Origin of the sequence: Rugamonas fusca, from assembly GCF_014042365.1 — a bacterium.
Taxonomy (GTDB): Bacteria; Pseudomonadota; Gammaproteobacteria; order Burkholderiales; family Burkholderiaceae_D; genus Rugamonas; species Rugamonas fusca.
Map to the genome: position 1 here is coordinate 56,819 of NZ_JACEZS010000001.1, position 57,671 is coordinate 114,489.

Consider the following 57,671-nt stretch of genomic DNA (forward strand, 5'->3'; position numbering starts at 1 on the left):
ACCCGGTGAGCAAGAAGATCGAGGACAAGTCGGCCTACTTCGAAAAGAGCGGCGAGCTGGTATTCGCCGCTGGCTATTACAAGCAATAAGGCAGAGCTGTCAGCGCCGCCCCAGGCACACTGCCTTGATGCCCGCCGTGCTGTAGGCGATCAGGCGCGGGGTGGCGGCGGCGATGTCGGCCGAGTAGCACAGGCCGCCGGACAGGCGGTCCAGCCGGCCCGTGTCCGACAGCGTCAGCGTCAGCGAGCCAGTGAGCATGTGGTAGCTCCAGAACAGGTCTTCCTTGCGCGCGGCCGGCAGGATGCGGTGCAGCGCCTCGATGAAGTGCAGCACCACCGGATCGAAATAACGGGTCATGGTGTCGGTGCCGAAGTCGCGCGTGTTGTTCATCTGGGCCGCCAGCGCGAAGTAGTTGCGCCAGCCGCGGTCGCGGTGCCGTTCCAGGTTCAGCAGCGGCATCAGGAACGCCGTCACCAGGCCTTCCACGGTCATGGCGTCGCCGTGTTCCTGCTGGTAGCGCTGCATCGCCTCCATGCGCTCGCGGTTGATGACTTCGGCCCGGCGCAGGAACACGGCGTCGAACAGGCCCTGCTTGGTGCGGAAATAGTAGTGCGCCAAGGCCGCGTCGACGTTCGCGTGGGTGGCCACGGCGCGCACGGTGACGCCGTAGAAACCGTGCATGGCGAACAGCTCTTCGGCCGCGTCGAGGATGCGGCTGGCCGTCTCGGGATTCCCTTCCGTCTTGTTCTTGCGCGGCCGGCCCACGCCCGTCGCGGGGCGATGTTGGGTGTCGGCGTCGCTGCCGTTGTGGTTGACGTTCGGGGAGTCGGTTTTCATCAGTGTTGGTGGTGAAAGAAGTGGTCTCAATTTTACATGAAGCACCCCGTTTGCACAGGCGCGGGATGCATGCCGGAACAGGAGAAATGATGGATTTGACGAATAAAGTGATCGTGGTGACGGGCGGTGCGCAAGGCATCGGCCTGGCCATCAGCGAGCGTTGCGCGGCCCAAGGCGCGGCCGTGGCCGTGTGGGACGTGCGGGCCGACGCGGTGGCGGCCGCGGTGGAGCGCTTGCGCGCGACGGGCGTGCGCGTGGCCGGCTGCGTGGTGGACGTGGCCGATGGCGCTTCCGTACAGGCGGCGCAGGCGGCCACGCTGGAAGCGCTGGGCCGCATCGATGGCCTGGTCAACAACGCGGGCGTGGTGGCCGACGCCCAGTTGATCAAGATGAGCGAGGCCCAGTGGGACCGCGTGATCGATATCAATTTGAAGGGCGTGTTCAACTGCACGCGCGCGTGCGTGGCGGCGCTGATCGCGCATGGCGGCGCCATCGTCAACATCTCGTCCATCGTGGGCCTGAGCGGCAATTTCGGGCAGACCAATTACGCGGCCGCCAAGGCCGGTGTGCTGGCCATGACGAAGACCTGGGCCCGCGAGCTGGGCCCGAAAGGCGTGCGCAGTAACGCCGTCTGCCCTGGCTTCATCGCCACCACCATCGTGAAGGACATTCCACCGGCAGCCATGGAGGACATGGTGGCGCGGATTCCCCAGCGGCGCACGGGGCAGCCGGCCGAGATCGCGGCGGCTGTCGTGTTCCTGCTGTCGGCCGAGGCCAGCTACGTCAACGGCGCCACGCTGGAAGTGAGTGGTGGTTTAAGCCTGTAGGCGCTCGTCTTCAAATTAATTGACTACTCAAGGAGTTTTGCGCATGCATACCCAACCCTGGCTCGCCACCTACCGCGAGTACGGTATCCCCGAACAAATCGACACGGCCGGCTGTGACAATGTGGTGCAGTTGCTGGAAGGCGCGATGCGGCGCCACGGGCCGCGTCCCGCGTTCCACGCTTACGGCCACACGCTCAGCTATGCGGACGTGGACCGCCTGTCCGGCGCGTTCGCCGCCTGGCTTCAGCATGCACTGGGCGTGCGCAAGGGCGACCGCGTGGCGCTGATGCTGCCCAACGTGCTGGCGTTCCCGCTGGCCTGTCTGGGCCTGGTGCGGGCAGGCGCCGTGCAGGTCAACGTCAATCCCATGTACACGGCGCGTGAACTGGCGCACCAGCTCAACGACGCCGGCTGCGAAATCATCATCGTGTTTGACGGCGCCACGGCCACGCTGGCCGACGCGCTGGCCCACACGGCCATCAAGACCGTGGTGACTGTGGGCCTGACCGATGGCGCGCCATCAGCCGACGCCACACCGGCCGTGGACGCGCGCCTGGGCCACACGCACCGCTTCACGGATGCGCTGCGGGCCGGCGCCGCGCTGGAACGGCTGCCCGTGGCGCTGGGGCCGGACGACCTGCTGTTCCTGCAGTACACGGGCGGCACCACGGGACTGTCCAAGGGCGCGGCCCTGTCGCACGGGAACCTGGTGGCCAACACGGCGCAGTTCCGGGCTCAGATGACAGGCACGCTGAAGGAGGGCGAGGAAGTGGTGGTGACGGCGATCCCGCTGTACCACATCTTCGCGCTGATGGTGAACTTCATCACCTGCTTCTCGGTGGGGGCGCAGAACTGGCTGGTGGCCAATCCACGCGACATGGATGAGATGATCGATATCCTCAAGCAGTCGCACCTGACCATCTTCAGCGGTGTGAACACCCTGTACGGCGGGTTGGCGCGCCATCCGCGCATCGGCGAAGTGGATTTCTCGCGGCTGCGGCTGGCCGTGGGCGGCGGTGCGCCCGTGCTGCAAGCGACGTCGGACCAGTGGCAGGCGTTGACGGGGCGGCCCATCTGCCAGGGCTATGGCTTGTCGGAGACTTCGCCCGTGGTGTCGTTCAATCCGCTGGCCATGGCCGACTTCAACGGCACCACCGGCTTGCCGGTGCCGGGCACGGACGTGCAGTTGCGCGATGACGATGGCGCGCCCGTGGCGCCGGGCGAGGCGGGCGAGATTTGCGTCAAGGGTCCGCAGGTGATGGGCGGCTACTGGCAACAGCCGGAAGCCAACGCCGCCGCGTTCACCGAGGATGGCTACTTCCGCACCGGCGACATGGGCAGCTTCGACGCGCGCGGCCTGCTGCGCATCGTCGACCGCAAGAAGGATATGGTGCTGGTATCGGGCTTTAATGTGTTCCCCGGCGAGATCGAGGCGGTGGCGGCGGGGCTGGCCGGGGTGGCCGAATGTGCTTGCATCGGCGTGCCGGACGAGCGCACGGGCGAGGCGGTCAAGCTGTTCGTGGTGGCCGTGCCGGGCATGCAGTTGAGCGCAGAGGCCGTGATCGCCCATTGCCGCACCCAGCTCACGGCCTACAAGGTACCCCGGATGGTGCAGTTCGTGGACGCGCTGCCCAAGTCGAACGTGGGCAAGATCCTGCGCCGCGCCTTGCGCGCGTAAGGCGGGGGCATGGGCATGGGCATGGGCGCGGGCGCCTTGCCGGACGCGGTGCGCCGGTCAGGCCGTGGCCTGATAGCGCCCGTCGCGGAACACGGTGGTGCCGGGCGCCGTGGCCGCGATCCCATGCAGCCGTTCCAGCACCAGGCGTGCCGCCGGCGACAGCGTGCGCCCGGCCAGCTGCACGGCGCCGATTTCCGCATACAAGGGCGGCAGGCCCGGAAAGTCGAGCGGCGCCAGTGTGCCGCTCGCGATCTCGTTCGCCACCGCCGCTTCCGTCGCCAGCAGGATCACGTCATCGTCCAGCGTCACCTCGCGCAGGATGTGCATGTTGTCGCATTCGAACATCACCGGCAGCGGCGCATCGGGCGCCAGTCCCAGTACCTGCCGGAATAGCACCTTCATGGCCACCGGCAGCAGCAGCGAGGCGAAGCCGTAGGGCAGGGTGTCGGCCAGCGTGCGTGCGGGGCGGGCCAGCAAGGGGTGCCCGGCGCGGACCATGAAGCGGCCGTGCTGGCGGCAGATGGGCGTGATCGTCAGGTCGGGATCGGGCAGGATGTCGCGCGCATCGGCGATAAAGAACTCGATCTGTTCGGCTTTCAGGTTCACCAGCAGGTTGCGCCAGTTGTTGCTCGATACTCGCATGGCCAGGCCGTGGCGGGTCTGCCGCACATGGCGCACCAGCTGCGGCAGCATGGAGGCGGTGGGTAGCGGTCCCACGCCGAACGCCACCTGGCCCATTGCCGCATCGCGGATCAGCCCCATGTCGCGCTCCAGGTTACGCATCTGGAACGTCAGCTTGCGGGCCCGCTCCATGAATACGGCGCCGGCCGTGGTCAGCTTGACGTTGCGGTTGTCGCGGTCGAACAGGGGCAAGCCCAATTCTTCCTCCAGCGTCTGGATGCTGCGGCTCAGCGCGGGCTGCGACAGGTGCACGCGCTCGGCCGCGCGGGCGAAATTGAGTTCTTCGGCCAGGGCGATGGCGTGGCGTAGCCGTTTGAGGTCCATGATCGTGTCCAATTCATGCAGTGAATGCATTATAACGATCAAAATGATGCATTGGACAGCAAAAATCGTCCCCCCTACACTGGTTTCCAACTTGACGCTGGGCAAATACATAAGAACTGGCGCAATAACGGAGACTGGAATGGACAAACAATATTTCGACTACGTCATCGTCGGCGCGGGCTCGGCCGGCTGTGTGCTGGCGGCGCGCCTGACGCAAGACCCCAACGTGACGGTGTGCCTGCTCGAGGCGGGCGGCCCGGACAGCAGCGTGTTGATCCACGCGCCGGCCGGGTTGGTGGCCATGGTGCCGACCAGGATCAACAACTACGCTTACCAGACGGTGCCCCAGCCGGCCCTGAACGGCCGCTGTGGCTACCAGCCGCGCGGCAAGACGCTGGGCGGCAGCAGCTCCATCAATGCCATGCTGTACGTGCGCGGCCACCGCTGGGATTACGACCACTGGCAATCGCTGGGCAACCCCGGCTGGTCGTACGACGACGTGCTGCCGTTGTTCAAGCAGGCCGAGAACCACGAGCTGGGCGACGGCTTCGACGACTGGCACGGCCGCGGCGGCCCGCTCAACGTGTGCTACCCGCGCCACGCCAGCCCGCTCAACCAGATGTTCATCGACGCCGCCGCGACCCAGGGCATCGCCTACACGGCCGACTACAACGGCGCCGAACAGGATGGCGCTTTCATGTACCAGGCCACCCACCGCGACGGCGAGCGTTGCAGCGCCGCCAAGGGTTACCTGACGCCCAACCTGTCGCGTCCCAACCTGACCGTGATCACGCACGCCGTCTCCTCGCGCATCGTGTGCGAGGGCCGCAGCGCCAGGGGCGTGGCCTATATCCGCGGCAACGTGCAGTATGAAGCCCACGCGCGGCGCGAAGTGATCGTTTCGGCCGGCGCTTTCGGTTCGCCGCAGTTGCTGATGTTGTCCGGTATCGGCCCCGGCGCCCACTGCGCCGCGCACGATATCCCGGTCGTACACGACCTGCCCGGCGTGGGCCGCAACCTGCAGGACCATATCGATTACGTGCAGGGCTGGCGTTTGCCCAGCGATACGGAGAGCTTCGGCGTGTCGCTGCGCGGCACGGCCAGGCTGGCGGCAGCCATGCTGGAATGGCGGCGCCACCGCAAGGGCATGGTGGCCAGCATGATTGCCGAGGCGGGCGCCTTCTTCCGCTCCAGCCCGGACCTGCCGGCGCCGGATCTGCAACTGGTGTTCGTGCTGGCCATGGTGGACGACCACGCCCGCAAGGCCCACCTGGGCCACGGCATGTCGTGCCACGTGGACGTGCTGCGTCCCTACAGCCGCGGCACCGTCACCTTGCAGGACAAGGATCCGCGCACGGCGCCGGTGATCGATCCGCGCTTCCTGTCCGATGCGCGCGACCTGGAAGTGCTGGTCAAGGGCGCCAAGGTGCAGCAGGCTATCATGGAGTCGGCCCCGTTCGACGCCGTGCGCGGCGAGATGCTGTACCCGGTGGCCGCCGGCGACACGGCGGCGCTGATCGCCGACATCCGCGCCCGCGCCGACACCCAGTACCACCCCGTAGGCACCTGCAAGATGGGGCCGGCCGACGATCTCATGGCCGTGGTGGACGCGCGCCTGCGGGTGCGCGGCATGAGCGGCCTGCGCGTAGTGGACGCCTCCATCATGCCCACCGTCGTTGGCGGCAACACCAATGCCCCCACCATCATGATCGCGGAAAAAGCGGCCCAGATGATCCTGGCCGACGCGCGCCATACCCAGGCAGCCTGATACCACCCCAACCAAAGGAAGACTCACCATGGCACTCACCGCCCGCCTCACGGCGCTGGCGTTGGCCGTCTGCACCCTGCAGGCCAGCGCAACCACACCACCGCAACCGGCCAGCCGCAGCACGGCGGCCGCCAACCTGGCCTTTGGCGCCGACTTGCCGCTGGGCGACCAGCAGGACTTCGAGGAAGCCACCCGCGGCCTGGTGGCCGCCATGCCCGACGGCCCGTTCAGGGACGCGGCCGGCAACGTGATCTGGCAACCGCACGCATTCGATTTCATCCAGGGCGCGGCCCCGGCCACCGTCAACCCCAGCCTGTGGCGCCACGAGACGCTCAACAACGCGCACGGCCTGTACAAGGTGAGCGACGGTATCTACCAGTTGCGCGGCTTCGACATCTCCAACATGACCCTGATCGAGGGCAAAACGGGCTGGATCGTCGTCGATCCGCTGGTGAGCGCGGAAATGGCCAAGGTGGCGCTGGAATTCGCCCAGCAGAAACTGGGCCGGCGTCCGGTGGCCGCCGTCATCTACACGCACGGCCACGCCGACCACTTCGGCGGCGTGCGCGGCGTGATCAGCGAGGCCGACCTCACGGGCGGCAAGACGCGCCTGATCGCGCCGGACGGCTTCATGGAAACCTCCGTGGCCGAGAACGTGTTGGCCGGTAACGCCATGGCCCGCCGCGCCCAATATCAGTTCGGCATGCCGCTGGCGGCCGGCCCGCAGGGCAACGTGGGCACGGGCCTGGGCAAGAAAGTCTCCACCGGCACCATAGGCCTGATCGTGCCGACGGACACGGTGAGCAAGACCGGGCAGAGCATGGACATCGACGGCGTGCGCTTCGTGTTCCAGATGGACAACGGCTCCGAGGCGCCGGCCGAGATGACCTTCTACCTGCCCGAGCGCCACGCGCTGTGCCTGTCCGAGGTGGTCACGGCCAACATGCACAACATCTACACCTTGCGCGGCGCCCGCATGCGCGACGCGCTGGGCTGGAGCAAATACATCAACGAGATGCTGGACCTGTTCCCGGACGCGCAAGTGGGCTTCCGCAGCCACCACTGGCCCGTGTGGGGCAAGGAGCGGCTGCACCAGCAACTGGCCAACCAGCGCGACCTGTACCGCTTCCTGAACGACCAGGCGCTGAACCTGGCCAACCGCGGCGTGCCGCTCGACGAGGTGGGCGACGCCAGCTTCTTCCCCAAGGGTTTGAAGAACGACTTCTCCACCCATGGCTACTACGGCACCTTGAGCCATAACCTGCGGGCCGTGGTCGATTACTACCTGGGCTGGTACGACAGCAACCCGGCCACGCTTAATCCGCTGACGGGCAAGACGCGCGCCCAGCACTACGTGGCGGCCATGGGCGGCGCCAAGGCCGTGCTCAAGCAGGCCAAGGCCGGTTACGCGGCCGGCGACTACCGTTGGGTGGCCGAGATACTCAATCACCTGGTCAAGGCCGATCCGGCCAACAAGCCGGCCCGCCTGCTGCAGGCCGACACGCTGGAACAACTGGGCTACCAGGCGGAATCGGCCATCTGGCGCAACGAATACCTGACCGGCGCCCATGAACTGCGCGACGGCATCACGCCGCTGCACATGTCCACCCAGGGGCCGGACCTGACGCGCGCCATGTCGGTCGAAATGATCTTCGACTACCTGGCCGTGCGCCTGAACCACGAGAAGGCCGACGGCCTGCACCTGGGCGTCAACATCGCCTTCACCGACACCCATGAGAACTACGCGCTGGAGCTGTCGAACTCCGTGCTCAACAACACCCGTGGCCGCGTGCTGGCCAAGCCGGACGCCGCGCTCACGCTGAGCCGCGACGCCCTGTTCAAGATGCTGGTGGCGAAGGTGCCGCTGGCGCAGCTGGTCCAGGCAGGCGAAGTGAAGCTCGATGGCGACCCGAAGGCACTGGGCTCGCTGTTCGGCAACTTCGACCAATTCGATCCGCTGTTCCCCGTCGTCACGCGCTGACGGGTGTTGTGTCGCCGCGCCGCTGGCCCAGCCGCCGGCGCGGCCATTCCTAAAAAAGAGAAAGAGGGAGACAGGATGCACAAGCAACAACAGAATCGCGCGGGCGCGACCCGCCCCACGGCGCTGGCCATGGCCTGCCGCATGGCGCTGGCCACCATGGCGCTGGCGGCGGCCCACGGCGCGCGCGCCGACAGCTTCACGCTCGACAACGGCGTGGAAGGGCGCTGGTCGCTCAACGCCAGCATGGGCGCCAGCTGGCGCGCCGCCAACCGCGATCCGGCGCTGGTGTCGGCTGCCAACGGCGGCACGGCGGGCGTGGGCAACGGCCATGATGACGGTAACCTGAACTTCAACAAGGGCACGGCCTACGCCAGCGGCCCCAAGGCCACGGGCGAATTGCAGCTCAAGCGCGACAACCTGGGCCTGTTCGTGCGGGCCAACGCCTGGTATGACTACACGTTGAGCGACAAGGGCGTGGCGCACGGCAGTTTCAACAACGGCTATGTGCCCGGCGCCAGGCTGAGCGACCAGGGCTTCTACGCCAACACGGGCTTCTCCGGCGCCGCGCTGGCCGACGCCTATGTGTCTGGCGAATTCGATGTGGCCGGTAAGCCGCTCAACGTCAAGCTGGGCAAGCAGGTGGTGAACTGGGGCGAGAGCGCCTTCATCCCCGGCATCAACGCCATGGGTGCGTTCGACCTGACGGCCGCGCACCGGCCCGGCGCCCAGGTCAAGGAAATCCTGCGTCCGCTGCCCCAGTTGACGGCCAACCTCGGGCTGGGTGACGGCGTCTCCGTGGAAGCGTTTTACCAGCTCAAATGGGAGCACACGCTGTTTGACGGTTGCGGCACCTACTGGTCGCTGGTTGATTCGCTCAACTGCTCCGGCGGCGCCGTCGTGTTCGGCGACGCGCTGGGCAACGACCAGAAGCAGTACAACGGCGTGCCCGTGCTGGCCGCCTTGCCGCCGGCCCTGCTCAACGCGGTGGGCGCCGGCGCGCTGGCCACCGTGCCGTTCAACTTCCGGCTGGGCCGCGCGCCCGACGCCACGCCGAAGAACAGCGGCCAGTTCGGCCTGTCGTCGCACGTGTTCGTCGATGCCCTGAGCACCGACTTCGGCTTCTACTTCGCCAACTACCACGCGCGCACGCCGGTGCTGTCGGCCGTCCATGCGCCGTCGCCGGCGCCGTCGCTGTATTCGGGCCAGTATGCGGCGCAACTGACGGCGCTGTCCAAGGTGCTGGGCGGCTTGGGGCAGGCCGCCGCGGCCAAACAGATCGGCATGCTGGGCGCCATCCCCGGCACGGAACTGACGTGGGACTATGACGCCACCAACATCCAGTCGCTGGCCGTGTCGGCGGCCACGGAGCTGGGTGGCGTGTCCGTGTTCGGCGAGGCCAGCCACACCCAGGGCGTGCCGGTGCAGATCAACGCGCCCGACCTGGTGGTGGGCAGTGTGCTGGGCCTGGGGCCGCAGGCCGCGCTGGCGCGCTGGGTGCGTGATCCGTCCGTGGCCCAGGGCAGCGTCTCGCACGGCTACGACTTGAAGAACAAGGACCAGATCCAGGTGTCGGCCCTGAAGCTGTTCGGTCCCGTGCTGGGCGCCAGCAGCGCCAGTGTGCTGGGCGAGGTCGGCTTCCAGCACTGGAGCGGTATTGGCGACCCGGCCACGTCCACCCGATACGGCCGCGGCTTCCTGTACGGTTTCGGCCCCACGGCGGCGCTGGGCGGCACCTGCGCGGGCCTGAACGGCTACGCGCCGTACTGCGAGAACCAGGGCTATGTGACCACCAGCGCCTGGGGCTACCGCTTGCAGGGCGAGCTGACTTTCAGCGACGTGTACGCGGGCATCAACCTCAAGCCCAAGCTGTTCTGGTCGCACGACGTCAAGGGCTATTCGGGCGACGGCACCTTCGTCCAGGACCGCCAGACGCTGGGCACCACGCTGCGCGCCGACTACAACAACCGCTACTACGCGGAACTGAGCTACACGCGCTACAACAAGAACGCCAAATATGACGTGCTGCATGACCGGGACAATTACTCGTTCGTCGTCGGCGTCAATTTCTAAGGGAGACAGCATGAACATGATGAACAAACTGGTACTGGCCAGCGCCGTGGCGCTGGCCGGCGGCAACGGTGCCTGGGCCGGCATGGCGGCGGCCGACGTGGAGCGGCTGGGCAAGGACCTGACTCCCATGGGTTCGGAGAAGGCGGGCAGCAAGGACGGCCTGATTCCAGCCTGGGACGGTGGCCTGGTCAAGGCGCCGGCCGGCTTCGACGCCAGGGCCGGCTACCTCGATCCCTACGCCAGCGAGAAGCCGCTGTACACCATCACGGCCGCCAACATGCCCCAGTACAAGGATAAGCTGGCGCCGGGCCAGATGGAGATGCTCAAGCGCTTCCCCACCTACAAGCTCAATGTCTACCCCAGCCACCGCACGGCCGGCTATCCGCAGGCCGTGTATGACAGCATCAAGGCCGAAGCGGCCAAGGCGGAACTGGCGTCCGGCGGCAATGGTGTGGTCAATGTGTCCCGCTCCACCGTGCCGTTCCCCGAGCCCAGGAACGGTGTGGAAGTGGTGTGGAACCACATCATGCGCTACCGGGGCGGCAGCGTGCAGCGCTACAGCGCCGAGTTCCCCGTGCAGGCCAACGGCGCCTTCACGCCCGTGACCCGCACCGAGACGCTGGCCTTCGCCAACGCCATGGACAAGCCAGAAGCCAACCGCCTGCTGTACTACATGGGCACCATCACCGGCCCCACCAGCGTGGCCGGCGAGGCGCTGCTGGTGGTGGACCCCGTCGACCAGGTCAGGGAATCGCGCCTGGCGTGGATGTACAACCCCGGCCAGCGCCGCGTGCTGCGCGCGCCCGACGTGGCCTACGACACGCCCGGTTCCGGCTCCGACGGCCTGCGCACGACGGACGACTACGACGGCTTCAACGGCTCGCCCGACCGCTACGACTGGAAGCTGGTCGGCAAGAAGGAGATGATCGTCTCGTACAACAACTTCAAGCTGACCAGCAAGAGCCTGAAATACGGCGACATCGTGCGCCCCGGCCACCTGAACCAGGACCTGGTGCGTTACGAGCCGCACCGGGTGTGGGTGGTGGAAGCGACGCTCAAGCCGGGCAAGCGCCACGTGTATGCCAAGCGCGTGTTCTACATCGACGAGGACAGCTGGCAGATCGCCCACGCCGACGCCTACGATGGCCGCGGTGAACTGTGGCGCGTGCACGAAATCGACGCCATCCAGTTCTACGACGCGCCCACGCCGTGGTTCGCGGCCGAGGTGTTCTACGACCTGCAGGCGCGCCGCTACCTGGTGACGGGCCTGGGCAACCAGGAAAAACCGGCCCGGTTCGGCGCCAGACTGAACGCCGGCAATTTCACGCCCGATACCCTGCGCCGCAGCAGCAACTGACGGGAATACAGCAACGTAGAGCAAGCGCCACCGCGCAAACGGAACTCCAGGCGAGTCTCCTTAACGCCCGCTCCCGCCGCCAGTGGGAGTTGGGCGTCTTTTTGCCCGGCGCCGCAGAACCGCAAGACTGAAGGACAGAATCATGAAGCATCATCCGCGCAATTCCTGGCGCGCTATATCGTTGGCCACGTGGGCCTCGCGGGCCGCGCGGGCCGCGCGGGCCGCGCGCCGCATCGTGCCAGTGGCCATCTATGTGACCGCCGCCTTCCTCCCCACCTTGAGCGCGCCCGCGCTGGCCGATCCGCTGGCCAGCCCGGCGCGCGCTTCCACGCTGGCGGCCCATGCCCTGATGCTGGCGCTGGCGCCGGCCGGCACGCGCCTGGTGGCGGGCGGCGAACGGGGCATCGTCATCGTCTCGGACGACGGCGGCGTCACGTGGCGCCAGGCCCGCGTGCCGGTCGGCGTGACGCTGACGGCCATGCACTTCGCCGACAGTGAGCACGGCGTGGCCGTCGGCCACGACGGCGTGCTGCTGGCCACGCGCGACGCTGGCCTGAACTGGGACAAGCGGCTGGACGGCAACCAGATCAACGCCATGATGCTGGCCGACGCCGAACACGCGGCCGCGCGCGCGCACGCGGCGCTTGCCGGTGCGCGGCCAAGCGAAGCGAAGGCGGCCCGGCAGGCCGTCGAGCAGGCCGACAACGCCGCACAGGATATGCAGGATACCGCCAGGTTCGGCCCATCGCGTCCGCTGCTGGCCGTGTGGTTCAAGACCCGCGAGCTGGGCTGGGCCGTCGGCTCCTACGGGCAGGCGCTGCGCACGCGTGATGGCGGCGTTCATTGGGAGTCGATCGCCGCCCGCATTCCCAATCCTGAAGGCTTGCATTACAACGCCATCGGCCATGGCGCCGACGGCGCCCTGTACCTGGCAGGAGAGGGCGGCAAGGTCTATCGCTCCACGGACGACGGCGATAGCTGGCGCGTGGCCGACAGCGGCTACAAGGGCCAGTTGTACGGTGTGCTGGAAACGGCGCCCGGCGCGCTGCTGGCATACGGCTTCGGCGGCCACCTGCTGCGCAGCGAGGATGGCGGCGCCAGCTGGCGGGAACTGCCCCGCCTCGGCGACCAGAGCCTGATCGGCGCGGCGCAGGATGGCGCCGCGCTGCTGCTGGCCGCGCGCGACGGCACGCTGTTCCGCAGCATGGACCAGGGCCGCAGCTTCGCCGTGCAGGGGGCCGCGCGCGGCCTGGAACTGGCCGCCGTCGCGCTGCGGGGCCATACGCTGGCGCTGGCCGGCATGGGCGGCGTTCACCTGTCCGCCTACCAAAGCTCGAAGTGAATCCCATGACCCAGAACGACAAAACACCCACGGCCGGCAACGGCGAAGCCTGCGGCCACGAAAAACCCGGCCTGCTGGAACGGACGCTGGAGCCGCGCCTGTTCGCCTGGCGTTTGCCCATCCTGATCCTGTTCCTGCTGGCTTCCGTGCTGTTTGGCTGGCAGGCGGCCCAGCTCAAGCCCGATGCCAGCTTCCAGAAGATGGTGCCTGCCTCGCACCCCTTCATCGCCAACTACCTGAAGTACGAAGCCGAACTGCGCCCGCTGGGCAACGTGGTGCGCATCGCCGTGGAAACGCAGGGCAAGGACATCTACAGCCGCGCATACCTGGAAACCCTGCACCGCATCACCGACGAGGTGTTCTACATTCCCGGCGTGGACCGGGGCAACCTGAAATCGCTGTGGACGCCCAACGTGCTGTGGACGGAAGTGACGGAGGCGGGCATGGTGGGCGGCCAGATCATCCCGCAGGGTTTCGACGGCTCGCCCGAGAAGATCGCCGAAGTGCGCGCCAACGTGGTGCGCTCAGGCCGCATCGGCAGCCTGGTGGCGGCCGACCAGCGCTCCAGCATCGTGCTCGTGCCGCTGCTGGAAACGGACCCGGACACGGGCGCTAAACTCGATTACGGCCAACTGTCGCAACGGCTGGAGAAGCTGGTGCGCGACAAGTACGGCAAGGACGGAGTGCGCATCCACATCACCGGCTTTGCGAAAGTGGTGGGCGACCTGATTGATGGCGCGCGCGCCATCGGCCTGTTCTTCGCCATCACCTTCGGGCTCACGGTGGCGCTGCTGCTGTGGTACTCGCGCTGCTGGCGCAGCACGCTGGCCACTGTGTTCTGCTGCAGCCTGGCCGTGCTGTGGCAGCTTGGCATCGTGCACCTGATCGGCTTCGGGCTCGATCCCTATTCCATCCTGGTGCCGTTCCTCACGTTCGCCATCGGTGTCTCGCACGCGGTCCAGAACATCAACACCATGGCCACGGCCCGGCTGTCCGGGGCCTCCAACATGGAGACGGCCAAGCTGACCTTCCGCCAGTTGTTCATCCCCGGCAGCGTGGCCCTGCTGTGCGACGCGGTGGGCTTTTCCACGCTGCTGGTGATCGACATCGGCGTGATCCGCGAACTGGCCATTTCCGCCTCCATCGGCGTGGGCGTGATCATCCTCACCAAGATGTTCCTGCTGCCGATACTGATGTCCTACGTGGGCGTGTCGGACGCCTGCCTGCGCCACCAGGCCCGCAAGCAGGCCAGCCGGCACCGCATGGCCCATGCGCTGGCCCGCTTCGCCGAGCCGCGCTTCGCCCGCATGGCCGTCGCCTTCGCGTTGCTGGTGCTGGGCGGGGCGTGGACCATGAGCCGCGACCTGAAGATCGGCGACCTCGATCCCGGCGCCCCGGAGCTGCGCGCCGAGTCGCGCTACAACCGCGACAGCGCCTACATCAGCGGCCATTACGCCACCAGCGCCGACGTGTTCGTGGTGATGGTGAAGACGGCCCCCGGCGAGTGCGGTTCCTATCCCGTGGCCGACAAGGTGGACCGCTTCCAGTGGGAGATGGAAAACCTGGCGGGGGTGGAGTCCACCACGTCGCTGTTCAGCGGCATGAAGAAGGTGATCGCAGGGTCCAACGGCGGCGACTTGCGCTGGCATGCGCTGTCGCGCAACCGCTACGTGTCCAACGCGGCCCAGCGCGTGCTGCCGTCCGAGCTGTATTCCAACGACTGCTCGATGGTGCCGGTGATGATCTTCCTGGCCGACCACAAGGCTGAAACGCTGGCCCGCGTGGTGCGGGCGGCCCAGGCCTTCGCGGCGGCCAATGACGACAAGACGGCCCGGTTCACGCTGGCCGGCGGCAATTCCGGCATCGACGCGGCCACCAACATCGTCATCGCCCAGGCGCAGACGCAGATGCTGATCCTCGTGTATGCCATTGTGGCCTTGCTGGTGTGGTGGGAGTTTCGTTCGTGGCGGGTGGCCATCTGCATCATGCTGCCGCTGTATATCACGTCGGCCCTGTGCGAAGCCATCATGGCGCGGCTGGGGCTGGGCGTGAAGGTGGCCACGCTGCCCGTGATCGCGCTCGGTATCGGCATCGGCGTGGACTATGGCATCTACATCTACAACCGGCTGCAGCATTTCCTGGACCGCGGCCTGGACCTGAAGGCAGCGTATTTCGAGACGCTCAAGGGCACCGGCGCCGCCGTGGCGCTGACGGGCGTGACGCTGGCGCTGGGCGTGCTGACCTGGGTCTGGTCCGACATCAAGTTCCAGGCCGATATGGGGCTGCTGCTGACGTTCATGTTCCTGTGGAATATGGTGGGCGCCATCGTCATGATCCCGGCGCTGGCCGCCTTGATCGTGCGCCCTGCCGGCACGCGGCCGGCGGCGCGGGACGAGGTACAGGCGCGCAGCCATGCCTGACAGGGCAGCCACAGCGGCCCGGCGCGGCACGCTGCCGGGGCCAGTCCAGGGCATCGATCAGACGGTGCTGCGCATGATTGCCGCCCTGCGCTCGGGTGGCCAGACGTTTCACCGCATCGCCGCCTTGCTCAATCGCTGCGGCATCGCTGCGCCGCTGGGCGGGCGCTGGTACGGCGCCAGCGTGCGGCAGGTGCTGCTGCGCAATCAGCCGGCATAGGGGCCGCTGGCCGGTGCGGATCCCTGTGGATTCCATTCGATTTCCGGCCCTGCTTTGTTCTGCTTTCTTCTATTTTGCCCGGTAACTGCAAAGCAGGGGAAAGCAGGAAAAAGCAGAAGAAAACAGAAGCAAAAGCAGAAGCTTTTCCACAGGGGGCCGCGGCGCCGCACGGCGTCCCCATTGCCGCCTCAACTTGCCGCACGGGCAGCCAGTCTTCCCGTTGGCGCCTGTTCCATACTCCTCTCCAAGTCATGACTGCCGCAAAAAGTGCGCCGCGCAGGCCGCCGATTGCGGTATCTTTACACAAATAAATTAAATGCTCTGATTCAAGAATGATCAAAAGTGCAATGACAGGAGACTTACATGACGCAGCACCAGGTTGTACCAAGCTATGCCCGCGGCCAGACGGACAAGCCGCTGATCGAACAAACCATCGGTGATTATTTCGACACCATCGTGGCGCGCCACCCGGACGCCGAAGCGCTGGTCAGCCTGCACCAGCGGCGCCGCTACACTTACCGCGAGCTGCAAACCGAGGTCAATCGCCTGGCCAGCGCGCTGCTGGGCGCCGGACTGGCCACGGGCGACCGGGTCGCCATCTGGTCGCACAACAATGTGGAATGGGTGTTGATGCAGCTGGCCACGGCCCGCCTGGGCCTGATCCTGGTGAACATCAACCCCGCCTACCGCGTGGCGGAACTGGAGTATGCACTCAACAAGGTAGGCTGCAAGGCCCTGGTCAGCATGGCCCGCTTCAAGACCAGCGACTACCTGTCCATGATCCGCGAACTGGCGCCGGAACTGGCCAGCGCCACGCCGGGCGCGCTGCATTGCGCGCGCCTGCCGGACCTGCGCACCGTGGTGTGGATAGACGAGCAGGGCGCCGGCGCCGAGGAAGCGGGCATGCTGCGTTTTTCAGCGCTGCTGGCACGCGGCCAGGCGGACGGCGCGCGCGTGCGCGAGGTGGCCGCCGGCGTGCGGCCGCAGCAAGCCATCAACATCCAGTTCACCAGTGGCACCACGGGCTTCCCCAAAGGCGCCACGCTCACCCACCGCAATATCCTCAATAACGGCTTCTTCGTCGGCGAGGCCATGAAGCTGACGGACCGCGACCGCCTGTGCATCCCCGTGCCGCTGTACCACTGCTTCGGCATGGTGCTGGGTAACCTGGCCAGCCTCACGCACGGCGCCTGCATCGTTTATCCGAGCAGCGGCTTCGAACCGCTGGCCGTGCTGCAGGCCGTGCAGGATGAACGCTGCACGGTGCTGCATGGCGTGCCCACCATGTTCATCGCGGAGCTCGACCATCCACGCTTCGCCGAATTCGACCTGTCCACACTGCGCACCGGCATCATGGCCGGCTCGCCGTGCCCGGTGGAGGTGATGAAGCGGGTGGTGGGCGACATGCACATGTCGGAAGTGACGATCGCCTATGGCATGACGGAGACCAGCCCGGTGAGCTGCCAGAGCGGCACCGATACGCCGCTGGCCATGCGCGTGTCCACGGTCGGCATGGTGCGCGACCACCTGGAAGTGCAAATCGTGGACCCGGACACGGGCATCGTCACGGCCCGCAACCAGCCCGGTGAACTGTGCACGCGCGGCTACTCCGTGATGCAGGGCTACTGGGGCGACGAAGCCCAGACCCGCGAAGCCATCGACGCCGATGGCTGGATGCACACGGGTGACCTGGCCACCATGAACGAGGAAGGCTACGTCAACATCGTGGGCCGCATCAAGGACATGGTGATCCGGGGCGGCGAGAACATCTACCCGCGCGAGATCGAGGAATTCCTGTACCGCCATCCGGCCGTGCAGGACGTGCAGGTGGTGGGCGTGCCGGACACGAAATACGGCGAAGAGTTGTGCGCGTGGATCGTCGTCAAGCCGGGCCAGAGCCTGACGGAGGAGGGCGTGCGCAAGTTCTGCGAAGGCCAGATCGCCTACCACAAGGTGCCGCGCTACATCCGCTTCGTCGAGGAATTCCCGATGACGATCACGGGCAAGATCCAGAAGTTCAAGATCCGCGACCTGATGAAGCAGGAACTGGGCGTGCAGGAGGCGAAAACCGCCTGACGTGTAAAGGTGGGAAATGGGGACGGACTCCTTGTTCCGTCCCCGTGTTGAATGGCGTCAGCGCGGCGCCTGGGCCCAAGCGGCGTCGTCGCCGTTTGGCGTCCTGGGCCGCAGCCGGTAGCCAATGGCCAGCGCGATCAGCCATACGGGCAGCAGATAGACGGACAGGCGCAGCTCCGGCGTCAGATACATCACCACCAGGATACCGGCCAGGAAGGCCAGGCACAGGTAATTGGTCAGCGGGTAGCCCAGGCTGCGGAATGCCGTGACCTGGCCGGCCGCGCGCTTCTGCGCACGGAAACGCAGGTGGATCCAGCTGATCATGCCCCAGTTGATGATCAGCGCCGACACCACGAGCCCCATCAGCACTTCGAACGCCTTGCCCGGCATGAAGTAGTTGATGGCCACGCAGGCGCCCGTGGCCATGGCCGATACGCCCAGCGCCGCCAGCGGCACGCCGCGTCCATTCACCTTGAGCAGCATGCGCGGCGCGTTGCCTTGCTGGGCCAGGCCGTACAGCATGCGCGTGTTGCAGTACACGCCGCTGTTGTACACGGACAGCGCGGCCGTCAGCACCACGGCGTTCAGGGCGTTGGCTACCAGGTTGCTGTTGAGCGCATGGAAGATCAGCACGAACGGGCTGCCGCCGCTCACCACTTTCTGCCACGGATACAGCGACAGCAGGATGCCCAGCGCGCCGATGTAGAAAATCAGGATGCGGTAGATGGCCTGGTTGGTGGCCTTGGGGATGGTGACGGAGGGATTGTCCGCCTCGGCCGCCGTGATGCCCACCAGTTCCAGCCCGCCGAACGAGAACATGATGACGGCCATGGCCATCACCAGTCCGCCCACGCCGTTGGGGAAGAAGCCGCCGTGCTGCCACAGGTTGGCCACGCTGGCCTCGGGGCCCGCGCCGCCCGACAGCAGTAGCCAGCTGCCGTAGCCTATCATGCCGACGATGGCGGCCACCTTGATGATGGCGAACCAGAATTCCATCTCGCCGAACGCTTTCACGTTGCTTAAACTGATGGCATTAATGATCAGGAAGAAGGCCAGCGCCGATACCCACGTGGGGATGGCCGGCCACCAATACTGCACGTAGATGCCCACGGCCGACAGCTCGGCCATGCTGACCAGCACATACAGCACCCAGTAATTCCAGCCCGACATGAAACCAGCCTGGTGGCCACAGTATTTGTTGGCGAAATAGCTGAACGAGCCGGCCACCGGCTCATCCACCACCATCTCGCCCAGCTGGCGCATGATGAGGAAGGCGATGAAGCCGGCCACGCCGTAACCGAGCAGCACGGACGGCCCGGCCATCTGGATGGTTTGCGCGATGCCCAGGAACAGCCCGGTGCCGATCGCCCCGCCCAGCGCGATCAGCTGGATGTGGCGGCTTTTCAATCCGCGTTTGAGTTCGTTATGCTCACCTGACATCTTATCTCCTGGTGTCGTTCCGGAGCCGGAGGCCGGCGGGTTGCCGGCCGGGCCGCAAAACCCGACGATTCTCGCACAGCCAGCCATTGCTAGCAAAGCAAGAAATAGGGTGGCGCTCCGGGAACCGCCTGCGCGCGTGCCATGGCTTGTAGTTCGCTAGCAACATCGTGGCCACCCGGCCGTACTTCGTGGGATACTGCGGTTCAGTGATCCGGCATGGCCGCGCCGGCCGGGATGGGGAGCGCCATGGCTGTATCCGACACGTCCGCCGACCGCGCCGCGCAGAACGACAAGGCGCAGGGCGAAGCCTTGCTGCGCGAAGTGCGCGCCACCCTCACGGGTTTCGAGCTGGCCCACGCGCCGGCCGCGCTGGAACGGCTGGCCAGCTTGTCGCTGACGGCGGCGCAATCACTGGAATTGCAGGCCTTCCAGATATTGGTGCGCTCGCTCGGCGAACAGGCCCGGCCAGACGACTTGCTGATGCACGCCAAGCGCTTGCAAGTGCAAGCCCAGGCGGAGAACCATCCGATGGCGCAGGCGGCCGCGTGGCGCGCGCTGCAATGGATACAGGGCCGCATGCGGCTGCACCACGCCGCGCTCGACAGCGTGGCCCGCGCTGGCGAACTGTATCAGCGCTGTGGCCAGGAACAGCTGGCGCTGCAGATGCAGGCCATTCGCTGCACGGTGCTGTTTGGCTCGGAGATGTACCTGGAGCTGCGCCTGTCCTGCGCCGAGCTGCTGGCCCGGCCCGCGGAGCTGACCGCGCCCGTCCACAACCTGCTGCTCAACTACGCCGCCTCCGCCGCCTATTACCTGGCGCTGGAGGAGGACGACGCCGGCAAGGCAGCGCCGTACTGGCGTGATTGCCTGGCCCAGCGCGAGCTGGCGCTGCAGGTGGCGCGCCGCCACCAGCTCCATTACCAGGAAGGACTGGCGCTGCTCAATCTGGCCGTGGTCAAGGCCACGCTGGGCCAGGCCGCCGATTGCCGCGACTACCTGGCCCAGTTCCACCACAGCCGTGGCGACGCTGGCGTGCAACCGTACTGGCAACTGGCGCTGCGCCTGTGTGATGTGTTGCTGGGGTGCGTGGAAGGCGTGCGCGCGGACGCGTGGCAAGCGCTGCTCGCGTTCGACGCCGAATTGGCGCAGGAGCCCCCGCACAGCACGGGCTCGCGCGAGATCGTCGCCTACGCGATCCGCCATTACGGCCGCCAGTGGGGCTATTTCGAGGAAACGCTGCAAGCGTGCCTGCGCCAGGTGCAGGTGGAACGGCGTCACAAGCGCGAACTGGCCACGGCGCTGGGCGGCACCATCAACGCCGTCATGGAGCGGCCCCAGTTGCTGCACCAGAATGCGCAACTGGCGCAGCACGGCACTTCGCTGGAGCATTCGCTGCAGCAGCGCAATGCGGAACTGACCGTGGCGCTCGACAAGCTGCGGCGGGAAGTGCGCGAACGCGAGGCGGCCGAGGCGGCCCTGCGGCAGGCCCGCGATGAGCTCGAGCGGCAGGTGCGCGAACGCACGGCCGCGCTGGAACAGGCCATGCGCTCGCTGATGGCGCAGGAAAAGCAGTTGGGCCTGTCGCGCATGGTGGTGGGCATGGCGCACGAGTTGAACACGCCGGTGGGCAATGCCCGCATGGCGGCCAGCGCCATCGCCGCGCAGGCCGGGGAGCTGCAGCATAGCCTGGACGATGGCACGCTGCGGCGCAGCCAGTTGCAGGCGCTGCTGGCCCATTTGCTGCAGGGCGGCCAATTGCTGGACCGCGCCATTGTGCAGATCAACCGGCTGGTGGAACGGTTCAAGGGCTTGTCCAGCCATCCCGAGCAGGAGCCGCTGTGCCGCTTCGACCTGTGCGAGCTGCTGCGCGCCAACGCCACCGGCTGGCAGCCGCGCCTGGCGGCGCAAGGCGTGACGCTGGCGTTCACGCTGCCAGCGCACGTGTGGATGAGCGGCTATCCGGGCGCGTGCGGCCTGATCTTCCAGCAACTGCTGGACAACAGCCTGTTCCACGGGTTCCCGGGTGGCAGCGGCGGCGCCATCACCATCGAAGTGGCCTGCCAGGACCAGGCCGTGCTGGTGCGCTGGCGCGACAACGGCTGCGGCATCGCCGCCGAGCATTTGCCCAAGGTGTTCGAACCGTTCTTCACCACCCAGTTGGGCAGCAGCGGCACCGGGCTGGGACTGGCCAGCGTGCACAGCCTGGCCGTGGACCTGATGCAGGGTAAGGTGGAGATCAGCAGCGTGCCCGGCGCCGGCACCGAAATCATCTTGCGGCTGCCGATGGATACAACGGCGACGATGGCGCCGCTCCCCATGTGAGTTGACCTGCCGGGCCCGGCCGGCGGGCGGCGTCCTGGCGGCGTCTTTGTTAAGATGTAATCTTGCATATCGTATAATGTGCTCCCATAAGAAATTGCATCCCGCGATTTCATGAAGTTCGGTGAGTTATTGATATGCGCTTTACGAAGGTTTTTGCGGTGCCGCTGGTGCTGGGCTGGTTGTTGGCCGGCTGCGGCGGCGGGGGTGGGGGATCGTCCAGCACCGGCCCGGCCGCCCCCAACCCGGATGGGAATTGGCTGAGCTTTACGGTTTCCCAGCCCGAAATAGCGGGTTATCAGGGTGAGCGTATCCCGTTTTCCGTCACCGCCACGTCGAGCCGCAGCTTTGCCCAACCGGTCAACATTGCCGTTATCGACGGCAGTGGTTCGATCACCACCGACGGCACCGTCACGGCCTTGAGCGACCTGCGTTACCGGGCTGATTTGTCGACCTCGCCCACCTTGCCAAGTGGTCCCCGTGTGGCCTATCTCGAGGTGCGCCTGTGCGAGGACGATCCAGCGGTCTGTCTGCAACCGTTGCCGGGTTCCCCGTGGCACGTGCCGGTGCACTTCAATATGAAGTCGATGGCCGAAGCGGCGAAGCGGTTGACGTTATCGTCAGCGTCGCTCGATTTCACGACCGCGCCGGGCGAACCCGCTCACGCGACTTTAACGGCCACGATCAGCGGTGATCTGGTGGGGCAGCAGTACCATATCAAGGTCGTCGCACCCGGCGGCTTGGTCACCGTTGGTAACGTCTACCCAACCAAGGATGGTTTCAGCACCAGTTTGACCAGCTCCGCCGGCCTGCAGGTGGGCAATTACAGTGACCGAGTCGAAGTGCAACTGTGTCGTGAAGATGCGACCGTGTGTCAACATCCGGTGCCGGGTTCGCCCTGGGTCTTGCCGGTGTCGGTGACCGTGCAGCCTGGCGCCAACCTAAGCCCCCTGGCACCGGTGGCGGGCCTGGGGGCGTGGTCCACCTATCAAGGCAATGCCGCGCATACGGGGTACGTGCCGGCCAGTTTCGATCCATCCAAATTCAGCCGGCGCTGGAAGTTGCAGGTCCCGGTAGACAATTTCGTCATCGGCGGCATCGGCGCTGGCGGTGGTCCTGGCAGTATTGCCGTCGACCAGGGCATGGTCTACCTGACCGAGTTTGATACGGTACGTGGTTATGATGTGGTGGCGCTGAGCGAGGCCACTGGCGCTGAGGCATGGCGGGCCCCGCTGGGCAGGTGTTTCGGCGCGACAGCGCCCGCAGCAGCGAATGGCCAGGTGTATGTGCTGTGCGGGGATCTTACTCAGACCTATCTGGCGGTCCTCGACCAGCGTACGGGGGCGCAGCGCAGCAAGACCCAGATGTTCGGGGAACTGCCGGAGACGATGGCGCCCAATGCCGTGGGGACCGTTGCGTACATCGCCAGTTCCGACCGCGGCATGCCTTACCTCAGCAAGTTTTCCAGCCTGGATAAGCAGTTCGCCTGGCGGAATATGGCGGTCTACAACCACATCTCGCGCACGCCGGCCGTGGACGCCAATGACGTTTATGGCTACGGCGGTGGAAAACTGGTGGCCTATAGCGTGGCGACGGGCGTTGCGGCGTGGTCGATCGCCGATCCGGATTACAACCAGTACACCAGCCGTGCGGGGATGGTCGTCATAGCCGATGGCAGGGTGTTCTTTTCGCAGGAAAACAGGCTGGTCGCGTTTGATACTGGCCAGCGCACGGTGGCGTGGACCGTCAAGGGCGTTGCAGTCAGCGAACCAGCTTGTGCCAACGGCGTCGTGTACACGACCAGCCTGATGGGCCAGGCGCTCGATGCGCGCTCGGCCGCGGACGGCACCCTGCTGTGGAGCACGCCATTGTCAGGCGAAGTCTACGCGCGTGTACTCGTCACGCGCAATCTGGCGTTCGTCTCTTCCGACCAGGGAACCGTCGCGGTCGACCTGAGCACCCATCAGATCGTATGGCGCAGTTCACTGGGGGGGGAACTGGCCATCTCCGGCAACGGTATCCTGTACATTCGGCATCCGGCTGGCACGCTGGCGGCGATTAACTTGCAATAGCCGCGTTTGCGGCGGCTGACCGCCGCTCAGGCGCGCGCCGGAATGGCCAGACCGCGCGCCACGGCTGGCCGCGCCAAGAACGCGGCCAGCACCCGCTGCACGTTGGGGAAGCGCTCGATGTGCACCAGCTCGCCCGCCTCGTAGAAGCCGATCAGGTTGCGCACCCACGGGAAGATGGCGATGTCGGCGATCGTGTATTGCGCGCCCATGATCCAGTCGCGCCCGGCCAGCCGTTGTTCCAGCACGCCCAGCAGGCGCGCCGCCTCGGCCACGTAGCGGTCGCGCGGGCGCTTGTCCTCGTACTCGCGCCCGGCGAACTTGTGGAAAAAGCCCACCTGGCCGAACATGGGGCCGATGCCGCCCATCTGGAACATCAGCCACTGGATGGTTGCATAGCGGCCGGCCGCGTCCTGAGGCAGCAGCTGGCCTGTTTTCTCGGCCAGGTAGAGCAGGATGGCGCCCGATTCGAACAGGGCCAGCGGCTTGCCATCGGGGCCGTTGGGGTCGATGATGGCCGGGATCTTGTTGTTCGGATTGAGTGACAGGAACGCCGGCGACATCTGGTCGTTGCTGTCGAAACTGACCAGGTGCGCCTCGTAGGGCAGGCCCGTTTCCTCCAGCGCGATGGAGACTTTCACGCCGTTGGGCGTGGTGAGCGAATACAGTTGCAGTCGGTCGGGATGGGCGGCGGGCCATTTGGCCGTGATGGGGAAGGCGGCGAGAGCAGTCATGTCCGGTTGTATTTGAAATAAGAATGGGGTTTTATTATCGTCCTATTTCGCCGCGTGTGCAGGAAGCGCGTTCGCGTGCCGGGATTGTCGTCTACCTGAATGTTGACCATGGCGGACCACGCTATAATCTGGCGCACGGCAGCTTAATGACGTTTTGGGGAGTGCATGGTTCGATACGCATGGTCGGCATGGTTGGCGGCGCCGGCGCTGGCATTGAGTGGCTGGGCCCATGGCGCCGGGAGCGCGCTACGCTTGTGCGTGGACGCGCGCCCCCATCCACCCTACGTGCTGCTCGACCGTGAAGGGACGTCCCAGGTCCTGGTGCGCATGGCCGCCGCCAGGGCGGGCCTGCGGGTGGAGTACTACCACGCGCCCGTGGCGCGCTGCGCCGAGGAGATCCGGCTCAACCTGGCCCAGGGTTATCCCGCCGCCGGCTTTTCGCCCAGGGCGAGCACGTTCTGCACCTTTCCCATGGACGGGGATGTCCCTGACCCGAAGCGGGCCACCGGGCTGCTGCGCCTGACGCTGTACCGCCGCGCGGGCGAGCCGGCTGACTGGGACGGCAAGCGCCTGGCGAACGTGAATGGCAAGGTGCTGTCCTCGCGCGGCGCGGTCATGATGCGCGAGCGCCTGCGGGCCCTGGGCCTGGAGACGGACGATGGCGCCGCCGACCTGGAAACGAATTTCGCCAAGCTGCTGGTCCGCCGGGGCGACGTGGCGCTCGGTTATGAGAACGATGGCCAGAAGCTGCTGGCGCGCGCACCCTTCGCTGGCAAGATCGAAGCGCTGCCGGTGGCGTTCGCGCAGGCGTACCACTACCTGTGCCTGTCGCACCAGTTCCACGACGCTAACCCGGCGCAGGCGGCAGCCCTGTGGAGCGCCATCGCCCGCACGGCCGCCTCGGCCGAATACCGGGCCGCCATCAAGGACATCAAATAGCGCGCCGCCGCTGGCGGCGGCCGTCAGAACTCCGCGTGCACGCGGGCGGCCACCAGGTGGACCGGGCCGCGGCTGCGGTTGTAGGCCGGGTTGCGCGCTTCCTGCAGGTCCAGCGTCAGGCCCAGGTGCTTGCCCAGGCGGGCCGCGTAATAGGCTTCCGCGATCTTCTCCGCGCCATACTGCAAGCCGCCGTCGCCGATCAGGATGCCGATGCCGCCCTGCGTGAAATAGGCGCGCGCGTCACCGGACAGGCCGTTGACGACGGCCGCCACGCCCACCGTGTCGTCCGGCCGGCCCCAGGCCGTGCCCTTGATGGCCAGGCCGCCCGACAATGAGCGGTTGATCTCCGTGAATTCATACGCTTCCTTGGCGCCGTCGTTCACGCTGGCGCGCGCGAACAGGCCCACGTCGGCCGTCAGTTCCTGTTCCAGGTTCACCGCCAGGCCGGTGCGCCAGGCTGTGCGGCGCACGCCGGCCACGTCGGGCACGTTGGGGGCGGACGCCTGGCGCACGGCGTCGGCGTAGCGCGCCATGCTGGCGTGGTTGGCGAAGCCCAGCAGCTTGACCTTGCCGGCGTGGCCGTTCCACCGGTAGCGCTGCTCCAGTTCCGCCACCAGCATGAACTGGCTGAGCGAAGGACGGATGATCTTGCCGTTCGGCTGCGCCGACAGCTGGAACACGCCGGCGCGCGCCGTGCGGCTGCCCTGGTTCCACTCCAGTGCCGCGCCGTAGGTGAAGCCCCAGGCGTCGGCCGCGTAATCGAAGGCGCCGGCGTCGATCAGCGACCAGTTCAGGAAATCGCCGCGCGGATCGTGGGCGTAGCTGTTGGTGTCGAAGACGTCGGTGACGGAGAATTTACCGGCCGTCAGCACCACGTTGTCCTGTGTGCGGGCGCCGCCCAGCTGGTTGGGCGCCGCCTCCACGGCTTCCTGCGGGCCGCCCAGCGCGAACGTGTGGCGCATGAAGGCGCGCGGCAGGCGCAGGTAGGGCGTGTCGGCGCCGACCTTGTATGCTTCGCCGCTGGGGAAGCCGGCCATGCCCACCGTGTTACTGAGGCCGAAGCCCTGGTCGATCTCGGGATTGAGCCACAGTTCGGTTCCGGTGGGCAGGCGCACGCCCGCGTACACGGTGATGTCGCTGGTTTCCTCGGTGCGGCCGGCCGCGTCCAGGCTGTTCTGGCCGCGGTAGGGCGAGGCGAAACGCTTGTGATGCTGGGTGACGTTGGTGAACTGGCCGTGCACGGCCCACGTTTCCGGCGCCGTGCTCTCGTCGGCGGTGGCGATCTGGGCGTGGGCCAGTGCCAGCAGGCAGAACGGGGTAGCCAGCAGGTGGCGGTTGCGGTTTCTTTTCATGCGTTGCTTCCTAATTTCAGGACAGGTCGAGTGTGATGAACATGGCCACCACGGCCACGGTCATGGCGGCTGTGGCCAGCCAGCCCAGCCACTTGAGTTTGCGGGTGACGACGAAGCGGCCCATCACCTTGCTGTTGGCGCCCATGATCATCATCACGGCCATGATGGGCACCGAGATCACGCCGTTGATGACGGCGCTCCAGTACAGCGCCTTGATCGGGTCGATCGGTGTGAAGCCCAGCGCCACGCCCACCAGCGTGGAGACGGCGATGATGCCGTAGAAGCCCTTGGCGTCGAACAGCTTGTGCTCCAGTCCCTTCTTCCATTCGAACGCGCCGGCGATGGCGTAGGCGGCCGAACCGGCCAGCACGGGCACGGCCAGCAGGCCGGTGCCGATAATGCCGGCCGCGAACAGCAGGAAGGCGAATTCGCCTGCGATGGGGCGCAGCGCGGTGGCCGCCTCGGCCGAGGTCTGGATGGTCGTGATGCCTTGCACGTGCAGCGTGACGGCCGTGGTCAGTATGATGAAGAACGCCACCAGGTTGGAAAAGCCCATGCCCAGGTAGGTGTCGATCTTGATGCGGCGGAAGCTGGGGCGGGCCTGTTCGGGCGCTTCCAGCAGGGGCCGGCGCTTGGGATCGGCTTCCAGTTCTTCCACCTCCTGCGACGCCTGCCAGAAGAACAGGTAGGGGCTGATGGTGGTGCCGAACACGGCCACGATGGTGGTGATGGCGGCCGCGTTCCATTCTATCCTGGGCGCCACCAGCGAGCGCGCCACCTGGCCCCATTCGATATGGACGGCGAACACCACGCCCACGTAGGCCAGCAGGGCCAGCGTCAGCCACTTGAGCACGCGCACGTAGCGCGAATACGGCACCACGATCTGCAGCACCAGCGACACCACGCCAAAGCAGGCCGCGTACAGGCGCGACGAACCGCCCATCAGCAAACCAAGCGCCTCGCCCATGGCCGACACGTCGGCCGCGATGTTGATGGTATTGGCCACCAGCAGCAGGCTGACGATCACATACAGCAGCCAGCGCGGGAAGTGGGCGCGGATATTGCCGGCCAGGCCCATGCCGGTGACGCGGCCGATACGGGCGCTCACCACCTGGATCCCCACCATCAGCGGGTAGGTGAAGAACATGGTCCACAGCAGGTTGGGACCGAACTGGGCGCCGGCCTGGGAATAGGTGGCGATGCCGCTTGGATCGTCGTCGGCGGCGCCCGTGATCAGGCCAGGGCCGAGTTTTTTCAGCCAGCTTTGCAGCCGGGGTTTGGACGATGGCGCCGGCCGTGGCGCGCCGGTGATGTCGATATGTTGATTCTTCATGCAAAATCTCGCTACAAGGGAGCGCACGCGGCGCATCCGGTCGTGACCCGGCGCCGTCCGCTGTGGACGGCGCGACGATAAAACTTGTGGCGTAGTGTGACTGGCGCATTCCCCTCCGGCTGGCCATGCGCACGCGCGCACGGCAAACACCGGCGCGGACGGCGGCATGGGGAATGGTACATCGGAAGGCAAACCGGAGTCGGCCTGGAGATACCGTCATCCGCGCGAGGCGAGATGACGGCGGGAGATTATCCTGCGTTATCTTGCTCTGGCGGCGTCAGCGCGAAGCTGACCACTACAATCACCTGAACAACTGCCCATGACGGGGCTCCATAAAATGAAAACCCCGCGAATGTAATGGTTTGTGGCTACAAAGTCAACCAGCAATTCGCGGGGCCGGGGAGGGCATGCCGGCCTATTTCGCCGACAGCCCCAGTTTGAGGTTGACGGGCTGGCCCACGTCGGCCACCACCGCTTCCGGCGCCGTGGCGCGCGTGCTGGCCGGGTTGACGCCGCCTTCCGTCAGCGCGGCCACGATGGCGCCGGCGCGCTGAGTGCCCAGGCGGGTGAGGGCGTCGGCTGGCAAGGCCTGGCGCTGCTCCAGCTTCGTTTGCAGGGAACGATAGAAGCCGCTGGCGTCGACCACTTGCGGCTCGCCCTGGATCAGCTTGCCCAGCTTCTGCCACACGGCCAGTTTCTTCTGGCCAGCGGCCGCCTGGGCCGCGCTGGCTGCCCCGGCCGCCGCGTTGGCGCTGGTGGCGTTGCCGGCGGCGTGGGGCGCCGCTGCCGCCTCGGCCGCCTTCTTCTCCTTATCCAGTTCGGCCGAGCCAAAGCGCTCGCCGTACAGGCTGCGCAGCGCGCTGCGTACCGGGCTGCTGTTCAGATCCAGCGGCCCCGGTTCCTCGCCCGCTTCGAGCTTGATGCCGGCCCGCTTGGCGATCTCGCGCCGCACGGCGCGCGCGCGCAGGGCGGCGCCGTCCGACTGTTCGCTGTACTGGCCCGGCACGGACAGGGTCAGTTGGCCGCGCTTGGCCAGGATCTGCGCCACTTGCGCCAGCTTGGCCCGCTCCGGCGGCAGCAGAGTGTCGCTGCCGGGATCGAAGCTGATCGCTTCGAGCTTGTCGCCGCTGACGCCGAACAGGTTGCCCAGCGCGCGGAATGGCGCTGTCACGATCTTGGTCAGTACGTTGCTCACGGCCTTCCACACCACGGCGCCGTAGCTGAACTGGGGATCGTTCATGTCGCCCGACACGGGCAGGCCCAGGTCGATGCGGCCATCGCTGTCCTTGAGGATGGCCAGCGCCAGTTCCAGCGGCAGCTTGAGCGCATCCGGACTGTCGATGCGTTCACCCAGCGTGAGCTGGTCGAGCACGATGTGGTTGTTGCCCTCGAGCTGGTTCTGGCGCACCTTGTATTCCAGGTCCAGCGAGATTTTGCCCTGCGCGATCTTGTAGCCGGCGAACTTCATCGTGTACGGCGAGGCAGACACCATGTCCACGTTCTTGAACACCACGTTCAGGTCCGTGTTCTCGCTGGCGGCGAAGGGATTGAGCTGGCCGCGCACGCGGGCCATCCCGAATTCATCCACGCGGCCATCGAGTTCCACCTGGCTGCGCGCATCGCGTTTCGAGGACAGGCCCGTGATCACGCCGCCCAGTTCATAGATCTTGGCGCTGAACTGGGGCCGCAGGCTCAAGTCCGTGAAATCGAGCTTGGCGTTTTGCAGCCGCACGCGCTGGATGTGGACCGGGAAGGGCTGGCTGGCCGGCGCCGCCGCTTTGCCCGCGGCAGCGACGGCCGGCTTGGCCGCCGTGGTGGTGGCCGTGGTCGCGGGCCTGGCCGCGGCGTTGGCTGACGTGCTGGCCGCCGTTGGCGTGGCTGCCGCCGGATGTTCAGCTGGATGGACCAGCAGGCGCGCCGCGTTGAAGCTGCGGTCGTTCTCGATGATCAGCTTGGCGTTCGGTTCGACGATGCGCAACTCCGGGATATCGAGCAGGTCGGGCGCCAGGCTCAGGGTCAGCTTATCGGTGCGCACCGTTTTCCAGCTGGCGAAGCGGTCGCCATCGTCCTCGTTCAGAGCCAGGCCGGACACGTCGAACGCGCCCACGTAGCGCACGCTGGTGCGGCTGGCGGGGCCGGGCTTGGTGTTCAACTGGCCGCGCGCGGAGACGGTGCCGCCGGCCAGCTTCAGTTTCACGAACTTGGCCAGCAGCGGCTGCACGGGCGCCAGCGCCAGTTGTTTGACTTCGACGGCCGTGTCGACGGCGCCCGTGGCCGGGACCAGCGAACCTTGCGCCGTCAGCTTGCCCCCCTCGCGCACGGCCAGGCCAGCCTGGAACTTGATGGGCTGTTTGAGGTCATTGCTGACGTCATCGAGCTTGAGGTTGAAGTCCTGCACGTTGGCCTTGATGCCCGTGCCCTGGTCCGAGTACGCGGCCGCGAACTTGTTCAGCTCCACGCTTTTCGCGTTCACCTGCCATGGCGTGGCCGCTGGCGCTGGCGCGGCGGCTGGCGCGGGCGCGGCCTTCGCGGCGCGCGTGGCCTTGGCGGTCGTGGCGGCAGTGGCGGTCGCCGCGGGCTTGCCGCTGCCGGGCAGGTGGGCCAGCATGGCCAGTTGGCTCCTGGCGTCGAACGCCAGTTGCAGCTGGCCGCCGTCCGCGTACAGGCGGCCGAACGTGGCGCGATGGCCGGCCAGGTCGATGCTGCCGTCAGTGAAGCCCAGTTCACCGAGTTTGAACGGGGTTTGCGTGCCGCTGGCGAACGTCAGGTCGGCCAGCGAGAATGCCGCGTTGTCCAGATTGAGCTTGACGCCGGTCGGGGCCTGTTCCGCTTGCAGCCGCAGGTGCAGCTGGGCCTTGTCCATGCTCACCTTGAGCGCGGGACTGGCCGTTTCGTCGATGGCGTCGAACGCGATGCGGTCGAAGTCGAGCTGCTTGAGTTGCAGTTTCCACGGTGGCGGCGGGGCGACGGGTTTTGCTGGCGCTGGCGTGGCGTTGGCCGTTGCCGATGCCGGCGGGATGCTTGCCGCTTTGGCCGGTGCCGGCGTGGCCGATCCAGGCGCTGCCGGTGCTGCCGGTGCTGCCGGTGCGGCGCTGGATTTCGGGGTCTCGGGGGCGCCCAGCCGGGCCAGATCCAGTTCACCGCTGGCGTTGCGGCGCAGGGAAAACTTGCCGTCCGCAGCGCCCAGGCGCTCCACCGTGACCGCGCGGGTGGCGAGATTGGCCCGCACGCCCGTCAACTCAAACGTCTTCAACGCGGCGAAGGTGGCCGCGGGCGTGCCCTGGGCCACGGCCAGGTCGTGCAGGCCGAGCGCCGCGCCATCGAGGCCCGCGTCGAACTTGCCGTCCTTGTAGCTGAAATGATAGGGCAACGTGGCCGACAGCAGGCCGGCCGTCACACTGGCGCGCGTGTAGGGCTTGAGGTAGGCGGCCAGGCCGGGCAGGGCCACCTTGTCGAGCACCAGCTCGCCCTTGCCGGCGATGGGATTGAGGCTGGCGTCGCCGCGCCAGCGCAGCGTGCCGCCACCCGTGGCGTCGGCGCTGAAAGTGTAGCTGCCGTTTTCATCGGGCAGGGTGCTCAGGTTGGCCAGCTTGAAGTCGATGGGCGTGTATTCGTCCACGTAACCGGCGTGCTGGTCGCGCAGCGGCACCTTGCCCTGTTCGAGCACGAAGCTGCCGATCGACAGGCGCGGCATGCCGCTGCTTTCCTCGTGCGGGCGGCGGTTCAGCGTGTCCATCAGCCGCGCGATGTTGAAGCTGCCGTCCGGTCCTATGGCCAGCAGCGCCTGCGGCGCCGTCAGGCGCACTTCGGCCAGCGTCCACGCGCGGCGCAACAGCGAGCGCCATTCCAGGTCCACTGTCAACTGGCTGGCCGAAAACAGCGGGGCGCCGTTCGCCTCGGCCAGGCGGAAGTCCCGCACTTCCAGCCGCAACGTGTAGGGATTGAAGCGTACCTCGCCCACGGACATCTGCCGTTCCAGCACGGATTGTCCGATCTTGGGGACCTGGCTTTTTATAATCTGCGGCAACAACCAAAATCCCGCGCCCGCATACACGGCCATCACGCCCGCGCTGCCCGCCACCCACCGTTTCCAGCGTATTTCCATCAAACTCACGTCCTTATTTCATCGCACATCATTGGTTACAGACGAGAGTATGCCCCCTTGGCGGCAGAACCGCAAAGGGGGCGGAGGCGGCGGATCAAGCTTTGGCGCGGGCGATGTAGCGGTCGATCACGGTCGGCAGCACGGTCAGCGGCACGCCGGCGCTGCTGACGATGGCGTCGTTGAAACCGGGCAGGTCGAAGCGCCCGCCCAGCGCCTGGCGGGCCCGTTCGCGCTGGCGCAGGATTTCGTTGTGGCCCATCTTGTAGCCGCAAGCCTGGCCCGGCGACACCGTGTAGCGATCCACTTCGCTGGTCATGGCGGCCACGCCGCGGCCCGAGTTCTCGACCAGGAAGCGGATCGCCTGCTGGCGCGTCCAGCGCTTGGCGTGCAGGCCCGTGTCCACCACCAGCCGGCAGGCGCGGAACATCTGGCCCTGCAGGTAGCCGACCTGGCTGAACGGGTCGTTGGCGTACAGGCCAAATTCGTCCATCAACTGCTCCGCGTACAGGGCCCAGCCTTCGATGAAGGCGTTAAAGCCCATCAGCGACGTGATCATCGGCAGTTCGGCGTGGTGCTCGGCCAGGTAGGCCCCTTGCCAGGCGTGGCCGGGGATGCCTTCGTGCGCCGTCAGCGTGGTCAGCTCGGACTTGGGCCACAAATGGGTGGACTTGAGGTTGATGTAGTAGATTGCGGGCCGCGAGCCGTCCAGCGCCGCGAAATTCATGTAGCCCAGCGGCGCGCCGGCCTCGATGTCGGACGGCACGCGCTTGATCACCAGCGGCACTTTCAGGTCCAGGTGCGAGATTTTCGGCATCAGGGCGCGGGCCGCGTTCACTTTCTCGTTGCAGAAGGCGATCAGTTGCTGGCGTCCGGCGTCGTCGTCGGCATAGAAGCGCGACGGATCCTTGGCCAGGGCCTGGATGCGCTGGCCCACCGTGCCCTGGCTGATGCCCTGGGCCTTGAGGATGGTGTCGATACGCGCCTGCAGCATGCGGGTCTGTTCCAGGCCGATGGCGTGGATCTCGTCCGGACTGCTGGTGGTCGTGGTGCCCAGCTTGAGGGCCCAGGCGTAGTAGGCGTCGCCGTCCGGCAGGCGGTGCACGCCCGCCACGTCGGTGGCATGGGCCGTGGCCTTGGCGTAGGCGGCGATCTGGCGGTCCAGCGCCGGATAGACCTGGGTTTCCACCAGCCTGGCGGCGCGCGCTTGCCAGTCGCCGGCCAGGCCCAGCGCCTTGGTGCGGCTGGCGATCGAGGTGACCAGCTTCTGGCGCGCAATGGCCGTCTTGCGGTAGGCGCGCAACTGGCCCAGCGCCGTGTGGGCGATGAAATTGGGCGGCATCACACCTTGCGCGGCCTGCGCCTTGATGCGGTCCGTCTCCTGGTCCAGCACGCGGGCCATGCCGGCCACGCGGGCCAGGTAGGCTTCGGCGTCGGCCGCGTCGGCGATGCGGTGCTGGGAATCGAGGAATTCGGGCAGGCGGGTCAGCGCGCCATCCTGCTGGGTGACGGGGAAGGGCGCCGTGCCGCCGTTAAAGCCGCTGGCCGCGCCGCCGAACGGAAAGCGCAGCCCGGCCACGCCTTCGCCGGCCGCGTAGCGCACGCAGTCATAGCGGAGTTGGGCGTCGTCGCCCAATTGATCGCGGGGGATGGCGTCGAGCCGGGTGAGCATGGAGTTGACCTGCCCGGCCCAGCGGGCGTCGCCGGCCGGGGAGGCGTCTTCCAGCTGCGAGCGCAGCGCCGCGCGCGCGCCCGTGTCCAGGCCCAGCGACGTGGCCGAGGTGGGAGACAGGCGCAGCAGTTCTTCGGCGAACTCGGACAGCAGGGCGTTCAGGCGGGCGTCGGCCGGGGCCTGGGCGTGCGCCAGCGTGGGCAGGGCGGAAACGGCGGCGGCCGACAGCGCGGCGCGCAGCATGTCGCGGCGGGTAAACAGGGCGGAGGTCATGGGGGCCTTTTGATTGTTGGAGAGAAAGAATCAAAACGCCGCAGACCTTAGCGCGAGCGTGGCGCGCGTGTCAATCGTTTGTGTTTATTTTGCGGTTTTGATAACGCCTCGCCCACCGTGGCGCCCCCTCGCGTGCGTGGGCGCCACGGTGGGCGACGGGGTGGCGGGAGGGGGGGCGCGGCTCAGTTGCAGGTGGGCGGTCCCAGATGGCCGGCGAACCATGCCGTGGCCAGCCGCGCCACTTCCTCCAGTGCGCCCGGTTCCTCGAACAAGTGGGTGGCGTGCGGCACGATGGACAACGATTTCTCGCAGTGCAGCTGGGCGTACGCGGCGCGGTTCAATTCCAGCACCAGGTCGTCGGCGCCACCGACGATGAGCAGGGTGGGCGAGGCCACGCGCTGCAAGGTGTCCGTGCCGGCCATGTCGGGCCGGCCGCCGCGTGAGACGACGGCCCCCACCGCGCCATTGCGCGCGCCCGCCGCCACCCGCAAGGCCGCCGCCGCGCCCGTGCTGGCGCCGAACAGGCCAAGCGGCAGGTGGGCGGTGGGCGGGTGCCGGCGCAGCCAGGCGGCAGCCGTGGCCAGGCGATCGGTCAGCAGGGCGATGTCGAAGCGGGCATCCGTGTCCTGGTCCTCCTCGGGACTGAGCAGGTCGATCAGCAGGCTGGCCATGCCGGCCCGCCGCAGCTCGGTGGCCACGTAGCCGTTGCGGGGGCTGAAACGGCTGCTGCCGCTGCCGTGGGCGAACAGCACCACGCCGTATGGATCGGCGGGCAATTCCAGCATGCCTTCCATGTCGACGGAACCGGGGCCGGAGCCGGCCGGGATCCGGACCAGTTCATGGCGCGGGGTGGGCATGGCCGCCTCCCTGCAGCTGGGCCGCGTCGGCGCGGCGCGCAGCGTCGGCCCGCCGCAGCAGGTCGATCACTTCCGCATCGCTGGTCTGCTCGAAATCGTCGTACCAGACGCCGATGGCAAAAAATGGTTCGGGCACGGTCAGGCACACCAGCTGGTCCACCAGCGGGCGCAACGTGTGCACGGCTTCCGTGGAGGCCACCGGCACGGCCACCACCACCCGGGCCAGTCCGGCATGGTGCAGCGCCTTGACGGCCGCTTCCATGGTGGCGCCGGTGGCGATGCCGTCATCGACCAGGATGGCGACCCGTCCTTCCAGCGTGACCGGCGGGCGGCCGCCGTGGAACAATTCGTCGCGCTGCGCCACCTCGGCCATCTTGCGGGCCGCCAGCGCCTCCACGTATTGCTGGGGCACGCCCAGTTCCGCCACGATGTCGTGATGGATGACCCGGATGCCGCCGCTGGCCACGGCGCCGATGGCCAGTTCCTCCTGGCCGGGCGCGCCCAGCTTGCGCACCACCAGCACGTCCAGGTCGACGTCGAGCTCACGGGCCACGGCGTAGCCCACCGGCACGCCGCCACGCGGCAGGGCCAATACCACCACGTCGGCCCGCCCGGCGTAGGCGTCGAGCGCGTGGGCCAGTAGTTTGCCCGCGTGTACGCGGTCCTTGAATCTGCTAACCTTGCTCATGTCCGCCTCCCCCATGTTGGCCCATGTGCCGCCGGCCTATATGCTCAATGTAGTCCGATTTTTGCGCGGCGTCAGGAAAGCACGCTGATTCGTGTCAACCTGGGGCGGATTTTGTGCCGATCTGGCGCCAGAGCGCCGTTGGCGCGCAGCGCCCCAATTGCGTCGTCAATTGATGTAGATCAAATCGGGCCGGTGACAGGAAAAATGAAGCCTCCTACATTGGAGCGGTAGCGCTGCTGTAACGATCCCGACTGGGGGCTGCTGTGGATAGACCTGGCATCATCAAGCACCGCGCGGCCGCCTTGCGGCCGGCGCCGAACTGGACTGACTACGGGGCCGAACGGGCCGCGTTCTCCTGGAACAGCGTGCGCGCCGCGCTCGATTACCTGCCCTGCGGCGGTCTCAATATCGCCCATGAAGCAGTGGAACGCCACGCCCGTGGCGAACAGGGCGACCGACTGGCGTTCCGTTTCCTTGGCGAGCAAGGCCAGCGCGAGCTCACCTACGCCCAACTGTCTTATGCGACCAACCGTTTCGCCAATGTGCTGGCAAGCTTGGGCGTGGGGCGCGGCGAGCGGGTGTTCGTGCTGGCCGGGCGCATGCCGGAGCTGTACGTCGCGGTCCTGGGCAGCATGAAGCGCGGCACCGTGGTCTGTCCCCTGTTTTCCGCCTTCGGGCCGGAACCGATCGCCACCCGCATGACGCTGGGCGACGCGCGGGTGCTGGTCACCACGCCAGCCCTCTACCGGCGCAAGGTGGAGGCGCTGCGCGAACGCTTGCCTGGCCTGCGCCACGTGCTGCTGGTGCGCGCGCCGGGCGAGGCGCGCCAGGACATACCGGGCACGCTGGACTGGGAGGAGGCGATGGCCGGCGCTTCCGAACTGTTCGAGATCGCGCCCACCAGCGCCGACGACTATGCGCTGCTGCATTTCACCAGCGGCACCACGGGCACGCCCAAGGGGGCGCTGCACGTGCATGGCGCCGCGCTCACCCATTGGATGACGGGTAAATACGCGCTCGACCTGCATCCTGGCGATATCTACTGGTGTACGGCCGATCCGGGCTGGGTGACGGGCACCTCCTACGGCATCATCGCGCCGCTGCTGCATGGCGTGACCTCCATCATCGACGAGGCCGAATTCGACGCCGGTCGCTGGTATCGCATCCTGCAGGAGCAGGCCGTGACGGTCTGGTACACGGCGCCGACGGCGATCCGCATGCTGATGCGGGCCGGCCCGGAACTGGCGCGCCAATTCAGCTACCCGGCGCTGCGCATGGTGGCCAGCGTGGGCGAGCCGCTCAATCCGGAAGCCGTGTGGTGGGGCGAGGAAGTGCTGGGCCATCCGATCCACGACAACTGGTGGCAGACCGAGACGGGCGGCATCATGATCGCCAACACGCCCGGCTTCGATATCAAGCCCGGTTCCATGGGGCGCCCGTTGCCGGGCATCGATGCGTGCATCGTCACGCGCGGCGCGGACGGCGCCGTGCACGTGGCCAGCGAACCGGACACGGTGGGGGAACTGGCCCTCAAGCGTGGCTGGCCGTCCATGTGGCGCGGTTACCTGAACGAGGATGCGCGCTACCGCAAGTGTTTCGACGGCGAGTTATACCTGACGGGCGACCTGGCCCGGCGCGACGCGGACGGCTACTACTGGTTCGTGGGGCGCTCCGATGACGTGATCAAGTCGTCCGGCCACCTGATCGGACCGTTCGAGGTGGAGAGCGCGCTGCTCGAACATCCCGCCGTGGCCGAGGCGGGGGTGATCGGCAAGCCCGATCCCACGGTGGGCGAAATGATCAAGGCCTTTCTCTCGCTCAAGCCCGGCTATGAAGGCACGCCGGCGCTGCGCATGGAGCTGCTGGGCCACGCGCGCAAGCGGCTGGGCGCGGCCGTGGCGCCCAAGGAGATCGACTTCCTGGCGGCGCTGCCGCGCACCCGTAGCGGCAAGATCCTGCGCCGGCTGCTCAAGGCGCGCGAGCTCGGCCTGCCGGAAGGCGACACCTCCACCCTGGAGGCCGGCGCATGACTTCCCGCATCACCAACCAGCAACGCCTGGCCCTGTTGGCTGACATGCTGCGCATCCGCCGCATGGAGGAAGCGTCGGCCCAGTTGTACGGCGCGGGCAAGATACGTGGCTTCCTGCACCTGTACGTGGGCGAGGAAGCGGTGGCCGTGGGCGTGCTGCACGCGCTGGCCGCCGGGGACCGCGTGGTGGCGACCTACCGCGAGCATGCGCACGCGCTGGTGCGCGGGGTGGCGATGGACGCCATCATGGCCGAGATGTTCGGCAAGGCGGCCGGTTGCTCGCGCGGCCGGGGTGGTTCCATGCACCTGTTCGACCGCGCCCATGGCTTCTATGGCGGCAATGCCATCGTTGGCGGCGGGCTGGCGCTGGCCGTCGGGCTGGGGCTGGCCGATCATATGCGGGCCGAAAAGCGGGTCAACGCCTGCTTTTTTGGCGAAGGGGCGATGGCCGAAGGCGCGTTCCATGAATCGCTCAACCTGGCCGCGCTGTGGCAGCTGCCCGTGCTGTTCATCTGCGAGAACAACCTGTACGCGATGGGCACGGCGCTGGAGCGCTCCGAATCGCAGGTGGACCTGTGCGCCAAGGCGGCCAGCTACGCCGTGCCCACGGCCAGCGTGGACGGCATGGACGTCGAAGCCGTGCTGGTTGCCGCCCGCGCGGCCGCGCGCCATGTGCGCGAAGGGCACGGCCCATTCTTCCTCGAGTGCCGCACCTACCGTTTCCGTGCCCACTCCATGTTCGACCCCGAACTGTACCGCGACAAGGCGGAAGTGGAGCAATGGAAGCAGCGCGGCCCGATCCACAGCTATTCCGCCCGCCTCAAGGAACAAGGCGCGCTGACCGAGGCGGACTTCCTGGCGCTGGACGCGCAGGCGGAAAGCGAAGTGCGGGGAGCCGTCGCCTGGGCCGAGGCGGCGCCGTGGGAAGGCGTGGAGACGCTGCTCGATGGCGTCTCCGCGCCGGAGGTCCGGCCATGAAGATCAGCTACCGCGAAGCGATGCGCGAGGCGATCCGGGAAGCGATGCGCGCCGATCCGCGCGTGTTCCTGATGGGAGAGGACGTGGGCCGCTACGGCGGCTCGTATGCCGTCTCCAAGGGCTTGCTGGAGGAGTTCGGCCCGGAACGTATCCGCGACACGCCGTTGTCGGAACTGGGTTTCGTGGGCGCGGGCATCGGCGCGGCGCTGGGCGGCATGCTGCCCATCGTGGAGATCATGACCGTCAATTTCAGCCTGCTGGCGCTGGACCAGATCGTCAACACGGCCGCCGCCATGCGCCACATGTCCGGCGGCCAGTTCCACGTGCCGCTGGTGATCCGCATGGCCACCGGCGCGGGCCGGCAACTGGCGGCCCAGCATTCGCACAGCCTGGAATGCTGGTACGCGCACGTGCCCGGCCTGACCGTGCTGGCCCCCGCCACCGTGGCCGACGCGCGCGCCATGCTGGCGCCGGCACTGGCCGATCCCGACCCCGTCGTCATCTTCGAGCACGCGCAGTTGTACAACCTGGAGGAGGAAGTGGATGGCGCCGCGTGGCCGCCCGTGTGCGACCTGCGTCATGCCGCCGTGCGCCGTCCCGGCACGCAACTGACACTGATCGCATACGGCGGCTGCGTGCCCAAGGCCATGCAGGCGGCCGGACAACTGGCCGGGCAGGGCGTGGACGCGGAGGTGCTGGACCTGCGTGTGCTGCGTCCGCTCGATACGGCCACCATCATGGCCTCCGTGCGCAAGACGCACCGGGTGCTGCTGGTGGATGAGGGCTGGAAAAGCGGCAGCCTGGCGGGCGAGATCATGGCGCGCGTGGTGGAGGAGGCGTTCTACGACCTCGATGCGCCGCCGGCGCGCGTATGCAGCGCGGAAGTGCCGATTCCGTACGCGGCCCACATGGAGCAGGCAGCCCTGCCGCAAGTGGCCACCATAGTCGATGCCGCTCTGCGGATGCTGGGGGGCGCATGATCGAATTCAAACTGCCATCGCTGGGCTCGGACATGGACGAGGGCAAGCTGCTGGCCTGGCACGTCCAGCCCGGCGACACGGTCAAGCGGGGGCAGGTGGTGGCCGTGGTCGATACGTCCAAGGCCGCCGTGGACGTGGAAATCTGGCAGGATGGGACGGTCGCCCAGTTGCTGGTGCAGCCTGGCGAGACGGTCCCGGTGGGCACGGTGCTGGCCATCGTGCTGGAACCGGGCGAGGCCGCCAGCGCGGTGATCGCGCGCGCGGGCGAGGGCGTCGCGCCCGTGCGGCCGGCGACGGCGGCTGCGCCCGCGCCACTGTCCGGCAGCGCGCCCCGGATGCCGGACGGCGTCGCTGGCGGCGTGGCGGCGACACCGTCAGCCCGCCGCCGCATCTCGCCGGCCGCCCGCAAAAAGGCCGCTGAATATGGCGTCAACGTCGACGCGCTCAACGGCACGGGCGCGGACGGCGCCATCACCTTGCAGGACGTGGAGGCGGCCGCCCAGGCGGCCAAGGCCGCGCCGGCCGATCGCCAGGCCGAGATGCGCAAGGCCATCGCCGCCGCCATGAGCCGCAGCAAGCGCGAGATTCCGCATTACTACCTGAGCGAGCCGGTTGCCATGCGCGCCGCGCTGGACTGGCTGGCGGCGGCCAACGCCGAACGTCCCGTTACCGACCGTCTGCTGCTGGCCGTGCTGCAGTTGAAGGCGGTGGCGCTGGCGCTGCGCCGCTTCCCTGACATGAACGGCTACTACCGGGACGGCGCCTTCCAACCCGTCGCGGCGGCCCACGTCGGTGTCGCCATCGCGCTGCGCCAGGGCGGCCTGGTGGCCCCGGCCCTGCTCGACGCGGCGGACAAACCGCTCGATCAGCTGATGCGCGAGCTGTCCGACCTGGTGCGGCGCGCCCGCGCCGGCTCGCTGCGCAGCTCGGAAATGGGCGATGCCACCATCACCGTCACCAACCTGGGCGAGCAGGGGGTGGAGATGGTGGCGGGCGTGATCTATCCGCCGCAGGTGGCGCTGGTCGGCTTCGGCCGGCTCACGGAGCGGCCGTGGGTGCGCGACGGCGGCTTGTGCGTGATGCCGGTGGTGACGGCCAGCCTGGCGGCCGACCACCGCGTGACCGATGGCCACCGGGGCGCGCTGTTCCTGGCGGCCGTCCGCGACCTGCTGCAAGACCCCGCCGCGCTTTGAATCGGAGGTGAACCATGGATCGTGAACAATTGATGGGCGCCGTGATCAAGACGCTGCAGACTATCGCGCCCGAAGTGAGCGCGGCCGACCTGGCGCCGGGCGAACCGCTGCGCGCCCAGGTGGACCTGGATTCGATGGATTGGCTGAATTTCCTGATTGGCCTGCATAGCGCCTTGAAAGTGGACATACCGGAATCGGATTATGGCCGCCTGCGCACCCTCGATGAGCTGGCCGATTACCTGGCCGCGCGGATGGCATGACGCTGCTTGCACGGCGATAGTCCAGCCCGCACCGTAGAATGTTATTGTCAATTTCGTCAGGTTTTTCCCTATAATCGACCCTGCATTCAGTTATTGCGGGGGGCTATGCGTGAAGAACCTATGCTTCAAGCAGTTTCCGTTGGGTGGGCGCCGCTGCACCCTGGCTGCCTTGCTCGCCCTGGCGGCGGCCGGCTGCGCCGTCGGCCCTGATTTCCATCCCCCCGCACCGCCGCCTGGCCTGCGCGACGACAGCTACACGCCCACCCCCATGCCGTCCGCCACGGTGTCCGCGCCCGGCCCCGGTGGCGCATCGCAGCACCTGGCGCTGGGGCAGGACATACCGGCGCAGTGGTGGACCGTATTCCACTCGCCGGAGCTGGACCGCCTGGTGCGTACTGCGCTGGAACACAGCCCCACGGTGGCGGCGGCCGAAGCGGCCTTGCGTCAGGCCCAGGAGAATTACGACGCCGAACGGGGCGGCAGGGTAGTCCCGGCCGTGAACGCCCAGTTGGGCGCGGCCCGCGAACACCTGGCGGACCAGGGCAAGACCGTCAACGGCGTGTTCTCCCTGTATAACGCTTCCGTCAACGTCAGCTACGCGCCGGACGCGTTCGGGGCCACGCGGCGTGTGCTGGAAGGCGCGCAGGCGGCCATCGACTACCAGCGTTACCAGCTCGAAGCGGCGCAACTGGCGCTGACGGCCAACGTGGTCACGGCGGCCATCCGCGAGGCGTCGTTGCGGGCGCAGTTGCGGGCCACAACCGAAGTCCTGGCCGCCCAACGCCAGCAGCTGGGCGTGATCGACAAGCAGTTGCAGGCCGGCGCCGTGGCCCGTGCCGTGCTGTTGTCGCAGCGTAGCCAGGTGGCGCAAACGGCTGCCACCGTGCCGCCGCTGGAAAAGGCGCTGGCACAGAGCCGCCACGCCTTGTCCGCGCTGGCCGGCCAGTTACCGAGTACGCCGGACCTGCCCCAGTTCGAGCTGGCGTCGCTGACGTTGCCCGAGCAATTGCCGGTATCGCTGCCTTCCGCCCTGGCGCGCCAGCGTCCCGACGTGCGCGCCAGCGAAGCGCTGCTGCACCAGGCCAGCGCGCAGGTGGGCGTGGCCACGGCCAACCTGTACCCGCAGATCACGCTCAATGCCAGCTATGGCGCGGCTGGCGCCAGCCCGCACGAGGTCTTGCAGGCCAATAACCTGGTCTGGAACCTGGCCGCCGGCCTGACGCAACCGTTGTTCAACGGCGGTGCGCTGACGGCGAAGCGGCGCGCCGCCGAAGCGGCTTATGACGCGGCCGCCGCCCAATACCGCGCCACCGTGCTGGCCGCGTTCCAGAACGTGGCCGACAGCCTGCGTGCGCTGGAGTCGGACGCCAGCGCCTTGCAGGCACAGGCCGACGCCGAAGCGCTGGCGGCCGAAACGCTGGCGCTGGCCAGGCGCCAGTACGAGCTGGGCGCCATCAGCTACCTGGCGTTGCTCGATGCGCAGCGCAGCTTCCAGCAGTCGCACGTGGCGCTGGCGCAGGCACAGGCGGCCCGGTATGCCGACACGGCGGCATTGTTCCAGGCGCTGGGCGGCGGCTGGTGGAACCGCGCCCCGGCCAGCGCCGCTGCGCCGTAGTTTTTTCTTCGTTCCTTGAGCAGAGGGTGACATGACCAAGCGTATGTTCATCATGGTGGGCTGTGTTGTGCTGCTGGTTGCGGCGCTCGCATTGGGCAAGTTCCTGCAGATTCGCCAGATGATGGCCAGCTCGCCCAAGCCTGGCCCCCAGACCGTCACGGCGATCAAGGTGCAGGCGCTCGAATGGCAACCGCAGCTCAATTCCGTGGGCACGCTGGTGGCCGTGCGCGGGGTCGATATCAGCAGCGAGATCGCCGGCATGGTGCGCGAGGTGCGCTTCCGCTCCGGCGACGAGGTCAAGTCCGGCCAGGTGCTGTTCGCGCTCAACGACGATGCCGACCTGGCCCAGCTCCATGCCTTGCAGGCGGCGGCGGAACTGGCGGCCACGGTGCTCAAGCGCGACGAGGCGCAGTTCGCGGCCCAGGCCATCAGCCAGGCCCAGTTGGACAATGACCGGGCCGAACTGAAAAGCCGCCGCGCGCTGGTGGCGCAGCAGCAGGCGCTGGTGGACAAAAAGACGATACGGGCGCCGTTCGCGGGCAAGCTGGGGATCACGGCCGTGAACCCCGGCCAGTTCGTCAACCCCGGCGACAAGCTGGTGACGCTGCAGACCATGGACCCGGTGTACGTGGATTTCTACGTGCCGCAAAGGCAGCTGGCCGGCCTGGCCGTGGGCCAGAAACTGAGCCTGGTCAGCGACGCGTGGCCCGGCGCCGCCTTCCCGGTGCGACTGACGGCCATCAGCCCCAAGGTGGACCCGGCTACGCGCAACGTGCTGGTGGAGGCGACGGTGGCCAACGCGAAACGCCAGCTGATGCCGGGCATGTTCGCCAACGTGAGCCTGGAACAGGGCGACAAGCAGCGCCACCTGACCTTGCCGCAAACGGCCATCACCTACAATCCATATGGCTCGACCGTTTTCGTGCTGGCACCGGGGCAGGGCAAGGACGCGCCCAAGGATGACAAGGGCCAGCCCTTGCTGGTGGCGCAGCAGCAGTTCGTGACCACGGGCGCCACCCGCGGCGACCAGGTGGCCGTGCTGACGGGGCTCAAGGAAGGGCAAACCGTCGTCACCAGCGGCCAGCTCAAGCTGAAGAATGGCACGCCGGTCGTGATCGACAACAAGGTGCAGCCAGCCGACAGCCCGGCGCCCACGCCGCAGGAACACTGAGGGCGCCGCCATGAAATTCACCGATATCTTCATCCGGCGGCCCGTGCTGGCCAGCGTCATCAGCCTGCTGATCGTGGTGCTGGGCTTGCGCTCCTTATTCAGCCTGCCCATCAACCAGTATCCGCGCACGCAGAACGCGGTGGTCACCATCTCCACCACCTACTACGGGGCGGACGCGCAGACCGTGGCCGGCTTCATCACCCAGCCGCTGGAATCGGCCGTGGCGCAGGCGCAGGGTATCGACTACCTGTCCTCGTCCAGCAACAGCGGGGTATCGGTCATCACGGCCACGCTGCGGCTCAATTACGACGCCAACCGGGCGCTGACCGAAATCACCACCCAGGTCAACTCCGTCAAGAACCAGCTGCCGGCCCAGGCCCAGACGCCGGTGCTGACGGTGCAGACGGGCCAGACGACGGACGCCATGTACATGGGCTTCTACAGCAATACGCTGCCCACCAATAACGTGACGGACTTCCTGGCCCGCGTCGTCAAGCCCAAGCTGGACGCCATCGAAGGCGTGCAGACGGCCGAGCTGCTGGGGGCGCGCCAGTTCGCCTTGCGGGCCTGGCTCAACGCCGATCAAATGGCGGCCCATGGCGTCACGGCGGCCGACGTGAGCGCGGCGCTGGCCTCGAACAACTACCTGACCGGCCTCGGTTCGTCCAAGGGCCAGATGGTGAGCGTGCCGCTGACGGCCGGCACCGACCTGCACACGGTGGAGGAATTCAAGCAGCTGGCCATCCGCCAGAGCGGCGGCGCCATCGTGCACCTGGAGGACGTGGCCAACGTCACGCTGGGCTCGGAGAATTATGACTTCAACGTGGCCTTCAGCGGCGTGCGTTCCGTCTTCATCGGCATCAAGGTGGCGCCCGAGGCCAACATCCTGGACGTGGCCAAGCGGGTGCGCGAAGCTTTCCCGCCCATCCGCGAGCAGCTGCCGAACGGGCTGACGGGGGAAATCGTCTACGATTCTACGGACTTCATCAACACCTCCATCCACGAAGTGGTCAAGACGCTGGTGGAGGCGCTGGTCATCGTCACCATCGTCATCTACCTGTTCCTGGGCAGCCTGCGGGCCGTGGTGGTGCCGGTGATCGCCATGCCGCTGTCGCTGATCGGCACCTTCTTCGTGATGCTCATGCTGGGTTACTCGATCAACCTGCTTACGCTGCTGGCCATCGTGCTGGCCATCGGCCTGGTGGTGGACGACGCCATCATCGTCGTCGAGAACGTGGACCGCCACATGAAGCAGGGCATGGCGCCGTTCGACGCGGCCCTGGTGGCGGCCCGTGAGCTGGGCAGCCCCATCGTGGCCATGACCGTGGTGCTGATCGCCGTCTACGTGCCGATCGGCTTCCAGGGCGGGCTGACGGGCGCGCTGTTCACGGAGTTCGCGTTCACGCTGGCCGGCGCCGTGGCCGTGTCGGGCGTGGTCGCGCTCACGCTCTCGCCCATGATGTGCGGGCGCTTCTTCCGGGCCAGCCAGGACGAGGGCCGCTTCGTCAAGGCCATCGACCGCGTGTTCGACCGGGTGCATGGGCGCTACCTGCGCATCCTCCACAGCCTGCTCGACACGTGGCCGGTGCTGATCGTGATGGGCGTGGTGTTGAGCGTGCTGCTGGCGCTGATGTTCAAGATGTCGCAATCGGAACTGGCGCCCGAGGAGGACCAGGGCATCGTGCTGTCGCAGGTGGTGGGCGCGCCCACGGCCACGTCGGACCAGATGCAGACCTACGCGCAGCAGATTTTCGCGATCGGCAAATCGATACCCGAATACGAGCAGATGTTCCAGATCACGGGTGTCCCCACCATCAATTCCGGCTTTGGCGGCGTGCTGTTCAAGCCGTGGGACCAGCGCACCCGCTCGGCCCACGAGATCCAGCAGGAGCTACAGGAAAAATGGAACACGATCGCCGGCGCGCGCGTGGCGGCCTTCCAGTTCCCCGCCTTGCCCGGCAGTTCAGGCTTGCCGGTGCAGTTCGTGGTGACCACCACGGAACCGTTCGAGAACCTCAACACGGTGGCCGAGCAGATGCTGGAAAAGGTCAGGGCGGCCAACAAGTTCTATTTCGTGGACGTGGACCTGAAAGTCGACTCGCCGCAGGCCACCGTGGTGGTGGACCGCGACAAGCTCACCTCGCTGGGCATGACCCAGCAGGATTTCGGCAACGCGCTGGGCGCAGGGCTGGGCGGCGGCTACGTCAATTACTTCTCCATCGCCGGCCGATCCTACAAGGTGATCCCGCAGGTGCGGCAGGTGGACCGGCTCAACCCGGCCAATGTGCTGGACTTCCAGATCAAGACGCCCGGCGGTGACATGATCCCGGCCAGCACCGTGGCCAGCCTCAAATACAGCGTGGTGCCCGAATCGATCACGCGCTTCCAGCAACTGAACGCCGTGACCTTCGCCGGCGTGACGGGCGAATCGCAGGGCGACATCCTGCAATTCATGCGCGACACCTTGAAGCAGGTGGCGCCGAGCGGCTATACGGTCGATTATTCCGGCCAGTCGCGCCAGTACGTGCAGGAGTCGGGCGGCTTCCTTGTCACGATGGGCTTCGCCGTCATCATCGTGTTCCTCACGCTGGCGGCGCAGTTCGAGAGCTTCCGCGATCCCGTCGTGATCCTGGTGTCGGTGCCGCTGGCGCTGTTCGGGGCCATGATCTTCATCTTCCTCGGCTTCGCCTCGATCAACATCTACACGGAGGTGGGGCTGGTCACGCTGATGGGACTCATTTCCAAGCACGGCATCCTGATCGTGGAGGTGGCCAACCATCTGCGGGCGGCGGGCAAGGACAAGCGGGCCGCCATCGAGGAAGCGGCCGGCACCCGGCTGCGCCCGATCCTGATGACGACGGCGGCCATGGTGTTCGGCGTGGTGCCGCTAGTGATCGCCTCCGGCGCGGGCGCGGCCGGGCGCCACGCGATGGGGTTGGTGATCTTCACGGGCCTGGCCATCGGCACGCTGTTTACGCTGTTCGTGGTGCCGGCCATGTATATGTTCCTGGCCGGGAAGCATGTGGCTGTCGCGCCGCCGGAGGAACCTGCGGCCGATCGCGAGCCGGCCCCGGAACCCGCGCCCGCGGGCCACTGACGGCCAGGGGGATTCAGGCGGCGCGCGCGGACGCCAGCGGCACGGCGGGCACGCCCTCGACGGCCTGCTCGGGCGCCGTCTCCATCATGGCGCGCGTGGCCGTCTCCAGTTCCGCGAACGCTTCCACCGTCAGCGCCATCAGCCGGTCCGGGTCCGGCACCTGGTCGGTATCGACGAACAGGGCCAGCTGGATCTGGCCCGCGTACGATATGAAGGCCAGGCCCACGCCCAGCTTGCCCGCCTGCGGCACCCAGCAGATCAGGTCCGTCATGCGCGAGCCGGCCAGGTAGCGGCGGCTGCCCGGACCTTCGATATTGGTCAGCACGACGGAACCCTTGGACGTGAACAGGTTCAGCGCGAAGTGCTGGAGCGCCGTCGGCAGGCAGCCGGCGATGGACAAGAAGGTCATGGTGGCGCGCGGCTGGTGCGAGCGCTTGATGGCCGTCATGCGGGCGCTGGACTGGCGCAGCCGCTGGCACGGGTCGTCCACATTGGTGGGCAGTTCCACGGCCACCAGTCCGAATTCGTTCCCGAGCTGGAAGGCGTTGGCCTTCTCGCGCAGGTTGAAGGTGACGGCGGCCCGCAGCGCGCGGCCGTCCACCTGCTCGCCGTTGGACGACAGGTAGGCACGCAGCGCGCCCGACACGGCGGCCACCCACACGTCGTTGAGCGTCACGCCCATGCGCTTGGACAGCGTGCGCACGCGGTCCATTTCCAGCGGCGGCAGCCAGACCAGCTGCTTCTCGCCGTGCATGGGCGCTTTCAGGCGGGTGCGGGCGTCCGGCCACAGCATGGACAGGCGCGTAACGTGGCCGGCGATCTTGAGCCACGAGACGGCGCGCGCCAGGTTGAAGCACACCGGATTGCCGGTGACGGCGGCGCGGTGCGGATGGCCGACGGGCGAGGGCGTGCGGCCATGCAGGCCGTTGTCGTCGGTCAGATGATTGAGCACGTGGACCAGCCCCAGGCCGTCCGTGATGCAGTGGTGAACCCGGAACACGATGGCGTGGCCGCCGTTCACGCGGTCCAGCACCGTCATGTGCCACATGGGCCGGTCGGTGGCCAGCGGCAGATGGGCGATGCGGGTCAGGTGGTTCTGCAGCTCGGCGCGGCTCACTTCCTCCACCATGCGCTCATGCTTGATGTGGTCGAGGATGTTGAATTCCTCGTCCTCCACCCAGTGCGCGCGGCCCCAGCGGGTCACCACCTTCTGCGTGAAGCGCGGGTAGTTGGGCAGGCGGTGGGCGATGGTCGATACCAGCCGTTCCATGTCCACCTCGCCCTCGAACAGCAGGATGCTGTTGATGACCATCAGGTTCTTGTTGGTGTCCATGCGGTGCCAGGCGTAATCGCGCCGGGTCATGCGCGAACGGGGCGCGCCGGCCGGGCGCGCCGGTTCCACGGGCTGCTGCGGCTCCTGGTGCGCGTGCGCGCGCGATGCGGAAGTGTGGTCCATGTGCTGCTGTCTCCTCTTGCCGCGCCGTTGTAGTTGTAGTGGCGTCGGCCTGTTGTTGATGCCATGCGCGATGCTATGCGTTGCGGGCAGCTGTCGCTAGCTGCCGATGCTGGCCTCCTGGCAGGTGGCCGGCGCCGTGGTCGCGGCTGCGGCCGTGGCAGCGGCCTTGGACACGCCACGCGGGCGCAGCGCATAGCGGTTCAAGCCGCCCATGTGGATGCGGCACAGGTAGTCGGGCCAGTCGATCTGCGCCGGATCGACGGGGAAGCGGGCCGCGTCCTCGGCGCCGAAGCGGCGCGCCAGCGCCATCAGCCGGTTGTTGTGGAAGCGGTAGCGCGGCGCCGTGTAGAACGAGAACGTCACGGCCAGCGTCTGGGTGGTGCGCAGCGCCTCGATGGCCGGCGACTCGCCCGCGCCAAGCAGCCGGCGCACGCCGTTCCAGGCGCCCGTGCCGGCGCGCATGGCGCGCAGCATCAGCAGGAAGGCCGGGCGGCTCACCACCTGGAAGTCGCGCTTGGGCGCGTTGTAGAACAGGCGGTCGTACTGGCGCCAGTTGCGCTTGGCCTCGGTCTGGAACAGGTCGATCACCTTGCCCAGCTTGATCGGGTTGCCCGACCCCGTGCAAGCCTGGTAGATGCGGCGGGCCGGCGCCTCCGTCAGCGCTTCGGCGCTGGCCAGCAGGATGCTGTTGGCCACCAGGTCGGCCGGCACGATGTCGATCACTTCGTCCGGGCGGGCCGGGAAGAAGCTGGTCTTGCCGCGCGCGTAGGCCAGGATGATGGCGTCGGCCACCTTCACGCCTTCGATCCAGCCGGGCACCGGCTCCTGCAGCGTGCTTTCGATGATGGACGGGCGCACGATGGTCAGCGCGCGACCCTGCATGGCGCGCATGGCCAGCTGTTCGCCCATCCATTTGGTGAAGGTGTAGGTGTCGTTCCAGCCGTGGTAGTTGGCTTCGGCGATGCCCAGTTCCGTCAGGCGCGTGGCCAGTTGCTCGGGGTCCTGCACTTCCGCCTTGACCTGGGTGATGCGGTGGTTCAGGTAGTCGAGCAGGTTGGACAGGTCGTAATAGCCGTCCGCGTGGCGCGCGATGCTGGCGCGGGCCGGGCGCACGATCTCCTCCTGCATGGCGCCGCGCTGGTAGCCGTTCACGTAGCAGGTGGAGACCTGGATCAGCGGCGCGTTGGCCGCGCGCGCCAGCGTGGACAGGTTGGCGATCGACAGCGCGTTGATGGCCAGCGCCTGGTCCAGCGCCTCGCGGAAGTTGACGCTGGCGGCCGCGTTGATCACCAGGTCCACGCGGCGGGTGAGGGCGTAGAACTCGCCCGGATCCAGGCCGAAGCTCGGTTCCGTCACTTCGCCCGTCACGCATTCGAGCTTGTCGGCGAAGAATTGTTCCAGGTAGCGGGGCCGTTCGGCGCGCAGCTTGTCGAACACGGAGGAAGCGGCCACTTCGCGCTCGAAGCGGGCGCGGGCCGTCACGCCGTTGCGGCCACCCCGTATCAGCAGGATCACGCCGCCCACGTCGGGCACGGCGCGGATCAGTTTTTCCAGTACCACCTTGGCCAAAAAGCCCGTGGTGCCCGTGATGAAGACCCGCTTGCCGGCCAGCGCCGGTCCAACTCCCAGGGCTGGCCCGGCGTTCAAAACATTGTTCATATTCTTCTCAGTCTCTTTAATTGCTTGCAACCTTCGTTCGATACGGTGAGGACTTGCCCGCACCGTGTTTTTACTTTTACGGCTTGCCGCGCCGTCGAGGTTTGCTCCACATTCTTTGTGAGAAGTTTGCTGCGCCGCGCGGGAGGCGGTGGCCGGCCCGCGCGCTTGCCCGGAGAAAACGTATCAATACTGCAATAGACTCCGGTTTCGATCTTAATGCGAAACAGTGGCGTGGCAGGCCACAATGCCTAGTCCCGGCGAGCCAAACGCATGGCGCGGCGAGTCACGCGCGGCCCGCGGCGGCGGCGCCAGAGAGGGAAAAAGGGGGCAAAACCGGGAACGGGATTTGTGTTGCGTTTCGTCTATTTTGTTGTCAATTTCATACAGCAAAAAACTGCTTGCAAGCAATAATTAGGGAACAATTGTCCGGGACAGGCCTGTTTCGACTATCATGCAAGTCTGATATTTGATCTTCAACCAGCGTTTCTCGGCCTGGCGTGATGCGGGCCGCGGCGCGTAGCCATGTCCACCGCATGCCCAGAACCGTGTTGATTGAGCCGACCCCGTTGACGTCTGCCACTGCCGCCGCGCCGCGCGCGCGGGTGACGGCCGGGGGCATGCTGTTCGCCGGGCTGGCGCTGCTGCTGGTGCTGGTCTGGCTCAGCCCCTGGACGGCGCCTCTCAAGCAAAGCGAAGTGCTGTTCTCGGCCGCCGCCCATACCATCTTCGAGCTGTTCGCCGTGGTGGTGGCGGGCCTCATTTTCGCCGTATCGTGGAACGCCCATCAGCGCGAACGGGCCGGCAACACCATGATCCTGGCCTGCGGTTTCCTGGCCGTGGGCCTGATCGACCTGGCCCACCTGCTGTCCTACAAGGGCATGCCCGATTTCGTCACGCCGGCCTCGCCGCAAAAGGCGATCGCGTTCTGGCTGTGCGCCCGCTACGCGGTCGCGCTGACGTTGCTGGTGGTGGCGCTGCGGCCCTGGACCCGCTTCCGCAGCAACGCCACGCGCTACCTGATGCTGGCAGGGGCCCTGGCGTTGACGGCTGCCGTCTACGGCCTGCAACTGTACGCGCCGGAGATCTGGCCCGTCATGTTCGTGCCCGGCGAGGGGCTGACCTCCATCAAGCTGGCGGCCGAATATGGCATCGTTGCCATCCTGCTGGTGCCGCTGGCGCTGTTCTGGCGCGCGCCGGCGTCCGAGGCCACGCCGCTGCTGCGGGCCACGGCCATCACCATCCTGAGCGAATTGTGCTTCACGCTGTACGCCAACGTGAACGACATCTTCAGCCTGCTGGGCCACTTGTACAAGGTGGTGGCCTATGGCTACATCTACCAGGCCGTGTTCGTATCGAGCGTGCGCGAGCCGTTCCTGCGTCTGTCGACCGCCGTGCGCCAGCAGCGCGCCGCCGAGGACCGGCTGCACTTCCTGGCCTACCACGACCCGCTGACGGAGCTGCCCAACCGGCTCATGGCCCGCACCAGCTTCCGCGACGCCGTGGCGCGCCAGAACGGCGGCCGGCTGGCGCTGGTGTTCCTCGACCTCGACAATTTCAAGCAGATCAACGACAGCCTGGGCCACCTGCAGGGCGACCGGGTGCTGCAGGAAATGGCGAACCGGCTGCGCGCGCTGGCGCCGCCCGGCGCCACGGTGAGCCGCCAGGGTGGTGACGAATTCCTGCTGGTGTGGAGCATCCTGCCCGATGCGCCGGCGCTGGCGCCGGTGCTGGACATGCTGCTGCACCGGCTGCAGGAACCGATCGCACTGGCTGGCCAGGAACTGGCCACCACCGTCTCGGCCGGCGTGGCGCTGGCGCCCGACGACGGCGCCGACTTCGACACCCTGCTGCAAAAGGCCGACACGGCCATGTACCACGCCAAGCACCAGGGCCGCAACACCTGGTGCAGTTTCGCGCCGCGCATGTTGTCGGACGCGGCCGACCGGCTCGATATCCGCAATGGCCTGGCGCAGGCGCTGCAACGGGATGAACTGCTGCTGTATTACCAGCCCCAGTTCGACCTGGCCAGCGGCCGTATGATCGGCGTGGAGGCGTTGATCCGCTGGCAGCGCCCGGGCCACGGCCTGGTGTCGCCGGCCCGCTTCATTCCGGTGGCCGAGGAGTGCGGCCTGATGGTGCCGATCGGCGCCTGGGTGCTGCGCACGGCGTGCCGCCAGATGGCCGAGTGGCGCGCGGCGGGCGTGCCGCACATGGTGGTCGCGGTCAACCTGTCGGCCCTGCAGTTCGGCCGGGGCGACCTGGAACAGGACGTGCGCGCGGCGCTGGAACAGGCCGGGCTGCCGGCGGGCTGGCTGGAACTGGAACTGACGGAGTCCATCCTGCTGCAAAACCCGGAGCAGGTGCTGGCCGTTGTGCAGCGGCTGCGCAAGCTGGGGGTGAGCCTGTCGGTGGACGATTTTGGCACCGGCTATTCCAGCCTGGCTTATCTCAAGCAGTTCGCCGTCGACAAACTCAAGATCGACCAGTCGTTCGTGCGCGCCATCGACGCCCACCCGGACGACACGGCCATCGTGCGCGCCATCGTCCAGATGGCCCACAGCCTGGGCCTGAAGACCATCGCCGAGGGCGTGGAGAACGCGGCCGTGATGGAGTTGCTGCGCAAGCTAGGCTGCGACGAGGTGCAAGGCTATCACTATGCGCGCCCGCTGCCGGCGGCCGACACGCTGCCCTTCATCCTGGCCGCGCAATCGGGCCCGGCGCCGGCCACGGCCTGACCGGCCGGCCGCCGCCCGCCGCTTCCAGCGTTCAGGCCACGCGCCGCAAGGTGCGCTGCGTCCGGTGCGGCCGCTCCGTCGCTTGCGCCGTTCCGCGCGCCGTTTGCATCACGGGTGCCGGCCGCACCGCCGGCGTGGCCAGCTGCAGGGCGGGCGCGCGCGTGGTGCTGGTGTTGAGGCGGAAGTGATCGACCAGCACGGCCAGATGGTGCGCCTGCTGCTGCATGCACTGTGCCGTGCCCACGGCCTGGCTGACCACGGCCGCGTTTTGCTGGGTGATGGTGTCGAGCTGACCCACGGCCTGGTTGACCTGCACGATGCCGTCGCTCTGTTCCTTGCTCGCGCCGTTGATGTCGGCCATCAGGCAGGCCGCATGGGTCACCGACTGCACGATATCGTCCATCACCCGTCCGGCGTCCGTCACCAGCACGTTGCCCTGGTCGATCGCGTCCACGCAATCGCCGATCAGGACCTTGATTTCCTTGGCCGCCCCGGCGGCGCGCTGGGCCAGGTTGCGCACCTCGGTGGCCACCACTGCAAAGCCGCGGCCCTGTTCGCCGGCGCGGGCCGCTTCCACGGCCGCGTTCAGCGCCAGGATGTTGGTCTGGAACGCGATGCCGTCGATGACGCCGACGATGTCGGCCATCTTGCCTGAATGGCCGCGGATGGTGGACATGGTGGAGACCACCTGGCGCACGGCGTGGCCGCCGTCAGCGGCCACGCCGGCGGCCGAGTTGACCAGCGCCGTCGCCTCGTGAGCGTTGTCGGCGTTGCTGCGCACGGTGCTGGTCAGTTCATCCATCGTGGCGGCCGTCTGCTCCAGCGAGGCGGCCTGCGATTCGGTGCGCGCGGACAGGTCGGCGTTGCCGCTGGAGAGGTCGGCGGCGGCGTCGTTGACAACACCGCTCGCTTCCTTGATCTGCCCCACCAGCAGCTTGACGTTGATCTGCAGGATGCGCAGCGCCTGCAAGGCGTCGATCGCTTCCTTGCTGCCATGGGCCGGCATGGCGCCGGTCAGGTCGCCCGTGCTCATCTGGTTCAGGCCGCGCCGCAGCTCATCGAGCGGTGCGAGCATGCTGCGCTGTAGCAGCACCCAGCACAGTCCCAGCAGCACCATGCCCAGGCCGGCGCCGGCCGCCGACACCATGCTGCCCTGGGCGATGGCCATCCACAGCATGACGCCAAACAGCAGCAGCATCAGGCTGCCGGCCACACCCAACTGGCGATTCATGGGACATTCCGCCAGCGCGGCCACATGCCGCCATGGCGAACGGCGCGCCACCACGCCCTCGTGCACCCACAGCGGCTCGCGGCCCTCGCGCAGCTTGCGGTAAGCCAGTTCCGCCGCTTCCACCTTGGCCCGGCTCGGTTTGGTGCGGATCGACGTGTAGCCCACCATCCGGCCTTGCTCCAGCAGCGGCGCCATGCTCGCCTCGACCCAGTAATGGTCGCCGTTCTTGCAACGGTTTTTTACCATGCCGGTCCAGGCCTTGCCCGCCTTGAGCGTGCGCCACAGGTCGGCGAACGCCACCTGCGGCATGTCCGGGTGGCGCACGATGTTTTGCGGCGCGCCCAGCAGTTCTTCCTCGCTGAAGCCGCTGATAGTGATGAAGTCCTGGTTGACATAGGTGATGTTGCCCTGGAGGTCAGTCTTGGACACGATGGTTTGCGCGTCCTTCAGGACATACTCTTGGTTGGTGACGGGCAGGTTGTTACGCATCGGATACTCCTGTTTGCGATGGTGACAGCAGGATCGCAGGCCGGTCCGGGTGGCGGACAAGTGGCATGCGGAGGATATGGCCGGGAAAATGCTTCCCGTGGAGGAATAATATATCGCAAATCAATGCAATTGCCAGATTCGCTGCCAAATATTATTTTATTTGGTTAATTTGCTAAATTCGAGATTTGCGCGTTGTCCAGGACATGGTGCCCGCGCCTCAGGCGATGATGCCCAGCTTGCGCGCGATCGCCACCGCCTGGGTACGGCTCTGGGCATGGAGCTTTGTGTTGATGTTGCGCAGATGGGTGCGCACCGTGCTGTCCGAGACAAACAGCTTTTCGGCCAGCGCACTGTTCGAGTAGCCGTCCGCCAACAGTGCCAGGATGCGTGTCTCTTTTTGGGTCAACGGTTCGGCCAGCGCGGCGCCGGCGCCCGTTTCCGGCGCCGTTTCCATTTCCGCCTCGGCCGGCGGGAAGGCTTGCGCCAGCCGCAGCAGGTAGTCGCTGAACAGGGGATCGGGGCGGGCCGCCGGGTCGGCGCGCAGGCTGTCGTGCAGGCGGCGCACCAGCAGGCCCGCCACCGGGCCTTCGTCCACGATCAGCCGCACGAAGCCTTCGCCGCTGGCCTCGCGCAGCGCCTGCTGCATGGCCGTTTGCGCGGCGCGCGCCTGGCCCGCATGGTGCAGGGCGATGGCGCGCAGCAGTTGCAGCTTGAGCTGGCGCCGCACGCGGCCCTCGGCCGCCGCTTCCGCCAGCGCTGCTTCAAGCTGGTCGAGCGCGGCGTCGGCCGGGCCGAAGTGCGCTTCCCAGCGCAGCCGTCCCAGGTCGAAATGCTCCACGTCGTGCGCCAGCAGGCGCAGCGCGCGCACGCGGGTCCACACGGCCGTGTCGTTGGCCCGTTCCAGTTCCTCGCGGGCGGCCACGCGGTTGCCTTGCAAGAGCAGCATGCGCGCCCGTTCCAGCTTGGCGCTGGCCACCACGCGCGGCAACTGGCGCTGGTAGCCTGTGTATTCGAGTTCGCTCAGGTATTGCAGCATCATGTCGATGTCGCCGCGCGTGAAAGCGATCCGGGCCAGGCGGGTGTAGCCGATGATCATGTGGTCGGCCAGCGCCACGTCCTTGGCCAGCGGCACGTAGACGTTGAACAGGTGGGCCGCCGTGCGCAGTTCGTTCGCTTCGTACAGCGCGTCCGCGTACAGCACGCCGGCGAAGGCGTTGCCGTGCGTGTGGGTGTAGGACGGCGCGTGCGTGGTGTTGACGGCCAGCCGGAAGCGCGCGCTGGCCTGGCGCAGCCGGCCGCCTTCGAGGTCCAGGATGCCTTCGATGGATTCCGAATACATGCGGTTGAAGATGCCGGCGCCGTCGCCCTGTTTGCGGCGGGCCGCGTCCAGCATCTGGTGCGACTGCTGGTACTGGCCCAGCGAACAGAGGATCAGCGCCATGCCGTTGATGAGCATGCTTTCCGCGAACGGCTTGCTGAGCGGGAGCTGGGCCAGCGCCTCCATGCCGGCCACGCTGGCTTCTTCGATGCGGTCCATCATCGTCAGCAGCGACGGGCGCAGGGCCAATAGGTGGGCGCGCACGTCGGGATCGGTGGAATCGGCGCAGCCGGACGCTTCCAGCACGGCCATCCCTTCGCGCGGGCCGCGGCTCAGGGCCAGCGCCCACGTCTTGACCACCACCAGCATCGGCGCCTGTGCCAGCGCGGCGGCCGGAATAGCGCTGAACCAGCGCGTGAGCAGGTGCATGCGGCCTTCTTCCAGCAGCCCTTCGGCGTGCTGTTGCAGCAGCCGCAGCGCCAGTTCCAGGTTGCCGCCATCGAGCGCGTGGTCGATGGCGGGCACGATGCCGCCCTGGGCCTGGTACCAGTCCGATGCGGCGCGGTGCAGCCGCTGTTCTTCGCCCGGCATGGTGATCCGCAGTTGCTGGCGCAGGAAGCCGGCGAACAGGCTGTGGTAGCGGTAGGTGCCCGGTTCGCCTTCGATGGGCTGGATGAACAGGTTGGCCTGTTCCAGCGCGGCCAGCAGCTGGGCGCTGTCCTCGCGGCCCAGCAGGGCGTCGCACAGCGAGGCGTTCAGGTGGCGCAGGATGGAGGTGCGCAGCAGGAAGTCGCGCACCGTGCCGCTCTGGCGGGCCAGCACGTCGTCGGCCAGGTAGTCGGCCACGGCGTCATTGGAGCCGGAGAAGCGGGCGATGAAGTCGGCCCGGCCTTCCTGCCGTTCCAGCGCCATCGAGGCCAGCCACAGGGCGGCGGCCCAGCCTTCCGTCTTGCGGTACAGGGCCGCCAGGTCGGCCTCGCCCAGTGCGATGTGGCGCTGGCCGGTGATGAATTCGGCCGCCTCGCCGGCCGAGAAGCGCAACTGGGTGGTGTCGATCTCCAGCAACTGGCCGCGCGCGCGCAGGCGGCCCAGGCCCAGGTCCGGGCGGCTGCGGGCGCCGATCACGAGCTGGCCGCGACGGGGCAGGTTGGCGATCAGTTCGCGCACCAGGTCCAGCACTGTGGGGTCGGTCACGTGTTCGAAATCGTCGAAGAACAGCGCGAACGGGCTGGGATGGGCGGCCAGCCGTTCCATGATGTCGAGCGCGCCGTCGCTGGCGCCGGCCTGCTCGCCGTGCAACTGGGCCACGGCCGCCGCCAGGCAGGCCAGGAAGCGGGCCGGGTCGTTGTCGCTGCGGTCCAGCGTGAGCCATAGGGTTTCCACGCCGTCGGCCTCGAACTGGGCACGGCATTGCAGCATGGTGGTGGTCTTGCCGAATCCGGCCGGCGCCCGCACCAGCACCAGCCGCACCGACTGGGCCGCGCGCACGGCCTCCGCCACAGCCTTGCGCAGCACTTGCGCGGCCGGCGGCGAGGGCGGATTGAGCTTGGCGGCGAGCCGGTTGGGCGCGACGCTGGTGGCTGGGTTCATAGGGGAAGGTCAGTTGCGGGAGTCGCAATCTTACCGTTTTCAGGGGCGCGAGCGCAATTCGTCGCTTCCGACGATGCGGGCACGGGCACCCCCTGCCTACAATACTTGCATACTCAACTAATTGGAGACCTTGTCCCATGATTCCACGTACCCTGTACAACCAAGACCACGAAGCGTTCCGTGACGCCGCCCGCCGCTTCATCGAAGGGGAGATCGTGCCCCATCACGCGCGCTGGGAGGAGCAGGGCCACGTGGACCGCGAAATCTGGAACAAGGCCGGCGCGGCCGGCCTGCTGTGCACCAGCATGCCGGAACAGTACGGCGGCGCGGGCGTGGACCTGCTGTACAGCGCCGTCTACATGGAGGAGCAGGCGCGCGTTGGCGCCACCGGCGTGGGCTTCTTCCTGCACTCGGAAATCGTGGCCCCCTACATCCTGCACCACGGCAGCGACTACCTGAAATCGACCTACCTGCCCAAGATGGCCACCGGCGAGATGGTGGGCGCCATCGCCAT

The 57,671-nt window shown here is 67.4% G+C and carries 38 protein-coding genes (2 of these 38 running past the window's edge); 24 read left to right on the forward strand and 14 right to left on the reverse strand.

Features of this window, described 5'->3' with window-relative positions; genetic code table 11:
- A protein-coding gene (locus tag H3H36_RS00235) for a cache domain-containing protein (protein WP_182212974.1) crosses the window boundary here: on the forward strand, positions 1 to 89 show its 3' portion. Its footprint begins 373 nt before the window's first position; 89 of the gene's 462 nt are visible here — the last part of the coding sequence; the start codon falls outside the window, past its left edge; it ends in the stop codon at positions 87 to 89.
- A 10-nt stretch (positions 90 to 99) separates the two neighbouring features.
- On the opposite strand, the gene H3H36_RS00240 is transcribed toward H3H36_RS00235, so the two are convergent.
- Complete coding sequence (locus tag H3H36_RS00240) at positions 100 to 837, reverse strand: TetR/AcrR family transcriptional regulator (protein WP_182212975.1); 738 nt, start codon at positions 835 to 837, stop codon at positions 100 to 102.
- Between the two features lie 89 nt (positions 838 to 926).
- Here H3H36_RS00240 and fabG point away from each other — a divergent pair, with 89 nt between their 5' ends.
- Together fabG and H3H36_RS00250 are read left to right on the forward strand one after the other, a co-directional pair.
- Positions 927 to 1,664, forward strand: a complete 738-nt coding sequence (gene fabG, locus H3H36_RS00245) for a 3-oxoacyl-ACP reductase FabG (protein ID WP_182212976.1) — start codon at positions 927 to 929, stop codon at positions 1,662 to 1,664.
- Between the two features lie 43 nt (positions 1,665 to 1,707).
- Positions 1,708 to 3,342, forward strand: coding sequence for an AMP-binding protein (locus H3H36_RS00250; RefSeq protein WP_182212977.1), 1,635 nt, complete (start codon positions 1,708 to 1,710; stop codon positions 3,340 to 3,342).
- Positions 3,343 to 3,399: 57 nt separating this feature from the next.
- On the opposite strand, the gene H3H36_RS00255 is transcribed toward H3H36_RS00250, so the two are convergent.
- On the reverse strand, positions 3,400 to 4,347 hold the full coding sequence (locus H3H36_RS00255) for a LysR family transcriptional regulator (protein WP_182212978.1): 948 nt from the start codon (positions 4,345 to 4,347) through the stop codon (positions 3,400 to 3,402).
- Positions 4,348 to 4,486: 139 nt separating this feature from the next.
- Here H3H36_RS00255 and H3H36_RS00260 point away from each other — a divergent pair, with 139 nt between their 5' ends.
- The 8 genes from H3H36_RS00260 (at position 4,487) to H3H36_RS00295 (ending at position 17,578) form a co-directional block, all read left to right on the forward strand.
- On the forward strand, positions 4,487 to 6,115 hold the full coding sequence (locus H3H36_RS00260; RefSeq protein ID WP_182212979.1) for a GMC family oxidoreductase: 1,629 nt from the start codon (positions 4,487 to 4,489) through the stop codon (positions 6,113 to 6,115).
- Positions 6,116 to 6,143: 28 nt separating this feature from the next.
- Positions 6,144 to 8,096 (forward strand): alkyl/aryl-sulfatase, encoded by a 1,953-nt coding sequence (locus H3H36_RS00265; RefSeq protein WP_182212980.1) that lies wholly within the window; start codon positions 6,144 to 6,146, stop codon positions 8,094 to 8,096.
- Positions 8,097 to 8,171: 75 nt separating this feature from the next.
- A complete protein-coding gene (locus H3H36_RS00270; protein WP_182212981.1) occupies positions 8,172 to 10,166 on the forward strand; it encodes a DUF1302 domain-containing protein in 1,995 nt (664 codons plus the stop codon).
- A gap of 10 nt (positions 10,167 to 10,176) precedes the next feature.
- Positions 10,177 to 11,523, forward strand: a complete 1,347-nt coding sequence (locus H3H36_RS00275; RefSeq protein ID WP_182212982.1) for a DUF1329 domain-containing protein — start codon at positions 10,177 to 10,179, stop codon at positions 11,521 to 11,523.
- A 142-nt stretch (positions 11,524 to 11,665) separates the two neighbouring features.
- Positions 11,666 to 12,865 carry a WD40/YVTN/BNR-like repeat-containing protein gene (locus H3H36_RS00280; protein WP_182212983.1) on the forward strand — a complete coding sequence of 400 codons (1,200 nt, stop codon included), beginning with the start codon at positions 11,666 to 11,668 and terminating at the stop codon, positions 12,863 to 12,865.
- 5 nt (positions 12,866 to 12,870) lie between these two features.
- A complete protein-coding gene (locus tag H3H36_RS00285; protein ID WP_182212984.1) occupies positions 12,871 to 15,285 on the forward strand; it encodes an efflux RND transporter permease subunit in 2,415 nt (804 codons plus the stop codon).
- On the forward strand, positions 15,278 to 15,502 hold the full coding sequence (locus H3H36_RS00290) for a hypothetical protein (RefSeq protein ID WP_182212985.1): 225 nt from the start codon (positions 15,278 to 15,280) through the stop codon (positions 15,500 to 15,502). Before H3H36_RS00285 ends, H3H36_RS00290 begins: the two co-directional genes overlap by 8 nt.
- Positions 15,503 to 15,865: 363 nt before the next feature.
- Entirely contained in the window at positions 15,866 to 17,578 is a 1,713-nt protein-coding gene (locus H3H36_RS00295) for an AMP-binding protein (protein WP_182212986.1), read from the forward strand.
- 57 nt (positions 17,579 to 17,635) lie between these two features.
- On the opposite strand, the gene H3H36_RS00300 is transcribed toward H3H36_RS00295, so the two are convergent.
- On the reverse strand, positions 17,636 to 19,018 hold the full coding sequence (locus H3H36_RS00300; RefSeq protein WP_182212987.1) for an amino acid permease: 1,383 nt from the start codon (positions 19,016 to 19,018) through the stop codon (positions 17,636 to 17,638).
- A gap of 246 nt (positions 19,019 to 19,264) precedes the next feature.
- Between H3H36_RS00300 and H3H36_RS00305 the strand changes: the two genes are divergently transcribed.
- Together H3H36_RS00305 and H3H36_RS00310 are read left to right on the forward strand one after the other, a co-directional pair.
- The gene (locus H3H36_RS00305; protein ID WP_182212988.1) at positions 19,265 to 21,340 is read left to right on the forward strand and encodes a sensor histidine kinase; all 2,076 of its coding nucleotides are present in this window, start codon (positions 19,265 to 19,267) and stop codon (positions 21,338 to 21,340) included.
- Positions 21,341 to 21,474: 134 nt separating this feature from the next.
- Positions 21,475 to 23,409 (forward strand): PQQ-like beta-propeller repeat protein, encoded by a 1,935-nt coding sequence (locus H3H36_RS00310; protein WP_182212989.1) that lies wholly within the window; start codon positions 21,475 to 21,477, stop codon positions 23,407 to 23,409.
- 26 nt (positions 23,410 to 23,435) lie between these two features.
- Here H3H36_RS00310 and H3H36_RS00315 read toward each other — a convergent pair whose 3' ends face one another.
- Positions 23,436 to 24,140 (reverse strand): glutathione S-transferase N-terminal domain-containing protein, encoded by a 705-nt coding sequence (locus H3H36_RS00315; RefSeq protein WP_182212990.1) that lies wholly within the window; start codon positions 24,138 to 24,140, stop codon positions 23,436 to 23,438.
- 165 nt (positions 24,141 to 24,305) lie between these two features.
- Between H3H36_RS00315 and H3H36_RS00320 the strand changes: the two genes are divergently transcribed.
- Positions 24,306 to 25,079 carry a hypothetical protein gene (locus H3H36_RS00320; protein WP_182212991.1) on the forward strand — a complete coding sequence of 258 codons (774 nt, stop codon included), beginning with the start codon at positions 24,306 to 24,308 and terminating at the stop codon, positions 25,077 to 25,079.
- A gap of 23 nt (positions 25,080 to 25,102) precedes the next feature.
- Here the strand turns inward: H3H36_RS00320 and H3H36_RS00325 are convergent, their stop codons facing one another.
- The 6 genes from H3H36_RS00325 to H3H36_RS26635 all read right to left on the reverse strand — a co-directional run bounded on the left by H3H36_RS00325 (position 25,103) and on the right by H3H36_RS26635 (position 35,356).
- Positions 25,103 to 26,431 (reverse strand): carbohydrate porin, encoded by a 1,329-nt coding sequence (locus H3H36_RS00325; protein ID WP_182212992.1) that lies wholly within the window; start codon positions 26,429 to 26,431, stop codon positions 25,103 to 25,105.
- Between the two features lie 16 nt (positions 26,432 to 26,447).
- Complete coding sequence (locus H3H36_RS00330; RefSeq protein WP_182212993.1) at positions 26,448 to 27,764, reverse strand: NRAMP family divalent metal transporter; 1,317 nt, start codon at positions 27,762 to 27,764, stop codon at positions 26,448 to 26,450.
- Positions 27,765 to 28,179: 415 nt separating this feature from the next.
- On the reverse strand, positions 28,180 to 31,869 hold the full coding sequence (locus H3H36_RS00335) for a DUF748 domain-containing protein (RefSeq protein ID WP_182212994.1): 3,690 nt from the start codon (positions 31,867 to 31,869) through the stop codon (positions 28,180 to 28,182).
- A 94-nt stretch (positions 31,870 to 31,963) separates the two neighbouring features.
- Positions 31,964 to 33,811 carry a DUF885 domain-containing protein gene (locus tag H3H36_RS00340; RefSeq protein ID WP_182212995.1) on the reverse strand — a complete coding sequence of 616 codons (1,848 nt, stop codon included), beginning with the start codon at positions 33,809 to 33,811 and terminating at the stop codon, positions 31,964 to 31,966.
- 182 nt (positions 33,812 to 33,993) lie between these two features.
- Complete coding sequence (locus tag H3H36_RS26630; protein ID WP_220459547.1) at positions 33,994 to 34,668, reverse strand: dienelactone hydrolase family protein; 675 nt, start codon at positions 34,666 to 34,668, stop codon at positions 33,994 to 33,996.
- Positions 34,649 to 35,356, reverse strand: coding sequence for a phosphoribosyltransferase (locus tag H3H36_RS26635; RefSeq protein WP_220459549.1), 708 nt, complete (start codon positions 35,354 to 35,356; stop codon positions 34,649 to 34,651). The genes H3H36_RS26630 and H3H36_RS26635 overlap by 20 nt, the downstream gene beginning before the upstream one ends.
- Before the next feature lie 263 nt (positions 35,357 to 35,619).
- On the opposite strand from H3H36_RS26635, the gene acsA reads away from it, so the two are divergent.
- The 8 genes from acsA to H3H36_RS00385 all read left to right on the forward strand — a co-directional run bounded on the left by acsA (position 35,620) and on the right by H3H36_RS00385 (position 46,679).
- A complete protein-coding gene (gene acsA, locus H3H36_RS00350) occupies positions 35,620 to 37,386 on the forward strand; it encodes an acetate--CoA ligase (protein ID WP_182212996.1) in 1,767 nt (588 codons plus the stop codon).
- On the forward strand, positions 37,383 to 38,363 hold the full coding sequence (gene pdhA / locus H3H36_RS00355) for a pyruvate dehydrogenase (acetyl-transferring) E1 component subunit alpha (RefSeq protein ID WP_182212997.1): 981 nt from the start codon (positions 37,383 to 37,385) through the stop codon (positions 38,361 to 38,363). Before acsA ends, pdhA begins: the two co-directional genes overlap by 4 nt.
- The gene (locus H3H36_RS00360; protein ID WP_182212998.1) at positions 38,360 to 39,343 is read left to right on the forward strand and encodes an alpha-ketoacid dehydrogenase subunit beta; all 984 of its coding nucleotides are present in this window, start codon (positions 38,360 to 38,362) and stop codon (positions 39,341 to 39,343) included. Before pdhA ends, H3H36_RS00360 begins: the two co-directional genes overlap by 4 nt.
- Positions 39,340 to 40,536, forward strand: a complete 1,197-nt coding sequence (locus tag H3H36_RS00365; RefSeq protein WP_182212999.1) for a dihydrolipoamide acetyltransferase family protein — start codon at positions 39,340 to 39,342, stop codon at positions 40,534 to 40,536. Before H3H36_RS00360 ends, H3H36_RS00365 begins: the two co-directional genes overlap by 4 nt.
- A 14-nt stretch (positions 40,537 to 40,550) precedes the next feature.
- Positions 40,551 to 40,796, forward strand: coding sequence for an acyl carrier protein (locus tag H3H36_RS00370; protein WP_182213000.1), 246 nt, complete (start codon positions 40,551 to 40,553; stop codon positions 40,794 to 40,796).
- Positions 40,797 to 40,905: 109 nt separating this feature from the next.
- Positions 40,906 to 42,411, forward strand: a complete 1,506-nt coding sequence (locus tag H3H36_RS00375; protein ID WP_311196542.1) for an efflux transporter outer membrane subunit — start codon at positions 40,906 to 40,908, stop codon at positions 42,409 to 42,411.
- Positions 42,412 to 42,442: 31 nt separating this feature from the next.
- The gene (locus H3H36_RS00380) at positions 42,443 to 43,582 is read left to right on the forward strand and encodes an efflux RND transporter periplasmic adaptor subunit (protein ID WP_182213001.1); all 1,140 of its coding nucleotides are present in this window, start codon (positions 42,443 to 42,445) and stop codon (positions 43,580 to 43,582) included.
- Positions 43,583 to 43,592: 10 nt separating this feature from the next.
- Positions 43,593 to 46,679 carry an efflux RND transporter permease subunit gene (locus tag H3H36_RS00385; RefSeq protein WP_182213002.1) on the forward strand — a complete coding sequence of 1,029 codons (3,087 nt, stop codon included), beginning with the start codon at positions 43,593 to 43,595 and terminating at the stop codon, positions 46,677 to 46,679.
- A 13-nt stretch (positions 46,680 to 46,692) separates the two neighbouring features.
- On the opposite strand, the gene H3H36_RS00390 is transcribed toward H3H36_RS00385, so the two are convergent.
- Both H3H36_RS00390 and H3H36_RS00395 read right to left on the reverse strand, forming a co-directional pair.
- Complete coding sequence (locus H3H36_RS00390; protein WP_229219648.1) at positions 46,693 to 48,135, reverse strand: wax ester/triacylglycerol synthase family O-acyltransferase; 1,443 nt, start codon at positions 48,133 to 48,135, stop codon at positions 46,693 to 46,695.
- 96 nt (positions 48,136 to 48,231) lie between these two features.
- Positions 48,232 to 49,794: a fatty acyl-CoA reductase gene (locus H3H36_RS00395; protein WP_182213003.1), complete on the reverse strand. Its 1,563-nt coding sequence runs from the start codon at positions 49,792 to 49,794 to the stop codon at positions 48,232 to 48,234.
- A gap of 566 nt (positions 49,795 to 50,360) precedes the next feature.
- On the opposite strand from H3H36_RS00395, the gene H3H36_RS00400 reads away from it, so the two are divergent.
- Entirely contained in the window at positions 50,361 to 52,529 is a 2,169-nt protein-coding gene (locus H3H36_RS00400) for a putative bifunctional diguanylate cyclase/phosphodiesterase (protein ID WP_182213004.1), read from the forward strand.
- A 31-nt stretch (positions 52,530 to 52,560) separates the two neighbouring features.
- On the opposite strand, the gene H3H36_RS00405 is transcribed toward H3H36_RS00400, so the two are convergent.
- Together H3H36_RS00405 and H3H36_RS00410 are read right to left on the reverse strand one after the other, a co-directional pair.
- Positions 52,561 to 54,249, reverse strand: a complete 1,689-nt coding sequence (locus tag H3H36_RS00405) for a methyl-accepting chemotaxis protein (protein ID WP_182213005.1) — start codon at positions 54,247 to 54,249, stop codon at positions 52,561 to 52,563.
- 217 nt (positions 54,250 to 54,466) lie between these two features.
- Positions 54,467 to 57,157 carry a winged helix-turn-helix domain-containing protein gene (locus tag H3H36_RS00410; RefSeq protein ID WP_182213006.1) on the reverse strand — a complete coding sequence of 897 codons (2,691 nt, stop codon included), beginning with the start codon at positions 57,155 to 57,157 and terminating at the stop codon, positions 54,467 to 54,469.
- Between the two features lie 137 nt (positions 57,158 to 57,294).
- Here H3H36_RS00410 and H3H36_RS00415 point away from each other — a divergent pair, with 137 nt between their 5' ends.
- On the forward strand, positions 57,295 to 57,671 hold the start of the coding sequence (locus tag H3H36_RS00415; RefSeq protein ID WP_182213007.1) for an acyl-CoA dehydrogenase family protein. 760 nt of this gene lie beyond the right edge of the window; the window shows 377 of its 1,137 coding nt (coding positions 1-377); its start codon is at positions 57,295 to 57,297; its stop codon lies off the right edge, out of view.

Bases quoted from the DNA above. Each gene is read 5' to 3' on its own strand.
- H3H36_RS00335 (WP_182212994.1), bottom strand. From the start codon at position 31,869: ATGGAAATACGCTGGAAACGGTGGGTGGCGGGCAGCGCGGGCGTGATG.
- H3H36_RS00250 (WP_182212977.1), top strand. From the start codon at position 1,708: ATGCATACCCAACCCTGGCTCGCCACCTACCGCGAGTACGGTATCCCC.
- H3H36_RS00360 (WP_182212998.1), top strand. From the start codon at position 38,360: ATGAAGATCAGCTACCGCGAAGCGATGCGCGAGGCGATCCGGGAAGCG.
- H3H36_RS00295 (WP_182212986.1), top strand. From the start codon at position 15,866: ATGACGCAGCACCAGGTTGTACCAAGCTATGCCCGCGGCCAGACGGAC.
- H3H36_RS26630 (WP_220459547.1), bottom strand. From the start codon at position 34,668: ATGCCCACCCCGCGCCATGAACTGGTCCGGATCCCGGCCGGCTCCGGC.
- H3H36_RS00410 (WP_182213006.1), bottom strand. From the start codon at position 57,157: ATGAACCCAGCCACCAGCGTCGCGCCCAACCGGCTCGCCGCCAAGCTC.
- H3H36_RS00330 (WP_182212993.1), bottom strand. From the start codon at position 27,764: ATGAAGAATCAACATATCGACATCACCGGCGCGCCACGGCCGGCGCCA.
- H3H36_RS00270 (WP_182212981.1), top strand. From the start codon at position 8,172: ATGCACAAGCAACAACAGAATCGCGCGGGCGCGACCCGCCCCACGGCG.
- H3H36_RS00280 (WP_182212983.1), top strand. From the start codon at position 11,666: ATGAAGCATCATCCGCGCAATTCCTGGCGCGCTATATCGTTGGCCACG.
- pdhA (WP_182212997.1), top strand. From the start codon at position 37,383: ATGACTTCCCGCATCACCAACCAGCAACGCCTGGCCCTGTTGGCTGAC.
- H3H36_RS00300 (WP_182212987.1), bottom strand. From the start codon at position 19,018: ATGTCAGGTGAGCATAACGAACTCAAACGCGGATTGAAAAGCCGCCAC.
- H3H36_RS00265 (WP_182212980.1), top strand. From the start codon at position 6,144: ATGGCACTCACCGCCCGCCTCACGGCGCTGGCGTTGGCCGTCTGCACC.
- H3H36_RS00385 (WP_182213002.1), top strand. From the start codon at position 43,593: ATGAAATTCACCGATATCTTCATCCGGCGGCCCGTGCTGGCCAGCGTC.
- H3H36_RS00310 (WP_182212989.1), top strand. From the start codon at position 21,475: ATGCGCTTTACGAAGGTTTTTGCGGTGCCGCTGGTGCTGGGCTGGTTG.
- H3H36_RS00290 (WP_182212985.1), top strand. From the start codon at position 15,278: ATGCCTGACAGGGCAGCCACAGCGGCCCGGCGCGGCACGCTGCCGGGG.
- H3H36_RS00325 (WP_182212992.1), bottom strand. From the start codon at position 26,431: ATGAAAAGAAACCGCAACCGCCACCTGCTGGCTACCCCGTTCTGCCTG.
- H3H36_RS00390 (WP_229219648.1), bottom strand. From the start codon at position 48,135: ATGGACCACACTTCCGCATCGCGCGCGCACGCGCACCAGGAGCCGCAG.
- H3H36_RS00395 (WP_182213003.1), bottom strand. From the start codon at position 49,794: ATGAACAATGTTTTGAACGCCGGGCCAGCCCTGGGAGTTGGACCGGCG.
- H3H36_RS00320 (WP_182212991.1), top strand. From the start codon at position 24,306: ATGGTTCGATACGCATGGTCGGCATGGTTGGCGGCGCCGGCGCTGGCA.
- H3H36_RS00260 (WP_182212979.1), top strand. From the start codon at position 4,487: ATGGACAAACAATATTTCGACTACGTCATCGTCGGCGCGGGCTCGGCC.
- H3H36_RS00275 (WP_182212982.1), top strand. From the start codon at position 10,177: ATGAACATGATGAACAAACTGGTACTGGCCAGCGCCGTGGCGCTGGCC.
- H3H36_RS00405 (WP_182213005.1), bottom strand. From the start codon at position 54,249: ATGCGTAACAACCTGCCCGTCACCAACCAAGAGTATGTCCTGAAGGAC.
- fabG (WP_182212976.1), top strand. From the start codon at position 927: ATGGATTTGACGAATAAAGTGATCGTGGTGACGGGCGGTGCGCAAGGC.
- H3H36_RS00315 (WP_182212990.1), bottom strand. From the start codon at position 24,140: ATGACTGCTCTCGCCGCCTTCCCCATCACGGCCAAATGGCCCGCCGCC.
- H3H36_RS00370 (WP_182213000.1), top strand. From the start codon at position 40,551: ATGGATCGTGAACAATTGATGGGCGCCGTGATCAAGACGCTGCAGACT.
- H3H36_RS26635 (WP_220459549.1), bottom strand. From the start codon at position 35,356: ATGAGCAAGGTTAGCAGATTCAAGGACCGCGTACACGCGGGCAAACTA.
- H3H36_RS00285 (WP_182212984.1), top strand. From the start codon at position 12,871: ATGACCCAGAACGACAAAACACCCACGGCCGGCAACGGCGAAGCCTGC.
- H3H36_RS00380 (WP_182213001.1), top strand. From the start codon at position 42,443: ATGACCAAGCGTATGTTCATCATGGTGGGCTGTGTTGTGCTGCTGGTT.
- H3H36_RS00340 (WP_182212995.1), bottom strand. From the start codon at position 33,811: ATGACCTCCGCCCTGTTTACCCGCCGCGACATGCTGCGCGCCGCGCTG.
- H3H36_RS00365 (WP_182212999.1), top strand. From the start codon at position 39,340: ATGATCGAATTCAAACTGCCATCGCTGGGCTCGGACATGGACGAGGGC.
- H3H36_RS00305 (WP_182212988.1), top strand. From the start codon at position 19,265: ATGGCTGTATCCGACACGTCCGCCGACCGCGCCGCGCAGAACGACAAG.
- H3H36_RS00240 (WP_182212975.1), bottom strand. From the start codon at position 837: ATGAAAACCGACTCCCCGAACGTCAACCACAACGGCAGCGACGCCGAC.
- H3H36_RS00255 (WP_182212978.1), bottom strand. From the start codon at position 4,347: ATGGACCTCAAACGGCTACGCCACGCCATCGCCCTGGCCGAAGAACTC.